Origin of the sequence: Anabaenopsis tanganyikae CS-531 (genome assembly GCF_029891675.1) — a bacterium.
In the GTDB taxonomy this organism is placed as follows: Bacteria; Cyanobacteriota; Cyanobacteriia; order Cyanobacteriales; family Nostocaceae; genus Anabaenopsis; species Anabaenopsis arnoldii.
In genome coordinates, this window is record NZ_JANQDF010000086.1 from 1 (window position 1) to 41,821 (window position 41,821).

Consider the following 41,821-nt stretch of genomic DNA (forward strand, 5'->3'; position numbering starts at 1 on the left):
ATTTACCACACTATATTAGGTAAGGCAACCTTGAAAGAAGCCTTACCACAAAGCTTTGGCGACTGTCGTTTAGTATTTGCATACGGTGATTACTATTTGACAGTTCCAGAGGATGTGCTGCAACAGAAGTCTGATAACCAAGGACGTGTTGTAGCACTTGACCCCGGCATCAGAACATTTATCACCTTCTTTTCTGAATGTAGTTTTGGTGAAATTGGCACATCTGCTAATCTGGGAATTCAGAAACTATGTTTTCGTTTAGATAAGTTAATTTCTAAATTCACTAAAGCCAAGTGCAAACAAAGAAGAAGGATGAAACTTGCTGCTAGTAGACTGCGAGGTAAAATCAAAAACCTTGTAGACGAATTGCACAAGAAAACTGCTCGATTTTTGGTTGATAACTTTGACATGATTTTACTGCCAACCTTTGAAACATCCCAAATGTCTCAGAAGGCGAAACGACGAATTAGGTCAAAGTCAGTGCGCCAAATGTTAACACTCTCTCACTACCGATTTAAGCAGTTTCTCAAGCATAAGGCTTTTGAGACTAATAAAGTAGTGATGGATGTGAACGAAGCGTACACATCAAAAACAGTCAGTTGGACTGGTGAAATCATCCCCAACCTTGGTGGTGCTAAGTTCGTTAAGTCTCCATCTGATGGGCGGGTAATGAGCCGGGACATGAATGGTGCGCGAGGGATTTTCCTTCGTGCATTGGTTGATACGCCCTCTCTTCAAGAGTGTATTTGTTAATGAATGTTAGCAAAAAAGTATCGGTTATCATCGATTTTGTCAAAATAAATGTAAATAGATGTTTCAAAACGTCTCACAATTAACCTTCTAGATTAGGTTGTGATTATGCGATTTTCTCAAGTAGGCGGTTTTCTACGTCAATTCAGTTCTTATCTGTTAGCCATAATTGTAGGCGTGGGGCTAACGTTGGGTACTTTTCATGTGTTACCGTCCCAAGCAGACCCAGCGCCGACTGTGGTCAGGGGTGAGGATGATATGACTATACCAACCCCAATATCAGATATCATCCCTCAACAGGAATCCCCAGCAAAAGCGGCTATAGGTAGCACTAGCTTTGTTACCGCAGCTGTAAATCGTGTGGGAAATGCAGTGGTACGTATTGACACAGAACGCACCATTACTCGTCGCATCGACCCATTTCTGGAAGACCCATTCTTCCGGCGATTTTTTGGTGATATCCCCCAACAGTTACCCACTGAACAGTTGCGCGGTTTAGGTTCTGGGTTCATTATTGATAAACGTGGTCTGATTTTAACCAATGCCCATGTAGTAGACCAAGCTGATAAAGTCACAGTCCGCCTCAAGGATGGTCGCACTTATGAAGGCAAAGTTAAAGGGATTGATGAAGTTACAGACTTAGCAGTGGTGAAGATTAACCCTGACCAGGATTTACCGGTGGCGGCTTTGGGTTCTTCGGATACAGTACAAGTGGGAGACTGGGCGATCGCAGTGGGTAATCCTTTAGGATTTGATAACACCGTCACTTTGGGAATTGTCAGCACTCTCAAACGTTCTAGCGCCCAAGTTGGGATCGCTGACAAACGCTTAGACTTTATTCAAACCGATGCGGCGATTAATCCTGGTAACTCCGGGGGTCCACTATTAAATGAGCGTGGGGAAGTTATCGGCATTAATACTGCTATTCGTCCTGATGCTATGGGTATTGGTTTTGCTATTCCCATTGATAAGGCTAAGGCGATCGCTTTAAAATTGCAACGTGATGGCAAAGTGATTCACCCCTATTTGGGTGTACAAATGATTACTTTAACCCCCCAGCTAGCAAGGCAAAATAATCTTGACCCTAACTCTCCTATTCAAATCCCAGAAGTTAATGGTGTTTTGGTGATGCGAGTTATACCAGATTCACCTGCGGCAATTGCGGGTATCCGACGCGGTGATGTGATTGTACAAGTTGACCGGGAATCAGTCACCAGTGCTGATAATTTACAGAATCTTGTAGAAAATAGTCGCCTTGGTCAAGTCTTACAAGTCAAGGTGCAACGCGGTAATCAGATACAAGTAATTTCAGTCCGCACGGCTGAGTTACAAGATGCTGCTTAGTGGGTGTCAGCTAGGGTGGGCATCATGCCTACCCTGGAAGATGGATACTTGGAGTGGGAATTAATTGACCACAGATAAACCCAGATAAACACAGATTAATCCTGAGTTGGGCTGAGTAGAAACGGCTATATCTGGGAAATTTTTGTACATTTGAATTAGTAGTAATTTCACAATTAGCTAATGTTATATAGAAGGTTTGGCCGCACGGAATTACAGATGCCTGTTTTTTCTTGTGGGGGTATGAGATACCAGTTTAAATGGCAAGATGTGCCAGACTCGGAAATTCCTGCGGATAGTCAGGCTAATCTGGAAGCAACTATTCGCCGCGCGGTGGAACTAGGGATTAATCACATTGAAACGGCTCGCGGTTATGGGACATCAGAAATACAATTGGGAAGGATATTACCTCAGTTTCCCCGGGAGGAGATAATTGTACAAACGAAGGTCTGTCCGGTTGCAGATGCCGACGAATTTCGCCAAACCTTTGAACAATCACTACAAAATCTCCAGTTAGATTACGTTGATTTACTGGGATTACATGGAATTAATCATGGGGAATCTTTGGATCATAGCATCCGTCCTGGTGGCTGTTTAGAAGTGGCGCAGCAGTTACAAAAAGAGGGAAAAGTCAAATTTATCGGCTTTTCTACCCATGGTTCTAAGGACTTGATTGTAGAAGCAATTAATACCAATAAATTTGATTATGTCAATCTACATTGGTACTACATTAATCAATGGAATTGGGAGGCAATTACAGCGGCTCAACATCACGATATGGGGGTATTTATTATTAGTCCCTCAGATAAAGGGGGGATGCTATATAAACCACCACAAAAGTTAGTTAATCTTTGCGCTCCCTTAAGTCCCATGGTGTTTAATGATTTGTTTTGTCTGAGTCATCCAGAAGTCCATACTTTGAGTTTAGGTGCTGCTAGACCCCAAGATTTTGATGAACATCTCAAGAGTTTGGAATATTTAAACCGGGCAGAGGAAATTCTGCCGCCAATTTTGCGTAAGTTAGAACAAGAAGCGATCGCTACTTTAGGAGAAGACTGGGTAAAAACTTGGGATAGTAACTTACCCACCTTTGAGGAAACACCAGGACGGGTGAATATTCCTGTGATTTTGTGGTTGTTAAATTTAGCGATCGCCTACGATTTAATTGACTATGCTAAAATGCGCTACAATCTCTTAGGTCACGGTAGTCACTGGTTTCCAGGTAGTAAAGCAGACCGCTTAGAGGAACTAGACTTACGACCATCTCTGGCCAATAGTCCCCACGCGGATAAAATTCCTCATAAGTTAGCACAAGCCCATGAAATGTTAGCTGGTGCGGAAGTCAAGCGGTTATCGAAAACTTAGGAATTACTCATTAGCAAGCTCATCATCATTCTCCCTAATCTCTACCTCGTCATCTAACTTTGGGATGACCAGGACTTTATCAACCCGGTTACTGTCCATATCCATAACTTCAATACGCATCCCCCGCCATTCAAAATAGTCTGCAACTACAGGAATACGACCCAGATGATTGATCACAAAACCACCCAATGTTTGATAGCTACCTCTTTCGCCAATTTCCCACTCTTCAAGATGAAAAAGTTCATAAAACTGATCTATATATAACATTCCATCCAAGAGCCAGGAACCATCCTCCCGTTGTACTGCTTGGGGTTCTTCCTCCCCCGGTTCCTCTGGAACATCACCGACGATTTCGCTCATGATGTCGTTAAGAGTTACTAATCCTTGAATTACACCATATTCATCCACTATCAAAGCCATGTAAGTAATGGTTTGTTTAAACAATTCCAATACTTTTAAACCGCGTGTGATTTCTGGTACATAGACAGGTGGCCGCAATCCCACTGTTAAGTCCATGGGTTCACTGCGGAAACACCTGGCTAGTAAGTCGGTAACTGGAATTATCCCCAAAACATTGTCTAATCCTCCCTGACAAACTGGATACCTAGAATAGGCACTTTCAATGATCTTTTGGCGGTTTTGTTCCAGTGAGTCCTCTAAGTCCAGCCAAACAATATCAGGACGGGGTGTCATAAAAGAACTCACAGGGCGATCGCCTAAACGAAAAACTCGCTCAACCATATCTTGTTCCGCCTCCTCAAAGGTTCCGGCTTCCGTTCCCTGTTCAATTAAAATCTTAATTTCTTCCTCCGTAACCTGTGGACCCAGATGGGGCGTCATCCCCAATCCTCGCACTATTATATCAGTAGAAGCACTGAGGAAATACACCAATGGTGAAGTAAATGCGGCTAGGCGTTGCATGGGAATAGCGATAAACTTGGCAATTGCTTCTGGGTTATTTAATGCCAGACGTTTTGGTAATAATTCACCAATAATCATGGAAAAATAGGTAATTATGACAACTACTACCGCGAAAGCTAGGGGTTGACTATAAGATGCCAAGAAGGGAATCAAACGTATATATACTGAGATTCTAGTTGTAATGATTGCTCCTAACCAAGCCCCTGTGAGGATAATTGAGAGGTTAATTGCTAATTGAATGGTGGAGAGAAAATCATTTGGCGACTCAGCTAGTGCTAAGGCTACCCGGGCTTTGGCATCTCCTTGATTCGCCAGCTGCTGTAACCTAAGTTTACTTGCCGAGACCACTGCCATCTCCGCCAGAGAAAATACACCATTAGCTATAATTAGCGCCAAAAGGACCAACATTTCAAACGTGATGGAGGACATTTTTGAGAATTGCCACTGAATCTAGGTGAAGGTGAGAAGCTCATACACCTTTTAGTATTTAGTAATCATAGGAGGGCTTTTACCGCTGTGTTGGTGATTGTCGAGAATTAATAAGAAAAATTAACCACAGATGTACAAAAATGTCATTGGTCATGACCCCTCTGGCTCCAGGTAAGTGAGGACAATTCTGTAAGTGAAGTTAATAACGGCTGGAACACTCTTAAAATGGTGAATATAAACTAACTGTAATTTCTGTGATTTTTAAGGACTTCCTCCTGTAGTAAAACTTATGGCATTTTCTTCTATTGTGCGCGCCTTGGGGCGATCGCCTCTCAACACTGAATTACTTTCTCAGTTAAATCGCCAACAAGAATTGCGGTTAAATGGCATTTCTCGCCTACCCAAAGGTCTAATAGCTTCAGCATTGGCCCAAAATTCTGGCAGAAATTTATTGGTAGTAGTTCCAACTCTGGAGGAAGGCGGACGCGCTTATGCACAGTTGGAGGCTATGGGATGGCAGACGGTGCATTTTTACCCCACTTCCGAAGCGTCTCCTTATGAACCCTTTGACCCGGAAACGGAAATGACTTGGGGACAGATGCAAGTTCTGGCTGATTTGGTAAATGGGAAGGGGGAAAGCAACACCAATCTTGCAATTGTCGCTACTGCTGGGGCGTTACAACCCCATTTACCACCACCAGCAGCTTTTATACCTTTCTGTCTGACGGTGAAGCGGGGGATGGAGTTTGACCTGGATACCTTCGGGGCAAAAATTACCAATTTGGGGTATGAAAGAGTACCACTGGTGGAAACAGAAGGTCAATGGAGTCGGCGCGGTGATATTGTCGATGTCTTTCCTGTTTCTTCGGGAATGCCAGTTAGATTAGAGTGGTTTGGTGACGAGATTGAGAAAATCCGCGAATTTGATGCTGCTAGTCAACGTTCTGCCCTGGATAAAATTGACCAAATTACCCTGACTCCTACTAGTTTTGCTCCTATTGTCTGGGAAGCATTACAAGATCAGGTTGAGGGGAAATCAGACTCGGAACTTCTAGAAGGGAGTCGTCGTTTTCTGGGGTTGGCTTTCACAAAACCAGCATCACTCTTAGATTATTTAAGTGAAAATACCCTGATTGCTGTTGATGAACCAGAACAGTGTCGTGCACATAGCGATCGCTGGGTAGAAAATGCCCAGGAACAATGGGGTATGAGTCATAGGGAAGAATCTAGCCCGATTTTCTCAGAGTTACCCAAAATTCATCGGTCTTTTGATGAATGCCTCATAGATGTAACTAAGTTTAAAACTTTATATTTATCTGAATTAGCCGAAGAGAACAGTGGTATAAATCTTGCTAGCCGCTCATTGCCGGTAACACCACACCAATTTGGCAAGCTGGCGGACATTCTGCGACAAGAACGCGATCGCAATTTCTCCATTTGGCTGATTTCTGCCCAACCTTCCCGTTCTGTCTCTCTACTACAAGAACACGATTGTCCGGCGCAATTTGTCCCCAATCCGCGGGACTACCAAGCAATTGATAAATTACAAATTAACCATATACCTACAGCCATAAAGTATTCCGGTTTAGCGGAACTAGAAGGTTTTATCCTGCCTACATTTCGACTGATAGTCATCACTGATCGGGAATTTTACGGACAGCATTCCCTGGCCACACCGGGATATATCCGCAAGCGTCGCCAAGCCATTTCCAAGCAAGTAGACCCCAATAAGCTGCGTCAAGGTGATTATGTAGTTCACAAAAGTCACGGAATCGGTCAGTTTATGAAGTTGGAAAGCTTAACTATTAATCATGAAACCCGTGATTATCTGGTGGTGCAGTATGCTGACGGTATCCTCAGAGTTGCTGCTGATCAAGTCGCTGCTTTATCTCGGTTTCGCCGCACGGGGGACAAACCACCAGAACTGCACAAAATGACTGGTAAGGCTTGGGAAAATACTAAAAACCGAGTTCGTAAGGCCATCAAAAAGTTGGCGGTGGATTTGCTAAAACTGTACGCAGCTCGATCTAAACAACAAGGCTATAGTTATCCCCAAGATATGCCTTGGCAAGAAGAAATGGAAGACTCATTCCCCTACCAAGCGACTATAGATCAGCTCAAAGCTGTACAAGATGTCAAACGAGATATGGAAAGCGATCGCCCCATGGATCGTTTAGTTTGTGGGGATGTGGGTTTTGGTAAAACAGAGGTGGCAATTCGGGCTATTTTCAAGGCTGTCACTGCGGGTAAGCAAGTTGCACTACTTGCACCCACGACAATTTTGACTCAGCAGCACTACCACACCCTCAAAGAACGCTTTGCTCCTTACCCGGTAACTATTGGCTTACTGAATCGTTTTCGCAGTGCTGAAGAACGCCGCACCATTCAAAAGCGATTAGCCACGGGGGAATTAGATATAGTTGTCGGTACACACCAAATTTTAGGTAAGAATGTCACTTTTCGTGATTTAGGACTGTTGGTGGTGGATGAAGAGCAACGGTTTGGGGTGAATCAAAAGGAAAAAATTAAAACCTTAAAAACTCAAGTTGATGTCCTCACACTTTCGGCTACTCCCATTCCCCGTACCTTATATATGTCTCTGTCAGGGATTCGGGAAATGAGTTTAATTACCACACCACCTCCTACCAGAAGAGCTATTAAAACCCACCTAGCGCCATTAAACCCGGAAATGGTGCGCACGGCAATTCGTCAGGAATTAGACAGAAGAGGGCAAATATTTTATGTAGTTCCACGGGTGGAAGGCATCGAAGAACTGACAACTAATTTACGGCAAATGATACCGGGGGCGAGGTTTGCGATCGCTCATGGTCAAATGGATGAAAGCGATTTAGAATCAACTATGCTGACTTTCAGTAATGGTGAAGCGGATATTCTCGTCTGTACAACAATTATTGAATCTGGTTTAGATATTCCCCGAGTCAACACAATCTTAATTGAAGATGCTCACCGTTTCGGGTTATCTCAATTATACCAACTGCGTGGTCGTGTGGGACGGGCGGGAATACAAGCCCATGCTTGGTTATTCTATCCCAAGCAAGAAAATTTATCTGATGCAGCACGGCAAAGACTGCGGGCGATTCAGGAATTTACCCAACTTGGTTCGGGGTATCAACTGGCGATGCGCGATATGGAAATCAGAGGTGTGGGTAACTTGTTAGGTGCAGAACAATCAGGTCAAATGGAAGCCATCGGCTTTGATTTGTATATGGAAATGTTAGAAGAGGCGATTCGAGAAATTCGCGGACAAGAAATACCCAAAGTTGATGATACTCAAATTGACCTCAACCTCACAGCATTTATTCCATCTGATTATATTCCCGACGTGGATCAAAAGATGAGTGCTTACCGGGCAGTGGCGGCGGCAAAATCTCCACAAGAATTAAAGTATATCACGGCGGAGTGGGGCGATCGCTATGGTGCCATACCAGTCCCGGCTAATCAACTTTTACGGGTAATGGAACTCAAACAGGTAGCGAAAAAGTTAGGATTTAGCCGCATTAAACCAGAGAATAAACAACACATTGTTTTAGAAACTCCCATGGAAGAACCGGCTTGGAATTTACTAGCAGCCAACTTACCAGAACATCTCAAGACCCGCTTTGTTTACTCTCCGGGTAAGGTAACGGTAAGGGGTTTAGCAGTCTTGAAAGCCGATCAGCAACTGCAAAGCTTACTGGATGCAATGCATAAAATTCAAGGTGGTGTTGCAGAGGCGGTTGTGGTTTGAGTGCTTGGGAAACAATAATTCTAGAAACTCACAATCACTAAAATGAACCTGCAAAATTTAGGGTATTTATAGCTACAATCAAATTTATCAAGTACGCTCTGTATGTGCAATGAAGGTTCTATTCATCCATCAAAACTTTCCTGGACAGTATAAGCATCTAGCCCCAGCATTAGCCCGGGATGGGCATCAAGTCGTGGGCTTGGGAGAAGCCAAGCAACCCCTTCCCCTACCGGGTGTGGAGCAGTTTGGCTATAAACCTCCCCAAAAAGGTAGTCCGACAACCCATCATTATCTCCAGGGATTTGAGGGACAGGTGCGACGGGGACAGCAGGTGCTGCGATCGCTACATAGCCTCCAGAAAAAGGGCTTTATCCCCGATTTAATTCTAGTCCATCCCGGCTGGGGGGAGGGGTTATATCTCAAGGATGTATACCCAAATGTTCCCACCATTGGGCTGTTTGAATTTTACTATCAGAGCCACGGCCATGATACTGCTTTTGATCCTGAATTTCCTTCTAGCACAGATTTAGAATGCAAAATCCGCACCCGGAACGCTAATCATCTAATTTCCCTGGAAGCACTGGATGTTGGCGTTTGTCCCACTGCGTATCAGAAGTCCTCACACCCGGTAATTTTCCACCACAAACTGGAGGTAATCCATGATGGCATTGATACAGATGTGGTCTGTCCCAATCCTGAGGTCACCGTCACCCTCAACCCCCAAGAGCAATCCCTGAGGCTCAAACGCTCCGACGAGGTAATTACCTTTATCAGTCGCAATCTGGAGCCGTACCGGGGATATCACATATTTATGCGTGCTTTACCCCGGATTTTGCGGGAACGCCCCCAGGCTCACGTGGTGATTATAGGGGGAGATGGAGTCAGCTATGGTTCAGCCCCCCCAAAGGGTAAAACCTGGAAGCAGATATATTTGGATGAGGTGAAAGACCAGTTAGACCCCCGTCGAGTTCACTTTGTTGGCCAATTGCCTTATTACCAACTGCTGGGACTATTTCAAGTTTCCAGTGTCCATATATATTTAACCTATCCCTTTGTGCTTTCCTGGTCGATGCTGGAAGCCATGAGCTGTGGCTGTCTGGTAGTTGGTTCCCGCACTCCCCCTGTGGAGGAAGTGATTCGAGATGGGGAAACGGGTTTATTGGTGGACTTTTTTAGCCCAGGGGATATATGCGATCGCATAGGTGAGGTACTGGAACATCCCAACAGAATGCAACAAATACGGGACAATGCGCGCCAGGAAATCGTCAGTCGCTACGACTTGCGACGAGTCTGCTTACCCCAACACCTGGACTTAATTCACAAAGTCATGGGCACAGGACGTAACTAAGGACAAGTATTTTCTTGCCGGATGAATCAGTGGTCAATTTAGAGAAACAGGTGTACATTAGTTGAGGTTAGTTATCTCATCCTCACCTTGAAAGCATCCATCCATGGATAGAAAAACCAAGCGCCTGTTGTTGCTCGTTTGTTCCTGTAGTCTCGCGGGTGTAATCCTAGGGGGTACATCCAGCTGGGCAGAAAGTAATTCTTGCTTGCAATCTCAGACTGTGACTAGTGATTGTCTCACACAAGACCCCATACAAAGAACTATCCAAGGAATGGCTACAGGTTTGGTAGCAGGCGCAGGGGCGGCGGCCGGTGTATCATGGAATTTACGTCATGAGGATTAAAGGCGATAATTGCGATAGTTGCGATCGCCGTAAGCATCGCGTACCCACAAACTAACGGGTACAGAATTACCTTGAGGGTCTACTTTGACTCTAACGGTAATTGGTCGAATTTGTGGGGGTCTATTTCCTCTAGTTTGCCGAACGCTTTGGAAAATATCGTTACTAACTTGCTGCCTTTGTGGTTCTGGGAGGTAGTATGTTTCTATTCCGTAGATAATGGCATTATCTTGATAGACACCTCTTAAAGCGACTTGATTGCTGGGAAGAGATTCGGGTAAATTGCTAGTCACCCTGATTGGTCGCCAAGGACTGGGAACACCACGACCGGAGGAAATTTGTTGCTCTTGCAATATCACGTATAAGTTAGTCCCAGGGAGAAGTTGTCTGTTTCTCCCCTGATTGCTTCTGAATAAATCATTCCAACCGGGAAGCCTTCTCAAATTGTCCACGCGGGATATATTGTATTCCAAGGTGAGAAAAAAATCTTGAACCACATTATTAGGGTTTTGAGCCAGTGTTTGCAAGATTACATCCCTACCAGCAATGCTAGTATACATTGCTTGGGTGGGAACGGCCAGGATAATTCCCGTTTGAATTAAGAGGGGAACTAATAGCCGCCAAAAACGTAGAGGCTGGTTCGCTCTTTGTTCACTAGCAGTGAGGTAATCTTTAAAACTCAGCTTCTCAGAAAATTCCACTTCAGGGGATAATGTTCTAGGTGATTGCTTTCCAGTCGATTCAGAGGAATCATTTCTCATGAGCCTAGTCCTAAGATGAAGAGTTATTAGTCAAAATTGCGTCTGGATGAACTACCAGAATTAGGACTGACGCAGAGATTCTCTAAAAAGGGTAAACCACCCACCCACTTGAATGTCCCTAATTGTGACCAAACTTTAATTAGGAACTGGATTTACTAGGTAAGCGACGTTCAAACCAAAGTCCGGCAGTAATTAATGCCCAACCGCAGATCACAAATACCAGGGACTGAAAAAGTCGGTCTGTATTATACTCTATAACCCTACTAATAATTTGTAAGGTTAATAATAGCATACCTCCCCAAAATCTGCTCCTGTTGTTTAACTTTAACCCCTCTCGGATTAACCCGAATGCTAAGAAGGCGAAAAGTACATTAAAGATGAAACTGCCTAATTCATCAATGCGGGTAATAGCTAAATGCCAGAAAGGTGTAATAATGATGAAAGCCAAAAAGGTAGTAACAACAGCAAGAGTAAAAATCACTTCCCTGCGGGGGGGGTTATTTCGCAGACGCAGCATTGATAACCATTGTAATACTGCTAAACCACTGAGAACCCCTAAATCGATTACAGGCAGAGACATGAATAGATTATTGTTACTATTTGGCATCAAGGTATTCAATGTTGGGGCTACCCATTGCCAACGGAAAGACAAGACATAAAAGACTAGTCCAAAAAATATCAATGCCAGGTTACGCGCCAGAGGTTGAAATAACCTGTAATTGACTGTGGGGAAAAGTAAATCGTCATAACTCCAGAATAATGCAGGTGGCAGTGCAAAGGCAAAGGAGGCCACCCAAGGGGCTATATTGTCCAGGTTCAGCAGTGGTAGGGGATTGAGATTCAACTGCAAAGTACCAGCAAAGACAAAGGCTGCTACCACAAAAATCAAGCGAGAGCGACAAAAATATGCTAAGGGTACAAATAGTAACCATGACAATAAGGGCATATGTCGAACTGCTAAACTTACCCAATTCCAGTCAACTGTGGAAACCCCAAAGTCTTCTCTTCCCGCCCAGTAACCGATTTGGCTGAGGATAATGGCCATAATTCCCAGGGAGTTTAAACACAAACTGTAGGCCATGACTAGAACGCCAAATCCCCAGGCTAAAAACAGTTCTGCCATGGAACCGCTAATATTGAAAATCTGTGCCATGAGCAATATGTTTGCACCTAAAAAGAAGGCACTTAAAATTAGTAATCCCTCTCCCAAAATACGTTTACTTTGTTGCTGTTTTCTCTTTTCGTTGTTCCCAGATTTAGCTTCTACCCATGTAGAAAAACCCGTGATACTAGTTGAGAGAAATAAACTGATCATCAAGATAAATTTGACTTCTCGTGACCATGATTGCCAATTTGTGGCTATGAAGGTAATTATACCTAAACACAAGAGGATACTACCTATACCAATCACAGTGACCACAAAGCGATCGCGTGATGCTGCTTCTAGGTTCTTAAATCGATAACGTTCTGCTAAGTTTTCGTACTGGGAAGCGCTAATTAGCCCTTCATCTCGCCATAATTGCGCTTCTCGGCGTAATTTATCCGGGAAATTATCGAACATTTATCATCATCTCCGAACAATTTTGGCGACTTGACTCCCTCAACCCAGGACTCAGTTCTTGAGTAGGAGCAAACATTCTTGATTCAGTTGGATTAACCGGTCATGATATTTTCAGTATGCAGCCAAGACCATCTATAGCATTGTTCTTCTGTCACATTTTTACTAATGGAAAAACCATCAAATTTATTACTTAAACTCTCGCGCCGGTTGTTTGAAAACCCTGATAAACAAGAACAGTTTATTGATTCATTAATGAATCCTCAACCCTTTAACCCAGCAATTATTTGGTGTAAAAATCAGCTTAATTTATCACCTTTCACCGTAGAATCATCAATAAATTGGCAACCAGATTTTGTGCAGCGTTTATCATTAGGAGAAAAGCCTGGTAAACATCCTCTGCATCAACAAGGTGATTTTTATTGTTTAGATTTTTCTTCTGTGTTTGCGGCTACAGTTTTATTAATGATTCCCCAGTCGGTGAATTTGGTTTTTGATATGTGTGCTTCCCCTGGGGGTAAGAGTATTTTTGCTTGGAAAGCTTTGCAACCTAATTTACTAATTTGTAATGAGGTCATTGGTAAACGTTTAGGGATGCTGATTTCTAATTTAAAGCGTTGTCAAGTTAGCCCTTGTACTGTGGTGAGTCGAGATTCTAGTATTTTTACGGAGCAAATCCCATTATCTAGTGATTTAGTTATAGTTGATGCGCCTTGTACTGGACAATCTTTAGTCGCTAAAGGTGAAAAAGCCCCTGGCTGTTTTCATCCCACAGCGATTAATAAAAGTGCTAATCGACAAAAGAGGATTCTAGCTAATTCGGCTCAATTAGTTGCACCCCAGGGCTATCTTGCTTATATGACCTGTACTTACTCTCCGGAGGAAAATGAGGAGGTTTGTCAATGGTTTATGTCACGGTTCCCTGATTTTCAACCAGTTACAGTTAGTTATTTAGGGGAATATCAATCTCATTTAACTGATATTCCTTGTTATCGGCTGTTTCCCCAATATAGGCTGGGTGCTGGTGGGTTTACTGTGCTATGGAAAAATACTCAGAAATTTCAACAAAATATAGTAAATTTAGATACTTTATTACCAGTATGGAGGAACGGGAAGGATTAAAATCAAGGCGCAATGCCTCTTTTTGAGGATTTGAAATCTATCTTTAGAGGTATTTTTTTATTTATACTCAAGATGCTAGTATTTTTAAATACTGGAATTAATGAAGTTGTGTGATGGAGATAATAATTAAAAAACTAGCTAAGGTGATGCTAGGTGAACACCATAATTTACCTGATTCACCAGGTATTTACTTTATATGTGATGATGCTTACAGGGTTTGGTATGTTGGTATTTCTACGAGTAGCTTAAGACAGAGACACCAAAACCATGAGCGGACTGGGGATTTTAAAAGTAATGGCGGTCAGTGGATATGTTACTTAAATTGGGATGATGTAGATGATTTGCATGACTGGGAATACCAGAATATTCAAAAGTTCCAACCACCACTAAATAAAAACTTAACTGAGCCTGAGTTACCCCTAGTTGATTTAGGGTATGATGAGTCTGAGTATTTTCATAGATATCGGGAAATTAAGCAGATGCAGGCGACTCTAGAGCAGGAATTGGAGGAGTTAAAGCCTAATCTGGTGACCCTGATTGAGAAGCACGGGGGAAAAATCAAAACTCGTGATGTAAATGCATATTTAGTTAAAAGGAAGACATGGGACTATTCGCGGGAAGTGGAGGCGCTCAACTCCCAGCTGAAGGAAAAGAAGAAAGAAGAGGAAAACACAGGTATAGCCACGGTGAAGTCTGTGATGACTTATCCTGTGGTGCGATAGTTGCTTTGGTGCATAGGAAAAATAATATACGATTCCCACTGAATCGTATACAGGCTGAATACTTAGATAATTATAGATAAAGAATCATGTCCAACATCCCTACCCAGTGTGAAAATTTAAAAGAGCAAGTTGAAACTGTATTACAACTGTTGCAACAAGAGCCACCTTTGCGCTCTGAAGATATTACATCTGTACAAACTTCTCTGGAAAAAGTCGTTTCACCGCAGTTTGAAATTGTCTTTGCAGGTGCATTTAGTGCGGGTAAGTCGATGTTGATTAATGCACTACTAGAACGGGAATTACTATACAGTGCAGAAGGACACGCTACAGGTACAGAATGCAGAATTGAGTATGCACCATTAGATCAGGAAAGGGTGGTTTTAACCTTTTTAAGTGAAGTAGAAATTCGCGAACAAGCCAGTTTTTTATGTGAAAAGTTGGGATTTCAAACAGGAGCTAATATTAACCAAACTGAAATTATTGATTTACTGCGTCAAGGTTGTAATGCTATTATTCAGCAAGAAGGTGGAGAAAGTAAATCGGAACGAGCAAAACAAGGGAAGGCTTTAATATTACTACTTGAGGGGTATGAGGCAAATCGTCAACATATTCAAACGATGAATAATGCTACATATTCCATGGAGCAATTTAATTTTTCTAATCTTAAGGAAGCTGCAGGATATGCGCGGCGTGGTAGTAATAGCTCTGTTTTAAAACGAATTGAATATTACTGCAATCATCCCCTGTTAGAAGATGGTAATGTAATTATTGATACGCCAGGTATCGATGCCCCCGTAGAAAAGGATGCACAATTAACTTACGCCAAAATTCAACATCCGGATACATCGGCGGTGGTGTGTGTATTAAAACCTGCTGCTGCTGGTGATATGACCAAGGAGGAAACGGAACTTTTAGAAATAATGCGAGACAATGGGGGAATACGCGATCGCATTTTCTACACCTTTAACCGCATTGATGAAACCTGGTATAATACCCAGTTAAGGCAGCGCTTAGATGACTTAATTAGTAAAGAGTTTCGTGATGCTCCTAGGGTTTATAAAACCAGTGGATTACTGGGATTTTACGGCAGTCAGATTAAACATACAAATATCAGCGATAGATTTGGGTTAAATTCTGTTTTTGCAGATACCGTTAAAAGTAGCAATGGGAGAGAAGAAACACCGCAATTTATTAATGAGTTTAACCGCTACTGTGCTAATTCCGGTAAGCTCTCATCCAGTCATTTTCGCATTTCGGTAAACAGTTATGAAACTCCCAATGAGAATTATGTCAGAATTTTAGCAGAGCAGGGAGCGCCTTTAATTAATCAGCTAATTCAAGATAGTGGTATTGAGGAATTTCGCACAGCGATTACTAAATATTTGGTAGAAGAAAAGCGCCCACAGCTATTTGAAAATTTGGCGGATGATTTAGAAGATGTTTGTATTAAACTAAAAAAACATTATCAAACTGAATACATAAAACTAGATAGTCAACCGCGAGAAATTGAGGGGATGAAGGCGCAGGAGTTACAACGGCTGAATCAGCAACTCCAGCAAGTATCTAAAGAATTTGGTCAGCACATCACAGAAGAGGTCAACCTAATAATTAATAATTCCTGTGATACTTTTGAGGCTGATTTTCGCCAACTACAAGGGCGGATGATTCGGCGTTTAGATGAGTTACTAAACACATTTTCCGTCGCTGATGCTTATCAACGTTCTACCCTTAGCCATCCCCGCAATTCCACTGCGCCTTTACTAGCGATTTTAGTAGAAGCGTTTTATTATTTAGCAAACGAGTTAGAAGATATTTTGAGCGAATGTTGTCAACAATTAGTAAATAATTTGTTTAGGCAATTAATTGAAAAGATTCGCAAATCAGAATACTATCGTCAATTGTATCGTTTATTAGGTAATGATGGGGGGATTGAGGAACAGGTGAAAGCTACCGCCAAAAACGTCTCAGTGATTTTGGATAATGCAGCTAGTGCAGAATGCGATCGCTTTGTGCGAGAAAGTCCGAGATTTTATGATGAGGGGACTTTTTCTATATATCAATTTCGTCAAACTTTGCTGCAAACCTCCCAAAGTTACGATTCCCAAAGTATGCTAGAAGCTGAACCAGCAATTAGACAATTGTTAAAGTTGGATTTTGAACCCAAGGTTTCCCAGACAGTTTGTAAATCTTTGCGTCAAACTATCAACACCATCCTCAAGAGGCAATTATTAGCCATGGCACAAGAGCAAGAAGATAATATATTACAGCAATACTCCCAAGCTCGTGCTTATTTAGAACAAACTTTACAACAGGAAGCAGAAGACAAAATTCTGAGTAATCAACGCTTACTGAATGTTGTTAAAGAGAAAATTGAGGGTTATAACACAGCAGTCTCCCATATTAATAACTGTTTACAATCTATGCAGTTGTACGATCACTTATTACCTGTAATTAGCAATGAAGATTTTCAGCAGATTGTCGCTGATTCCAGAACTGAGGGTAACTCATGAATAAAACTCCCCGGATTCCCATTCCCTCCTCAGTGAGAAAATACGTATTTGCAAGAGATAAATATCAATGTCAAAGCTGTGGTAAAACAAGTTCAGAAACTAAGCTGACAGTTGACCATATTGTCCCCCTAGCTCGTGGTGGTCAGAACGATATCAGCAACTTACAGACCCTCTGTTTCACCTGTAATCAGCAAAAAACAGATAAACTTGACCCCCGCTTTCGGCGACGTTTTCAGGGGTTGTGAATGGCGATCGCCCTCTTGTAGCCAAGTTTTGGTAAGTTTTTAAACGCCAAGGGGCGCGATCGCATGGTAGTTGCTGACTAATCACTTTTTCCTGTGAATCTAATTAATCTCAAACCTTTGCGCTCCTTTGCGTTTACCTTTGCGCTCCTTTGCGTTAAAAAAAAATAGTGCGTTGTGCGGGACAACACACCATGGTAATCTAGATTTAGATGTTACTAGTTACCCCAGTTATTCAAGGATATACCAAGTGCTTGGTATATTCTTTGAATATCCCGTCGCCAGCGTGCTAACTTCTGTTCACGGATTCCCTGTTTATCTACTGCAGGAGTGGGTAAACCTGTGGTGTGACTAAATTGATTATATTGTGAACCAAGTCCTTGAAAACGAGTTATCCCGTCATTCGGGTAAATATTATGTTGCGTTCTCAGCCACTTTTCCGCATAATATTGCCAGAGGAAAACATGATCATGAATTTCACCGCCAAAACGATATAAACGGCGAATATCTGAAATAGATAAATTTGGCGATTGAAATAATGTTTTTTCCACATTAGCAGAGTAATTGCGGTTAAACATTAAAATTTCACTGCCATTACCCCGGAAGAATTCTACAATAAACCAATCCCCAAAGTCAAAGATACAAATTTCTGTCTCATTACTACCATCATTGACCAGAAGATCAATATCTCGTGTTAATTCTTGACTAATCCAACTAGTTGATGCGGGTACTAAAATACGCAAACGTTCAAAGCGATCGCTATAATTTGACCAAAACCCTTTACGTCTTTGTAGTTGGTTTCTTTGATAATTTAGTTCCTGATATCTATTGTTATTCTGTGATAATGTTTGTAACTGTGAACTCAACTTATTGATTAACACTGTAATCATTCTGTCAAAATCTCCCCAAGTAGCAGCACCAATCCATTTACGTAATGCTAGTTGAGCTTGTGATGATAATTGACTCCAGCGAGAATTAACAGTGCGCGGTCCATAATTTTGACGTAACCATTCTACGATTGATAAAAAACCGCTTCCTATTTCAGCGGCGATCGTTGTCAATAAACGATTGACTTCCTGACATTGCTGTGAGTGGGACATTTGCGCAAAACAACGCAGTAACCATTCTGGTCGGTCGTTCCTGTCTGAAAATATTCTCACTACATAGTTTAAAGCCTGACTCACCGCATTACTAGTTGATGGAAGATTATATTTATTGAGTAATTCTTGGGGTGTAAAATTCTCGTCCCTAGCAATTAAAGCTAATCTGTGATAGTCATCCTGGGTGATGGCTTGTATGATTTGTAGTATTTGTGCGTCACTGTCTCCTGATTCCCTGATAAACACAGAAAAACTTGTAACTAAGGATTCACTGATAATTGGCTGTGACTCGCTATGATTCAACACTAACAGCCATAATAAAGTTTGTTTGAGCGGTAAGTTATTAACTGCTGCTCTCCAGATTAATGCTGAAGTTGTATAGCTGATTTCTGGGTGTGCCCTATCCCATTCAGCCTTATTATGGAGACAATAGACCCATTCTATGTGTTGAATGTCGTCAATATTGCCGGATTGGATGGTTTCGATAATTTGATCTAAAGAACGCCAAGTATCTGTTTCTACATTAGGGAGATTCTGAAGCTGGCGGAATTGTTCACTGTTGCGGAAATTTTTGACTAACTGGAGTAAATTGGTTGGTTCCGGTGACTGGCGATCGCTTAAGGATAGAGTGCGAAAATTTAACATCATATTTTCTAGGTTGTCAAAATCATTTTGATGTAAAAATCTCAGACAAATTATCTCCCTTAAACTGCAACCGGAAAATTACCTTTCTATCATTGGGGTCATCAATATTTGGATTAGCTTCAATTTCTCCCCTTCCAGAAGCAAGGATTTTTTCCTCCAGTTGTGATTTAGTTTCAAATTTCATCTCTGAGGAGATATATTCAGCAACAGCAAAAGACCTCAACAAACTTAACTGTAAATTACCGTTATAAGTTCCACTAGAACTAGTATGTCCTTCAATCACTACCCGGGTAATTTCTTGCTGATATTTAGGGTTGGATAAAATTACATTACTATAAACCGGGATAAATGATCGTAGAGTGCTTTTCCCAGCAGCACTTAATTGAGCGCTATTTTCTGGAAATAGGATATTTTCTTTCAAGGTAATATCTCCGGTGTCTTTATTAACTTCTACCTTAACGTTATTTTCTTCTAAAGTATTAATCAATTGTTCAATGACATTACGTCTGGGTTCTGATATTTCACTCAACTGTAAAGAAACGGTAATAAACAACAGCGCAAATATCATTAACAGTCCAGACATCATATCGCCAATGGCGAGTAAAACGCTAGAGTTATCCTCTTCTATTTGTGGTGTTGGTTCCCAATCGCTAAAATTATTCATGATTCAGATTGATGACGACGATTAGCTTCTGCAGCTACTAGATAATTAGCAGCTTGTAGTAATTGATTAGAAATTTTGGTGGTGGCTTCATCCGCTTGGGTGAAAAACCGGTTTTCAGATGCATATGCTTTATTTAGGTAATCAACTAAATGTTGATTACTTATTTCCAAAGCCTGATTTAACTGTTGAATCATAGCTGCATAGGTTTGTTCAATCCTATGAGCTTCTCGACCCAATCCCCTGGTAATTTCTTGGATTTGTGCTAGTCTTTCTCCTGAAGTTAAACCGGTGACATTAGCAAAATTACTGACCCTCTCTACAGTTTGTCCAATTCTGCTCATACTTTCGTCCACTTGTGCGGTTAAAGTTGAGCGTCTGTGATATTCTTCGTTAAAAGCAGTCTGTAAATCATTGACAACCTGAGCTAGTCCTTGACGCTGTTCGCCCAGGGTTTCTTCTAGTAACTGATTTTGGCTATTGAAGAACTCTTGTAAAGCTGTTTGATAACTCAGGCGGAATTGCTGTAGTTCTTCCTGTACAGTGATCCGGGTATTTTGCAGCATAGTATCAATGTTAGAGAGAGTAGATATTAAGTTTTCTCTGGCTCCATTCATTAATTGAGATGCTTCATGACCAACGGTGGTAATACTTTCAGTTTGTGTGGTGATAATCGCCAGGGTTCGATCTTGAAATTCCTGGAGCATTTGGCGCTCTATTTCTGCTTGGGTATGTAGTGCGGTTTCTAAATCTTCTCGAATACTTCTAAAAGTATTAGCTGCTTGATTAGAACTGACTTCAAAAGCAATTCTCTGGGAATTTATCGCTTCAACACTTGCAGTTACAGCTGACTGAATTTCTGTAGATACCCTTTCCATTACTCCTTGAGTATCAGAACGAAATTCAGTTAAGATAGACTGCAAACTAACTGCAAATTCTTGCAGTTGCACTAAAGTATCTTTTTGGAATGTTTGGATAGTCATTACAGATGTGCTGAGACTTTGGGAAATTCCCCCCAGTTCTTCTCTGAGTTGACTAACTGCTTGAGAAGCTGCTTGAGTCAGTTGTGCGCTCTTGGTAAGTTCAGCTATGAGGGGTTTGATTAATTGTTCTCTTTGTTCTGTAATTAACTCTCTTAATATTTCCTGACCTTGCTCCTTTTTAATTTCTCTGAGTGCTGATAGTTCTTTTCCGATCTCCTTAAAAATGGGAGACATGACTGCTCCCACTTTTTCACCAACTTTTTCACCAATAGCATCAGGACTTAATTGACCTCTTTCAGTTCCATCAAGGTTAAAACGAGATAAAAGCCTTGTGGGACTTTCTACAAAAGCAATCTGATCTAATCTTTTATCTAATCTTTGGCGGAATTTATGACCACGAGAGCGTTTATATGCTTCTCCACCTGCTAAAAACATAGTAAATAGACTGCTACAGCCTAACCCCATCAATGAAGTAGAAAAAGCAGTTTTCATACCTTCTAGAAGATTGACACTAGCATCTACTAGTAATTTGGTTTCATTAATATTCTTCAGGTCTATTTGTGATAATCCTTCCTGAATCCCATAAAAGGTTCCTAAAACACCAAGGGCGATGAGAATGGTAGGTATAAAACGCCAATAGCTGCTAGGAATAGAGGGATTTAAAATTCTTGGGTATTGTAATAATACAAATTTTCCCGCCTCAAATTTGGGTTGGAAACCTCCCTGAGTATTTGTTCCAGCTAGATGTTTCGGGAACCAGGATGATCCATTATCTGGGATAACTAAATCTTGACGTTGGTTGCTCTCCAAGTAGTTAATACTGTTTTCAGTATCTTTCAAATCTCTTTTTATAGAACGCCGATACCGAAAAATAGATCTAAGTTCGGCTATTACTCCCCCCAGGAAAACAATTACAATACTCCAATGAAAAGGAGTATTCTGCCAAAAAATATTGATTAAGCCTTGAATCATTTGACTACACTCCCCACTAAATTGTAAATTTGGCTATTTCTTCAGAAGACAGCAATTGTTGAGCTACACGCACGGGAAGATGTGCCGCATTCCAATAATCACCTATTGGTTGGCGTAGAATTAACCCATAAAGTTCTTCTGTGGTTGGTGTTTCTGGAGAAGTATCAATTTCTAAATAAACCTGTTCGGGTGCATAAGTACGTAAGAGTCGCACTTGTAACCGGTTCTTTAAATCCGCGAGTGATTCTGCTATGGCTGAGGTATGCTCACCCATGTCAGCAGTTAGTTTCCAGGCTTGATTAACAGCTACAATTTCTTCAACTAATTCTATTACGGATGGTGTCAACTGGATCATGAAATTCCCTGGTAACTGGAAAACAGGCGATCTGGGATGTGCAATGAATCATGAGATTATTATACAGATACATGGAAGCTACCTCTTCCAGTTGCTTGGGGGGTGCGATCGCCCACAGACTTTGTACTGTTTTTCTCCCTTGTCACCTTGTCCACCTTGTCCACCTTGTCTTGTCCTTGTAAGGGGAGGGGACTGGATTTTATTATTTTTTGTGTGTTCACCAATCCTTCCCAATCCTTCCCAATCCTTCCCAATCCTTTCCAATCCCTGTTCCCTGTTCCCTGTTCCCTATTCCCTAAAACTAAAAAACTTTCTACCTTACGAGCATGGGAAATGCTGTAAATCAAATAAATCGTAAATTTGACTACAGTTATTATTTTTTCAACTGTTCTAAATAAACGGCAAAATATATTATAAATTTGTTACAAAGTTGTTAAGAATAGTTAACGCTCTTAACAGAAGGCAATATTTCCTATGGTAGTCTCAGTTGGGAAGAATGCACCACATAAAGTTGTCATTATTGGTGGTGGTTTTGGTGGACTATATACAGCCAAGACTTTGGCGAAAGCGAATGTAAGTATTACCCTCATTGACCAACGCAACTTTCACCTATTTCAGCCACTGTTATATCAAGTCGCCACAGGTACCCTCTCACCTGCTGATATTTCCTCACCATTGCGCGCCGTATTCAGAAGAAGTAAGAATACACGAGTGCTGTTAGGAAAGGTGAGTGATATTGACCCCAAAAAACAAGAGGTTATTTTAGATGATCAGGTAGTCCCTTACGATACATTAGTAGTAGCGACAGGTGCTAACCATTCCTATTTTGGTAAGGATGAGTGGAAAGCATTTGCGCCTGGTTTAAAAACTGTGGAAGATGCTATAGAAATACGTCGCCGGATATTTACAGCATTTGAAGCAGCAGAAAGAGAAACTGACCCAGAAAAACGCAAGGCTTTGTTGACCTTTGTGATTGTGGGTGGTGGTCCGACCGGTGTAGAATTAGCAGGTGCGATCGCAGAATTAGCATATAAAACACTGCAAGAAGATTTCCGCAATATCAATACTTCCGAGGCGAAAATTTTACTATTGCAAGGGGGCGATCGCATCCTCCCATACATTTCGCCCAAGTTATCGAAAGCAGCTACATCAGCTTTGGGAAAATTGGGTGTGATGATCAGAACTAACACCAGGGTGACCAACATTGAAAATGATATCGTTACTTTTAAGAGTGGCGATGAAGTTGAGGAAATCCCCTCAAAAACCGTCTTATGGGCTGCTGGTGTACAAGGGTCATCAATGGGTAAAGTCCTAGCAGAGCGTACAGGTGTAGAATGCGATCCTTCCGGACGTGTGATTGTGGAACCGGACTTGAGCGTCAAGGGTTATAAAAACATTTTTGTTGTGGGAGATTTAGCCAACTTCTCCCATCAAACTGGTAAACCCTTACCTGGTGTTGCACCCGTAGCTACTCAACAAGGGGAGTATGTAGCTGGACTGATTCAAGGAAGACTTCAAGGTTACACTTTGCCACAATTTCATTACAACGACGTGGGTAGTTTGGCAATGATTGGGCAAAATTTAGCGGTTGTAGATTTAGGCCTAATCAAACTTACAGGTTTCATTGCTTGGGTATTTTGGCTAATAATTCACATCTACTTCTTAATCGAGTTTGACACTAAATTAGTAGTGGTAATTCAGTGGGCTTGGAACTATATCACTCGGAATCGTCGTTCCAGATTGATTACAGGTAGAGAAGCTTTTTTGGAAGTAAAACCCATGAACAATGACAATGATTACCCGGGTAAAGAAAAGCAGCATCCCCTCAACGTCTAGTATTTTCCCTTAAGTTCCTAAATATTGACGGGAGGCTAAAGCATCCCGTGTCGCCTTTCCTCCCTAGGTCAGATTAGGGCTTTGTGACTACTCCAACTGACCCAGAACATGGCTAACATCAACAGCTAATTTTTGTCCTAACTTCAGCAATTGACGAGATTGATAATTTTCTTCTGTATTCTTCAAAGTCGTCAGACATAAAGGTCTAATTTGAGTGGACAGACAGCTAAAATATAGTTCCTGGGACTTGTGCAAAGAAATGCCGATATTTAGCTGATAGCTAACATCAATCAACCGTTCTAAACATTGGATTTGGGTAGCAAAACTGCCATTGAGGTCATGTAATAATTGCCACAATAAGCGCATGATTAGTTGTTCTAATATTTGCGTACCTTCGGGAATATTTAACCGACAATGTAAATGTTTAGCTTCAGTCGCGATCGCTTCTAATTCTACAATGTGATTTAAACTCAAGATGGGGTCTGTGATCTCTTGCTCGAGCGATCGCAGTATGAGCATACAGCGTGATCCCAAAGCAATCTCCGCAGCTACCTGCAACTCTTGGGGTACTTCTAACTCATCCCGGTGGAAGGCCATCAATAATCCGTAATTATCCCGATACACCTGAGTATACAGTTGGTCTAAACGTGTTAGTGTTTCCTGACTCAGAAGGCGCATAATCCGGTGACGTTCTTCAGCAAAGAGATTTTGTAGGCTAAATGTTTCTTCTCTAAATAGCCTGGTCATCACCAAGATACTGTGAGCAGCACTCCCCTGTTTTAGAGAGGTAAACAGCTTTTCTTTCAACTGACTGTACTCACGTCTACCGGTAAATAATTGGGTACAACAGTGGAAATCCCAGCCGCCCAAATGCAGCACAGCAAAGACTAAACTTTCACTCTCCCCGGTAACTTCCGACACCAGTTTTAAATTTCCTACCGCCAAGGTCAAGGAACCCATACGTTGCAACTGGTAATCAATCTCATCAAGACTGTAACAATAAATGCGCTTTTGTGTAGATTTTTGATTAGCAAACAGAGAACTAATAGCATAGTGAGCAGCTACTTGCTTGACACTCACTTGGGCAGTTTGCACCATTTGCCGATAGATCGCCGCACCATCTTTGAAAATATCCACATTACTGGGGGCTAAAGATAGGCGTTTGATGAAAGCTTTCTCCAACTGTACACCAGCCACATCCCCGGCCAATTCCAAAGCACGGGAAGCATAACGGAGAATTTGCGTACCTTCCGGGCGAGAAATTTCTTCAAAGAACCAGCCGCAACTAGTGAACATCAGCAAAGCGTGACGCTGCATTTCTAACAAGCGCAAAGCATCAACTTGTTCTGCTGGGGTGAGTTTGTGGGTTTGATGGCGAGACAGGAAACTGTTCACATTAGCCACACAGCGATCGCGGATCACCTGAATATATTCATCCCGTGCTAACCAGGGATCATGGAATAGGCGCAGGCCATGTTTCTCATAGACATCAATTAACTGATCCCGCAGCCAATTCAAAGCATCGCGCAAGGGTCGCCGCCATTTTTGATGCCATACACCACCTTCACCACCACAACCACAGTCATCTTGCCATCTATCCACCCCGTGGGCGCAACTCCAGGCTGTGGCGGGTTTAATTTCCACCTCCCAAGTGGGAGTATTGAGGCTGAGATAGTGAGCAAAGTTGGTGACAGTCCAATTGCGCTTAGGAAATTCTCCAATAAAGGCGTAGGCTAAAGTTTTTTCAGTGCCTTTCTTATGGTGTCCGAAGGTTTCCCCATCTGTGGCCACAGAAATTAATTGTGCTGGCCGGTGATCCCCACGTATTGCGGAGCCGATACGTCCGGCAAAATGACTAGAACTATAAACCACATCACTAAAGCCCATATCCCGGGAAATGGGGCCATCGTAGAAAAAGATATCAATGTAAGGGCGCGATTGCTGATCAGTGTCGCCACTTCCCTGTACATAACAGCGATAGGGACGGGTGGGATCAATTTGACTACCCCCTACTTCTTGCCATTCCGGGTCAGGCTCATCCTCTGTGGGTAGGGGGCGACAACGTTGGGCTTGGGATGGTGCGAGGATAATAAACTTGATATTTTCAGCCACCAAAGCCTCTAAGGTGGCATAGTCTACAGCTGTTTCCGCTAACCACATACCTTCGGGATCCCGGCCAAAGCGTGAGCGAAAATCTGCTTTACCCCAGCGGATTTGGGTGTATTTATCCCGTTCATTGGCCAGAGGCATAATTATATGATTGTATACCTGGGCGATCGCATTACCATGACCGTGCAGGCGCTGACAGCTCTTGGTGTCTGCCTCCAAAATTCGCTGATAAACCTCAAAATCGTAGCGTTCTAGCCACGACATCAGGGTAGGTCCCATATTAAAGCTGAAATATTCGTAATTATTCACAATCTCGACTATTTCCCCCCGGTCATTAAAGACCCTGGCAAAAGCATTAGGGCGATAGCATTCCCAGTGAATGCGTTCATTCCAATCATGGAAAGGTGCCGCACTAGGTTGACGTTCAATTGCCTCTAAATAAGGGTTTTCCCGTGGGGGCTGATAAAAATGACCATGCACCGTCACATAAACACCAGTAGCCTGTTTCAGCGGGTCTATCTGGTTGTGCTCATGGACAGTCAGATGTGATCTCACGGTTGAGCCAGGGCTAACTGGCCTTTCAGCAGCAGAAGTCATGTATATTTATCCCAATAAAAAACTTACATTTGCGCCGAACACTGGTATTTAAACCCTTCTACAGGGTTTCTATCCATAATCCGGTATATAACAAAACTATGAGTATATGATTCTGCCAATGCTCCTAAAAACTGCTTGACTCCACTGACAAATCTGCGTTAACCCACAGACGTGAGGGTTTTATTACTGCACTGTCTATTTACCCATTAAAGCTTATATTTTCCGGAAAATCCGAGGTTTAATTTATATTTTTCCTACGAAATTTTACAAACTATCCATAAGTCGTAACTTTATTTTACATATCTCTTTTTCATCTAGAGACAGCACCAGCCAAAATACTGTAGATAAGATTATATTAACTTATTTTAGTTGATTATATATATGCGTATTCTGGAAGATGCATATTTGATTTATACAAATTTCCCTGGCGAATCATCGCCCAAACAATTTGTGCATGATTATGATCTGATTAATTCACGGGGATCACTGCTAATGAAATTATTGGATGAATATATTTATTTACCGCCCTCAATCAGTGAAAATCTGATCAGTCTGTGACAACAACAGAATAAATCCTCAGATCATATACATATAAATCATGTAAGTTTAAAGATAACGGGTTTGTCCAGAAGAATCTGATTTTCCCAAATGTATCCTCAATTCACACCCCGTGATCACATCCGGGTTCCTAAAAGTCCCCAGAGCCTTTGCTTGCTACTTTTGGCAACCAAAAAACCGACTGAGCTTGTGCAAGATTGATGATCCCTGTGCAGAGTCAGGCTGGTAACCCTTAATTTTTAGGAGTTGCTCAAGAGGTGTTCTGCTACCCTTGTCACCCGATTTTGTACACCAGAGCATTAATTCACCAAAAATTAACAGAAAAACTTCCTTAACTAGAATATTAGATAATGCTATACTCATAAAATGAAAACTGCTTACGTAAATTTATCTAGGTTAACCAATCATCAATCAAAATTGATCTTGCATAATAACTGGAATATGAGATTATAGCATTTACCATGCTCGTGAGGTACAATTTTTTTTAGTTTGAGGGAATAGGGAACAGGGAATAGGGAATTGGTGTGTACTTCATGATCCTGAAAAAGGCTATATTTATAATTAATAGTTATAAAAAGAATATTACACACCTTTTGGGAATTTTTCCGTATTAAGAATTCCGGACTAACAACAGGTTTGTTTGTCAAGTGAGAAATTAGATTATTACTAAAATGAACAACGATGAGCGAAATTGGCCTGCTGATGACGGGTATACTAACCGCCAGACAAGTATATTCAGAGAATAGATTACCGAAGCAGCAACCATTGCAGATGGAAAGTAGCTCGGAGCATTTAAGCCATAACGTAAGTAAATTAATTAACATTCCCTCTCAAATCACACCACCGGAATTTATCCCAATAGATGCAATTTCTCAAACCTCCTCATCGGCGTCCCACTTACCTCAAGAAAAACTGCTCGCGTCAATCACAATTAGCCAAAGGAGTCACCAACCTAGGACAATCACTGCGGACAATAGGATCAAAGTAGCTGCGGTCTCATCGGGTTTCACAGGTCAATCTCTACCGACTTTGCGTTTTGGTACTTCAGGTACTGCTGTGAGAGTTTTACAGCGTTTGTTAATTTCTAAAGGCTACGCCATTAGAGTTGATGGGTCTTTTGGTCCATTGACTGAAACAGCTGTCAAAGCCTTTCAGAACCAGCGGAAAGTAGGGGTAGATGGAGTAGTCGGTCCACTAACTTGGCAACAGTTGACAATGTAGTTATTGATCAGCTACAAATATGATTAACTAGATATATCTCAGATACTCAAATGCCCGCGGACAAGATTGTTAGTTATCAGTGGTCGCAAGTCCGATGACCGGCAACCGAACTAATTATAACTTAAAATATGCTGAGTAATTTATGCTAACTCTACGTTTTGGTAATTCAGGTATTGTGGTGAGAGTTTTACAGCGGTTGTTAGTTTCTCAAGGCTATATGACCCGAGTGGATGGAAATTTTGGGGCGCTGACTGAGGTAGCTGTCAAGGCTTTTCAGAACCAGCGCCGACTCAAAGTAGATGGAATAGTCGGGTCAATTACTTGGGAACAGTTGACTAAATGAACTTCTACCGATGCTGATGCTGCGCTAATAACTCTTGTGCTTTGGGTTTGTAAATTAAATAGAATAAAGCTTCCAGATAACGCAACAAGTCCTCGCGGTTTTCCTTGGAGGTAAAGTTCCAAAAGCCATAAATCCTGGCTAGGGATAACAACTTGGTGGTATGAATTTTCCAGGTATATGTACTTAATACCCGGTTAATTGCTTCCCGGGAAATAGCATCCCAATATTGGGAGGTTTGATTGCACTTGGTGACAAAGGTGAGGATTTTGGCCGCTGTCTCTTCTAAATTTGTGGGGTTAATGTAAAAGCCATTGACTTGATCTTGAATAATTTCTAGGGGTCCACCAAATTGGGTCGCAAAAGTTGGTAGTCCTGAAACCATGGCTTCTAAGATGGTTAAACCAAAGGCTTCAAATAAAGCAGGTTGAATAAATATCCCTTGGCGATCGCCGATCACACGGTAAATCTCACCGGAATCAGATTTAGATAGGCGTACACCCAGCCAACGCACTTTACCATAGAGATTATACTGTTCAATGATCTGATAGAGTTTAATAATCTCCTCTTGTTCTTCGTTGTCGTCTGACTCTTCCACACGCAACTTACCCGCCACTAAGATTAAGTTACAATGCTCCTGTAATTCTGGAGACTGACCATAACATTCTGCTAAACCTGTGAGGTTTTTAATCCGGTCAAGACGGGCCATAGAAAACAGGGGGCGCTTTTGGGGATTATCTAGTTTACCAAAAATTTGGTGCGGGTCTTCCAGGGTAAACAGCATTTGAGCAATTCGCTGGCGATCGCTTTCCACTCGGTCTTGAGTGCGGGAGTAAGGGAAATAGTAACTCTCATTCACCCCTGGAGGTACAACATTAAACTTAGGACTAAATAATTCAATGCCGTTGACTACGTGGTATAACTCCGGCATGGTGAAGCATTTGTAAGACTCATACTGTCCTACACTATCAGGTGTACCAACAATTTCTTGGTAAGTACTGCTGATCACGAAATTGGCGGCGTTCATGGCAATCAAATCAGCGGTAAATTGTAGGGAGAAATGGTATTTATCCTCCAATTCTTCCCAGTAGAGGTTACTAAATAAGTATTTAGACTTTTCCAAAGCGTGGGCGATGTTGCACTGAGTCACATTCATGCGCCGTGCTAGCAGAAACGCCACCAAATTACCATCAGAGTAGTTACCCACAATTAAGTCAGGTCTACCTTGAAATTCTGCCAACAGTTCTTTTTCTGAGTCAATAGCAAAAGTTTCCAGATAAGGCCAGAATTCAAATCGAGAAATCCAGTTTTGGGTCATATTGGGATTAAAATCCCGCAGGGGTACGCGCAAAATCCAGGCGTTCTCTGTACCGTGAACTTTTTCTAGCCTTTGATTGCACAGTGTACCATCGCTATTAGGTATTAGGCGGGTGAGAATAATCACCTTTGGCTCGACGTTTAACCCTCCTAAACCTGCTAGATCCAGATCCTCTTGTAGTTGTTTTTCCAGATTCTTAGCTTGGTCAAGCACATAAACTACCTGTCCCCCAGTGTCTGGACGACCTAAAACACCTTCTTGACCAAACCAACCATGAGCCGATACGAGGACGATTCTAAAAATCATCGGGATGCGAGAGATGAAAGCTTCGATGGTCTGAGGGTCAGGAGAATCAATTAATTCATCTAAAATATCCAGGGTATCACGGACTCGCCCGGCTGTATTACCCCACCCCGGTTCAAAACCCATTATCTGTAATTCAAAGCGGAATTCTTCATAGGGTTGATCTTGGGGTCGCTCGCTGACGAGGGTGATGGCTTTTTTTACTTGGTCAGAAAGTTGCTGCTGAGTCTTAATCCGCTCATTAATTAACAGCTGCACACCGTTATACTGGTGGAGGCGCAAGAAATTCAATAAGCTGTCCAGCAATTGTTTTGAGTCTTGAAATAATTTGCTGGATAGGTAGCGGTTGAGGAATTGTACCCCCTTACCAATATTTTTCGGGTCGCGGATGACTGGGGTGTAATCGTAAAACGGGCCAAAATCTAATTCTAGTAGGTCACCCTCTAGTGGGTGATATTTATTCACAAAGCGATCGCGCAGGTCCAGCAGTTCCTGGACTGACATGGGCTCAACATTCAAATCTTCTGTGAGCCGATAAACTTCTTGACGAGCAATTTTAGGACGAATAATCAAACACAGGCTGGAATCTTCTTGAATTATTTCCTGAGTATAGTAGATGAGTTTCCCTAAGCGGGAAGCAGACGCGGTTGTTTCTGATTTCTCCGACTGAGAACAATAATTCTTAAATACATTGAGGATATCGTTACGTAGCAAGTATTTTTGTTCTTCCTGGCGTAACTGGCTCAAAAAGGCACGCAAATCGCTTTTTTCTTCACTATCTAAGATTGCTTGGATCAATTCAGACATGATAACCCCTCAGATCGAATTTGCATTTTACAAAAAAAATAAACACAGATGGGCGTTCTGTGTTTTTCCTGTTATAATCTGGCCAATTTCTTTGTGTTTTTTTTGACTCAGAATATATGCTGCTCAGTTTTTTTTACCTTAACTTAAGTTACATAATTTTGGGGGATATTAGCTGACTCACATAGGTAACTATTCCCCACTTTAGCTGTTGAGCAAACTTTTGCTAAATGAGGGCGAACGATGGGACTCGAACCCACGAATGGTGGTACCACAAACCACTGCCTTAACCACTTGGCTACGCTCGCCATTATTGTATATTAGTGATTATAGCACGATAATCAGAAAATGATCAAGACCTTTTTTTCCAGTGGCGGATTTTCTCAAATTCCAGTCGGATAACTATAGTGAGTTTAAGCCAGAAACCATGAAAGCACTGACAACTATCGCATATTCCGGAGCCATAGGACTAGTAGCCTTGGGGGTAGCAATGGCTATGACCAATCCTTCCCAGGCTGAATATGAAGATTATGCCACACAACGGCTAACAGAATATTTAAAAGGGGACGTTTGCCAGAAAACGGGCAATTTTTTAGAAAATTTAATCAAGTCTCAATGTGACAACCTCGTAGATCAAACCATTCCTCAAATGCGTGATATCCTGGCGCGGAGTACCCAAAAGCAGGATTTCCTCATTTTTAGTGTTTACCGGACTGATTTAAAAATCAGTTCCTGGATACCGTTGTATAAATTTGAAACTGTAGGAGCTTTCGATAACTTTTATACCTATAGTGCTAAGAAGCAATAAGCTGATATACTCCCAAACAGTTATTTGATGATTATGACATCTGCATATTTACTGGTATCACATGGTAGCCGTGACCCCCGCCCCCAAGTGGCTATGGAGCAATTAGCAGAGCTCGTATCTGCTCAATTGGGTCATGGTAAAGACTTGGTAGGTATAGCTGCTCTGGAATTACAACCCCAGCCTTTACACCAGCAGATTAAAGACTTTGCTAGTATTGCTTTTTTGGATGGGGTTGGTTCCTTAGAAATTGTACCACTGTTTCTGTTACCGGGTGTCCATGTAATGGCGGATATTCCGGAGCAGATTGCTTTGGCACAAGAGGCTCTGGGGAAAGATATAATTATTCGTCAACACCGCCATTTAGGTAGTCACCGGAATTTAGTGACCTTACTATCCCAGGAAGTGGCTACAATGGAAGCCCAAACTACAATTTTATTAGCTCATGGTAGCCGTCGTCCTGGTTCCCTGGAGCCTATAGAAACTATAGCAGGCCAGTTGGGTGCAGTTACTGCTTATTGGGCTGTAGCGCCTAGTTTAGAATCACGTATCCAGGATTTAGTGGCTACAGGACAAACAAAAGTGGCAATTTTACCCTACTTTTTATTTACAGGTGGTATAACTGATGCGATCGCTGTGTCCCTAGAAAGGCTAAAATTACAATTTCCTACTGTGACTTTCCAACTGGCTGCGCCTTTGGGAGCAAGTCCAGAATTAGCTGAGATAATTGGGGATTTAATAGATACATGAGCCGCACGGTGACGGGTAAGGTTTATTTATTAGGTGCGGGGCCAGGAGACCCAGGACTAATGACCCTCAAGGGTAAGGGTTTATTAGAATCTGCTGATGTGGTGATTTATGATGCTTTGGTTAGTCCAGAGATTTTGGGGATGATTAACCCCCAAGCGGAAAAAATTAACGCGGGTAAGCGCATGGGGAGACATTCGTTATTACAGTCAGAAACTACCCAGTTATTAATTACCAAAGCCCAAGAATACCCCCTAGTGGTGCGACTCAAGGGGGGTGACCCTTTTATCTTCGGTCGTGGGGGGGAAGAAATGGCGGATTTAGTGGCTGCTGGTGTACCTGTGGAGGTTGTGCCGGGTATTACATCTGGGGTGGCGGCTCCTGCCTATGCTGGTATACCTTTAACCCATAGGTTATATAGTTCTTCTGTGACTTTTGTAACTGGGCATGAGGCTGTAAATCAGTATAAACCACAAGTAAACTGGCAGGCGATCGCCCAAGGTTCACAAACTATTGTGATTTACATGGGGGTTCAGAATCTGCCTTATATTGTGGAACAATTAAGCCAGGCTGGGCTAGATTTAGCAACACCTATTGCTTTAGTGCGTTGGGGTACACGACCAGAACAAGAGGAATTGATTGGAACCCTAGAAACTATTATTGCCCAAGTTACAGCCTCTGGATTTACCGCCCCGGCGATCGCTGTGATTGGTGCAGTTGTCAATATGCACAGTATTTTATCTGGCTGCTCTCCTGTGTAATTCTACAGTAAAAGCCGAGTCCCCAAACCATGACTACCTTTTCCCCCCAAACTCTGACAATTGATGGATTTCTGAAACTTCCCTGTGTAGAGGAATCCCCAGCATGGGAATACATGGACGGGGTAGCTATGCAAAAACCAATGCCAAAAACTCGCCACTCTCTTTTACAAAAGCGCCTGTTAACTGAAATTGATAGTCATAGCCAAGCATATACGGCTTTACCTGAACTGCGGTGTACTTTCGCTGGGCGATCTATTGTTCCTGATATCGCTGTAATTGCTTGGGCGCGAATTGCAGTCAACGAAGTGGGAGAGCCTGAGGATAATTTTACAGCACCCCCTGATTGGTCTATTGAAATTCTTTCCCCTGATCAGAAGGCGAATCGGGTGATTGATAATCTTTTACATTGTTTAAAACATGGTTGTCAGTTGGGGTGGATGGTTGATCCAGATGATTATTCTGTGCTGATTTTGACCCCAGACCAACAACCTCAGATTTGTAGAGGAGCTTCCCCTGTGCAAGTTTTAGCAGGAGTCGATTTAAACCTGACATCACAGCAAGTTTTTACCTGGTTGAAAATTAATCAGCGCTCATCCTGAAACCAGAAAATCCAGTCCCCTCCTCTTATCAGGGGAGGGTTAGGGAGGGGTCGGCTTTTTTACCTACCCTAAGAAGTTGTTTTATGTAAAAATATTTAGTTAATTTCTTAAGTTTTATGACCTTTAAGTACAACAATTTTAACTATAAAGTTTACCTAAAGTTTATCTAAATATGCTTATACTTATATAATCAGTCAAGTGCTGGTAACAGATATACTACTGAGTATTCAGAGGTAACCCCATGAAAATTGACCAACTACAAAGGAATGTGATTGTACGTGGTTCCATTTTTCCAGAACCAGTACAGGTATTGTTGGTGGAACCAATGGGGACAGCAGTTAAACTCACGGGTAAAGGACTCAAAAGTAATCAGGTTTATGAACCCATACTGAATGCTGAACAGTTGGAAGAGTTACAAGCTACACCGGAAAGAGAACCCTTTGATGGTAACTCCCAGTATTTTCGGTTCGGTGTGGAAGCTCTACGTTTGGGGTTAGCTTACGAATATGATCCTTATTTTGCCTTGGCGATCGCCCGGGTAGACCCCCTCCCCCATCAATTAGAGGCGGTTTATGAGTATTTTTTAAAACAGCCAAGGTTGCGGTTTTTACTTGCCGATGACCCCGGCGCGGGTAAAACTATTATGGCGGGGTTGCTGCTGAAAGAATTAAAAGCTAGGGGACTGGTGAAACGTACTCTAATTATTACACCCGCCAACCTGACATTTCAATGGCAACGAGAACTAAAAGACAAATTTCGCGAAGAATTTGAGGTGATCCGGGGTGATGTCCTGCGGGCTAATTATGGTTCTAATCCTTGGCAAGAAAAAAGTCAAGTGATCACTTCTGTATCTTGGGTTTCTCGCATTCAAGATGCGAAAGATAGTTTATTAAGAAGTAACTGGGATTTAATTATTGTGGATGAAGCACATAAAATGAGTGCTTACAGTTCCGATAATAAAACTTTAGCCTATAAACTGGGTGAACAACTCTCCCAAATTACCGACCACTATTTATTAATGACCGCTACCCCCCATAAGGGCGACCCGAAAAACTTTTGTTTATTCCTAGAATTATTAGATAGAGATGTGTATGGGGATGTGCAAAGTTTACAAGCTGCAATTAATCAAAATCATGCTCCTTTTTACCTGCGTCGGACTAAAGAATCTTTAAAAACATTTCCCGATGCAGAAACCGGTATTGTTAAAAAATTATTCACTAATCGCAAAGTTGATACTATTGAGTTTCAAATTGACGCGGAAGAATTAGAATTTTATCATGCACTGACAGACTATGTAGAAGACCAATCAATCAAAGCTGCAACGGATGATACAGCTAAAGGTAGAGCATTGGGTTTTACTATGGCGATGTTACAACGTCGCTTTGCTTCTAGTATTTACGCTGTGCGGCGCAGTTTAGAACGAATGCGCGATAAACGCCAAAGAATTTTAGAAGACCCAGAAGCTCATCGTCAAGAACAAATTAAAAAAAAGCTTCCCGATGACTTTAATGATTTAACAGACACAGAACAGGAAAAAATTATGGGGGATTTAGAAGGTGTGGTAGCTTCTATTGACCCCATTGCTTTGCAAAAGGAAATCCTACAATTAACTGCTTTAATTAATCAAGCATTGAGCTTAGAAAAACGGGAAGTAGAATCTAAATTAGTCAAACTCAAGGAAGTAATTACCCAGGAGGGAATTTTTCAAGACCCTAAGATGAAAATGCTCATTTTTACTGAGCATAAGGACACCTTAGATTATCTAGTGGGGAAATTACAAGCTTGGGGTTTATCGGTGACCCAAATTCATGGAACAATGAAAATAGGCGATCGAGATACACCCAACACTCGCATTTATTCCGAACGGAAATTTAAAGAAGAGTGTCAGGTACTGGTTGCGACGGAAGCAGCGGGGGAGGGAATTAATTTACAATTCTGCTGGTTCATGATTAATTATGATATCCCCTGGAATCCGGTAAGATTAGAGCAGCGGATGGGACGTATTCACCGCTACGGACAGGATAAAGATTGTTTAATTTTTAACTTTGTTGCTATTAATACCACTGAAGGTAAGGTATTATGGAAGCTGTTTGAGCGGATTCGCGCCATTGAAAGGGATTTAGACCCGGAAAGAACCGGTAAAGTATTTAACGTCCTAGGTGATATTTTCCCGGCCAATGAGTTAGAAAAGATGATGCGGGATATGTACGCTCATAACCTGACTGAGGGGGCAATTCTTGATCGGATTGTAGAACAAGTAGATACAGAACATTTCCGTAAAATTAGTGATTCTGCTCTGGAAGGACTAGCCAAACGAGAATTAAACTTATCACCAATTATCAGTAAATCTGCTGAAGCTAAGGAACGGCGATTAGTTCCCGAAGTCATCCATGATTTCTTTGTCGAAGCAGCACCCATAACGGGGATTCATCCTAAGGAAACAGGGAAGGGTAAGAAAATATATAAAATTGGGCGGGTTCCGCGCACCTTGTGGGGAACGGGAGATAAGTTAGAAAGTCGCTTTGGTAAATTGGGGCGAGAGTATAAAAAGATTACCTTTGATAAACATATCTTGACAAATGACCCCACATTAGAATGGGTCACCCCAGGACATCCCCTATTTGAGTGTGTGCGGGATGAAGTTGCTACCAAAGTACAGGAAGACCTGCGCCGGGGTGCGGTATTTTTTGATTTACATCGTCACACCCCAGGGAGGTTAGATGTATTTTCCGCTGCTATTAGTGATGGACGGGGTAATAAACTCCATGAACGTTTATATGTAGTCCAGACAGAGTTAGATGGAAAAATCACCATCCGTCAACCAACCATATTTTTAGATTTACTACCTAGTAGCAGTGGGGAAGGTGAGGAGAATGGTAACTGGGTTAATTCCATCCCAGATGACAGTAGTTTACCCAGTCGCGAACAGGTAGAACAAGCATTAGTTGAACAAGAATTAAATAGCTTTTTAACAGAAATTCGCACCGAAAGACAAAAGGAAGTCAAGACAATTTCCCACCATATAGAAATTAGTCTGAATGTGATTATAGATAGAGTCCAGGTTCAATATGCAGAGTTGTTTGAACTTAAGGAATCTGGCTCTAAAGAACAGGGATTAGAAGGGCGCATTAAACAATTAGAAGACCGACTATTTGAATTAAATGGTCGCTTAGAACAACGTCGGGAAGAATTGCAAAAAGAAGCCAGTTGTACCATTACTAGTATTAATCATCATGGGCGAGCTTGGGTGTTACCCCATCCCCAAAGAACATCCCCAGAAGTTGCGCCTATGGTTGCTGATGAGCAAATTGAAAAAATTGCCATTCAAGCAGTGATAGAATATGAACAAGCTAGAGGTTGGGAGGTTGTGAGTGTGGAAGCAGAAAACCGGGGTTTTGATTTAATCTCCCGTCAACCAGACTCTGGCGACCCTTTAAAAGCTAGTGAAGTGAGGTTTATTGAAGTTAAGGGACGGGGGAATATTGGGCCCGTGGCCTTGACGACAAATGAATATAAAACTGCGGAAAGATTACAGCATGATTATTGGTTATATGTGGTGTTTAATTGTGCGTCTTCTCCTAGGGTGGTGACTATTAAAAACCCTGTGCGCTTGGGTTGGGAACCTTTAATTAAAATTGAGCATTTTCATTTAAAAGCAGAGGAGATTTTAGGAGATATTATATAGGATATGGGCAAGATTAAAGCCAGAGATTTGGTGAAAATATCTTTGACCCCACCCTCACCCTCCCTTTGTCAAGGGAGGGGACTGGATTTGATTGTTTTATGCTATACCTAATTTACCCTGAATAAATCTATGAAATTACAAACCACTACCCAGAATATCAAAATCCTTAAAGCCTACTATACCCCAGAAGAATATTTAGAACTAGAAGCGAAAGCTGATGATAAAAATGAATTTCGAGATGGGGAAATTATAGCGATGACTGGGGGGACTACTAATCATAATAAATTGGCGTTAAATCTCGCCACTAGGTTAAATTTGGCTTTAGATGATTTGAACTATGAGGTTTATATTGGTGATGTGAAGTTGTGGATCCCACAGTATAGACAGTTTACCTATCCTGATGTGATGGTTGTTGGGGGTGAACCTGTTTATTACAGCACAAATACGACAACGGTGACAAATCCTTTATTAATTGCTGAGGTTTTATCGAAATCTACCAAAGACTATGACCAGGGGGATAAGTTTCTCTATTATCGCTCAATTCCTGAGTTAAAAGAATATATTTTAATTGACCAGACTCAATATTATGTGATGCAATATGTCAAAACTGGTGAACATCAATGGATCTTGACTGAGTATACAACAGAAAATGCTCAGTTAAATCTGTCAACAATTAAGTTACAATTGCCTGTGCAGCAATTATATAAAAAAGTTAATTTTACCGAAAATATAGATTTATAGTTGCTTGCTGTGTGTTCACATCCCGGATTCTCTAAATAATGCCATACCCTAAACGCCTGATTGAGGTTGACCTACCTATTAAACGCATTTCCGCCCACGCTAGAAGAGAGAAATCAATCCGCCATGGACATATTTCTACTTTACATATTTGGTGGGCGCGGCGACCTTTGGCGGCTTGTCGGGCGGTGCTGTGTGCGGCGTTATGGCCTGACCCGGTTGATGTAAACTGTCCCCAGTCTTTTCGCGATTTGGCTACTGATTATATCACAGATTTTGCTCAAAGAGTAGATAAAGGTGGAGATTTAGCTAAATATTGTTCTACGGATATTTGGCATAAATGGCAGGTTTTAGCTAAACCAGACAGTCGGTTAGATGCTAATAACCCTCAACATTGGAATATATTAAGATATAGGTTACTTGATTTTATTGCAGATTTTGCTAACTGGGATAACTCTACCCAGCCTGATTATTTACAAACCAGTCGTAAATTAACCCAAGCAGCACACGAGGCTTTAGGGGGGATACCAGGAACTAAGCCCTTAGTGGTAGACCCTTTTGCTGGGGGTGGTTCCATACCTTTGGAAGCACTGCGGGTGGGTGCGGATGCTTTTGCATCTGATATTAACCCGGTGGCGGTGTTGTTAAATAAGGTGGTGTTGGAATATATCCCTAAGTATGGGCAAAAATTAGCGGATGAGGTGCGCCATTGGGGACAGTGGGTAAAGGAGGAAGCGCAAAAAGAGTTAAGTCAATTTTATCCCCAAGATGCTGATGGTAGTACACCCATTGCTTATTTATGGGCTAGAACTATTGTTTGTGAAGGTCCAGGATGTGGGGCGGAAGTTCCGTTAATGCGGTCTTTATATCTGTGTAAAAAGAGTAACCGCAATATTGGTTTAAGGATCATTCCCCAACCGGAACAAAAGCGGGTAGATTTTGAAATTATCCAGAAGGATAAAAATAAATGGGTAGTCGCTGATAATCCAGACATAGAGGTTACCAACCCTAGTTTTGATGGTACGGTGAAAAGAGGTTCCGCTACTTGTCCCTGCTGTGGGTATACTACCCCTGTCGCATCGGTGCGGAAACAGTTAAAAACCCGTCAGGGAGGGGCGAATGATGGGCGGTTGTTTTGTGTGGTGACCACTAAGGAAGGTAAAAAGGGGCGATTTTATCGGTTACCTAATGAGCAGGATTTAGAGGCTGTTGTAAAGGCTGGTATTGAGTTACAAAGGCGGGTGAATGAGCATTCTGGGGATTTGAGTTTAATTCCTGATGAGCCTACTCCTAAAGGTGGTGGAAGTGGTGCGGGTAGGGCATTTTCTCAGCGAAATTATGGGATGGATCAGTTTAAAGATTTATTTACTCATCGGCAAAATTTAGCTTTAACTACACTGGTGAAGTTGGTTAAAGATGTGGGAGATAAGTTAGGAGATAGTTCTAGGGGTTTGGCTGAGGCTGTGCAAACTTGTTTAGCTTTTGCGATAAATCGAATGGCAGATAAAAACGCATCTCTAACTATTTGGAATACAGTTGGAGAGAAGATTGAACACGTGTTTGGTCGTCAAGCTTTACCTATGACTTGGGATTTTCCTGAGGTAGCGATTTTTTCTGATAGCACTGGAAATTTAATGAGTCAGATCGATTTAATCGCTAAAACAGCAAATTTTGATTTGCCTAATTTTTTGAATATAATTCAAACTCAACAAGCTAACGCAGCGAGTCACCCCCTACCGGATGATTTTGCTCAATGCCTATTTTCTGACCCTCCTTATTATGATGCCGTACCCTATGCCGACTTATCCGACTTCTTCTATGTTTGGCTAAAACGCACTTTACCCCCTTCCCTGGGAACATCTTTCACAGCCCAACTTACTCCGAAAGATGATGAGTGCATTGTGGATGAAGTCAAAGGCAAAGATCAAGCCTACTTTGAAACTACAATGCAAACAGCGATGGCGGAAGGAAACCGATTTTTAGCACCCGAAGGTATAGCTGTAATTGTCTTTGCTCACAAATCAACCTCTGGATGGGAAGCCCAATTACAAGCCATGGTAGATGCAGGTTGGACTATGACAGGTTCCTGGCCTATAGATACTGAAAGACCTGGAAGACTCCGCGCCCAAAACTCCGCCGCCCTCGCTTCCTCAGTCCATATAGTCTGTCGTCCCCGCACCTGTACAGAAATTGGCGACTGGCGGGATGTATTAGGAGAACTCCCCCAACGCATACATGACTGGATGGCGAGATTAGCAGCAGAAGGGGTAGTAGGTGCTGATGCTATCTTTGCGTGTCTAGGTCCAGCTTTAGAAATCTTCTCTCGCTACTCCGGGGTAGAAAAGGCTTCTGGTGAAATTGTCACCCTGAAGGAATATTTAGAATATGTGTGGGCTGCGGTATCAAGGGAAGCTCTAAGTATGATTTTCTCTAACACCGATACTACCAGCTTTGAAGAAGATGCGCGCCTGACCGCCATGTGGTTGTGGACTCTTTCCGCAGGTAAAGTTGATACCACAGAACCAGAGGAGGAGGAAGAGGAAGAAACCAGCAGCAAAACCAGTAAAACCAGCGGTTATACCCTAGAGTATGACGCGGCGCGGAAAATAGCCCAAGGACTGGGGGTAAAGTTAGAACAATTAACCCGGTTAGTAGAGGTGAAAGGTAGCAGCGCCCGACTGTTACCAGTATCTGAACGTAGACAATATTTATTTGCTTCTGCGGATTCCCCAACCCCAACCACAGGTAAAGCTAAGGGGAAAAAGCAACAACCCGAACAACTGAACTTTTTACCCCAGATGGGGATGACAGAGGAAGATGGCGCGGATGAGGTGGAGCAAATATTACCCCAGTTAGGGAATACTACTTTAGATCAAGTTCACCAAACTATGATTTTATTTGCATCGGGACGCAGCCAAGCATTGAAGCGTTTTTTAGTTGATGAAGGTGTCGGGAGTGATTCCCGTTTTTGGGGACTTGCTCAGGCATTATCGGCATTATACCCCGTTAGTTCGGAGGAAAAACGCTGGGTAGATGGGGTATTAGCTAGAAAGAAGGGGTTAGGGTTTTAGATCGCGCCTATTCCTTCGACTCCGCTCAGGAAACAGATTCCGGTGGTTGAGCGTAGTCGAAACCACAATGAGCGGAGTCGAAACCACAATGAGGGTAGTCGAAACCACAATGAGGGTAGTCGAAACTGCGATCGCCCCTATTCCTTCGACTCCGCTCAGGGAACAGATTCCGGTGGTTGAGCGTATTTGATGACAATATGTTTGACCCCACCCTAACCCTCCCCTCAAGATGGGAGGGAACTGGATTAGATTGTTCCCTTCGACTCCGCTCAGGGAACAGATTCCGGTGGTTGAGCGTAGTCGAAACCACAATGAGCGTAGTCGAAACCACAATGAGCGTAGTCGAAACCACAATGAGGGTAGTCGAAACTGCGATCGCGCCTATTCCTTCGACTCCGCTCAGGGAACAGATTCCGGTGGTTGAGCGTAGTCGAAACCACAATGAGCGTAGTCGAA

At 42.1% G+C, this 41,821-nt stretch carries 30 protein-coding genes, 1 tRNA gene and 1 pseudogene; 21 read left to right on the plus strand and 11 right to left on the minus strand.

Annotated elements, in window-relative coordinates; all coding sequences use genetic code 11:
- From NWP22_RS08605 to NWP22_RS08615, 3 genes are all read left to right on the plus strand, one after another.
- On the plus strand, positions 1-753 hold a 753-nt coding region (locus NWP22_RS08605; protein WP_280801741.1), incomplete at its 5' end, for a zinc ribbon domain-containing protein.
- Positions 754-858: 105 nt separating this feature from the next.
- Positions 859-2,094, plus strand: a complete 1,236-nt coding sequence (locus NWP22_RS08610) for an HhoA/HhoB/HtrA family serine endopeptidase (protein ID WP_271732474.1) — start codon at positions 859-861, stop codon at positions 2,092-2,094.
- A gap of 180 nt (positions 2,095-2,274) precedes the next feature.
- The gene (locus tag NWP22_RS08615; protein ID WP_271732472.1) at positions 2,275-3,456 is read left to right on the plus strand and encodes an aldo/keto reductase; all 1,182 of its coding nucleotides are present in this window, start codon (positions 2,275-2,277) and stop codon (positions 3,454-3,456) included.
- A gap of 3 nt (positions 3,457-3,459) precedes the next feature.
- Here NWP22_RS08615 and NWP22_RS08620 read toward each other — a convergent pair whose 3' ends face one another.
- Complete coding sequence (locus tag NWP22_RS08620) at positions 3,460-4,806, minus strand: hemolysin family protein (protein WP_271732471.1); 1,347 nt, start codon at positions 4,804-4,806, stop codon at positions 3,460-3,462.
- A 289-nt stretch (positions 4,807-5,095) separates the two neighbouring features.
- On the opposite strand from NWP22_RS08620, the gene mfd reads away from it, so the two are divergent.
- The 3 genes from mfd (at position 5,096) to NWP22_RS08635 (ending at position 10,245) form a co-directional block, all read left to right on the plus strand.
- The gene (gene mfd, locus NWP22_RS08625; RefSeq protein ID WP_271732470.1) at positions 5,096-8,554 is read left to right on the plus strand and encodes a transcription-repair coupling factor; all 3,459 of its coding nucleotides are present in this window, start codon (positions 5,096-5,098) and stop codon (positions 8,552-8,554) included.
- Between the two features lie 109 nt (positions 8,555-8,663).
- Complete coding sequence (locus NWP22_RS08630; RefSeq protein ID WP_271732469.1) at positions 8,664-9,902, plus strand: glycosyltransferase family 4 protein; 1,239 nt, start codon at positions 8,664-8,666, stop codon at positions 9,900-9,902.
- A 103-nt stretch (positions 9,903-10,005) separates the two neighbouring features.
- A complete protein-coding gene (locus tag NWP22_RS08635; protein WP_271732467.1) occupies positions 10,006-10,245 on the plus strand; it encodes a hypothetical protein in 240 nt (79 codons plus the stop codon).
- Here NWP22_RS08635 and NWP22_RS08640 read toward each other — a convergent pair.
- Entirely contained in the window at positions 10,242-11,003 is a 762-nt protein-coding gene (locus tag NWP22_RS08640; RefSeq protein WP_271732466.1) for a GDYXXLXY domain-containing protein, read from the minus strand. The genes NWP22_RS08635 and NWP22_RS08640 overlap by 4 nt on opposite strands.
- Before the next feature lie 139 nt (positions 11,004-11,142).
- Entirely contained in the window at positions 11,143-12,564 is a 1,422-nt protein-coding gene (locus NWP22_RS08645) for a DUF2157 domain-containing protein (RefSeq protein ID WP_271732464.1), read from the minus strand.
- 165 nt (positions 12,565-12,729) lie between these two features.
- Between NWP22_RS08645 and NWP22_RS08650 the strand changes: the two genes are divergently transcribed.
- From NWP22_RS08650 to NWP22_RS08665, 4 genes are all read left to right on the plus strand, one after another.
- Complete coding sequence (locus NWP22_RS08650) at positions 12,730-13,683, plus strand: RsmB/NOP family class I SAM-dependent RNA methyltransferase (protein WP_271732463.1); 954 nt, start codon at positions 12,730-12,732, stop codon at positions 13,681-13,683.
- Between the two features lie 113 nt (positions 13,684-13,796).
- Positions 13,797-14,405, plus strand: coding sequence for a GIY-YIG nuclease family protein (locus NWP22_RS08655; RefSeq protein WP_271732462.1), 609 nt, complete (start codon positions 13,797-13,799; stop codon positions 14,403-14,405).
- A gap of 86 nt (positions 14,406-14,491) precedes the next feature.
- A complete protein-coding gene (locus tag NWP22_RS08660) occupies positions 14,492-16,915 on the plus strand; it encodes a dynamin-like GTPase family protein (RefSeq protein ID WP_271732461.1) in 2,424 nt (807 codons plus the stop codon).
- Positions 16,912-17,160, plus strand: coding sequence for an HNH endonuclease (locus tag NWP22_RS08665; RefSeq protein ID WP_271732460.1), 249 nt, complete (start codon positions 16,912-16,914; stop codon positions 17,158-17,160). Before NWP22_RS08660 ends, NWP22_RS08665 begins: the two co-directional genes overlap by 4 nt.
- 215 nt (positions 17,161-17,375) lie before the next feature.
- Here NWP22_RS08665 and NWP22_RS08670 read toward each other — a convergent pair whose 3' ends face one another.
- From NWP22_RS08670 to NWP22_RS08690, 5 genes are read right to left on the minus strand one after another with little or no spacing between them, the layout of a single operon-like run.
- Positions 17,376-18,905, minus strand: coding sequence for an EH signature domain-containing protein (locus tag NWP22_RS08670; protein ID WP_271732458.1), 1,530 nt, complete (start codon positions 18,903-18,905; stop codon positions 17,376-17,378).
- Between the two features lie 19 nt (positions 18,906-18,924).
- Positions 18,925-19,566 (minus strand): OmpA/MotB family protein, encoded by a 642-nt coding sequence (locus NWP22_RS08675; RefSeq protein WP_271732457.1) that lies wholly within the window; start codon positions 19,564-19,566, stop codon positions 18,925-18,927.
- Positions 19,563-21,518 carry a hypothetical protein gene (locus NWP22_RS08680; protein ID WP_280801742.1) on the minus strand — a complete coding sequence of 652 codons (1,956 nt, stop codon included), beginning with the start codon at positions 21,516-21,518 and terminating at the stop codon, positions 19,563-19,565. The genes NWP22_RS08675 and NWP22_RS08680 overlap by 4 nt, the downstream gene beginning before the upstream one ends.
- A 16-nt stretch (positions 21,519-21,534) precedes the next feature.
- Complete coding sequence (locus NWP22_RS08685) at positions 21,535-21,873, minus strand: hypothetical protein (RefSeq protein ID WP_271732454.1); 339 nt, start codon at positions 21,871-21,873, stop codon at positions 21,535-21,537.
- A 59-nt stretch (positions 21,874-21,932) separates the two neighbouring features.
- Positions 21,933-22,220 (minus strand): hypothetical protein, encoded by a 288-nt coding sequence (locus NWP22_RS08690; RefSeq protein ID WP_280801743.1) that lies wholly within the window; start codon positions 22,218-22,220, stop codon positions 21,933-21,935.
- 127 nt (positions 22,221-22,347) lie between these two features.
- Between NWP22_RS08690 and NWP22_RS08695 the strand changes: the two genes are divergently transcribed.
- Positions 22,348-23,709, plus strand: coding sequence for an NAD(P)/FAD-dependent oxidoreductase (locus NWP22_RS08695; protein ID WP_271732452.1), 1,362 nt, complete (start codon positions 22,348-22,350; stop codon positions 23,707-23,709).
- 87 nt (positions 23,710-23,796) lie between these two features.
- Here NWP22_RS08695 and NWP22_RS08700 read toward each other — a convergent pair whose 3' ends face one another.
- Positions 23,797-26,415 (minus strand): DUF3536 domain-containing protein, encoded by a 2,619-nt coding sequence (locus NWP22_RS08700; RefSeq protein ID WP_271732451.1) that lies wholly within the window; start codon positions 26,413-26,415, stop codon positions 23,797-23,799.
- A gap of 1,239 nt (positions 26,416-27,654) precedes the next feature.
- Here NWP22_RS08700 and NWP22_RS08705 point away from each other — a divergent pair.
- Both NWP22_RS08705 and NWP22_RS08710 read left to right on the plus strand, forming a co-directional pair.
- The gene (locus NWP22_RS08705; RefSeq protein ID WP_271732450.1) at positions 27,655-28,194 is read left to right on the plus strand and encodes a peptidoglycan-binding domain-containing protein; all 540 of its coding nucleotides are present in this window, start codon (positions 27,655-27,657) and stop codon (positions 28,192-28,194) included.
- 148 nt (positions 28,195-28,342) lie between these two features.
- Positions 28,343-28,537: pseudogene (locus NWP22_RS08710) on the plus strand (peptidoglycan-binding domain-containing protein); the annotation flags it as partial.
- 4 nt (positions 28,538-28,541) lie between these two features.
- On the opposite strand, the gene NWP22_RS08715 reads toward NWP22_RS08710, so the two are convergent.
- Together NWP22_RS08715 and NWP22_RS08720 are read right to left on the minus strand one after the other, a co-directional pair.
- The gene (locus NWP22_RS08715; RefSeq protein ID WP_271732448.1) at positions 28,542-30,962 is read right to left on the minus strand and encodes a sucrose synthase; all 2,421 of its coding nucleotides are present in this window, start codon (positions 30,960-30,962) and stop codon (positions 28,542-28,544) included.
- A 232-nt stretch (positions 30,963-31,194) separates the two neighbouring features.
- Positions 31,195-31,267, minus strand: a tRNA-His gene (locus NWP22_RS08720).
- 119 nt (positions 31,268-31,386) lie between these two features.
- Here NWP22_RS08720 and NWP22_RS08725 point away from each other — a divergent pair.
- The 8 genes from NWP22_RS08725 to NWP22_RS08760 all read left to right on the plus strand — a co-directional run bounded on the left by NWP22_RS08725 (position 31,387) and on the right by NWP22_RS08760 (position 41,555).
- Positions 31,387-31,767, plus strand: a complete 381-nt coding sequence (locus NWP22_RS08725) for a DUF4359 domain-containing protein (RefSeq protein ID WP_271732447.1) — start codon at positions 31,387-31,389, stop codon at positions 31,765-31,767.
- Between the two features lie 33 nt (positions 31,768-31,800).
- Positions 31,801-32,514, plus strand: coding sequence for a sirohydrochlorin chelatase (locus NWP22_RS08730; protein ID WP_271732446.1), 714 nt, complete (start codon positions 31,801-31,803; stop codon positions 32,512-32,514).
- Complete coding sequence (gene cobA / locus NWP22_RS08735) at positions 32,511-33,272, plus strand: uroporphyrinogen-III C-methyltransferase (protein ID WP_280801744.1); 762 nt, start codon at positions 32,511-32,513, stop codon at positions 33,270-33,272. Before NWP22_RS08730 ends, cobA begins: the two co-directional genes overlap by 4 nt.
- A 29-nt stretch (positions 33,273-33,301) precedes the next feature.
- Positions 33,302-33,871, plus strand: coding sequence for a Uma2 family endonuclease (locus tag NWP22_RS08740; RefSeq protein WP_271732443.1), 570 nt, complete (start codon positions 33,302-33,304; stop codon positions 33,869-33,871).
- 241 nt (positions 33,872-34,112) lie between these two features.
- Positions 34,113-37,556, plus strand: coding sequence for a helicase-related protein (locus NWP22_RS08745; protein WP_280801745.1), 3,444 nt, complete (start codon positions 34,113-34,115; stop codon positions 37,554-37,556).
- Between the two features lie 129 nt (positions 37,557-37,685).
- Complete coding sequence (locus tag NWP22_RS08750; protein WP_271732440.1) at positions 37,686-38,297, plus strand: Uma2 family endonuclease; 612 nt, start codon at positions 37,686-37,688, stop codon at positions 38,295-38,297.
- Positions 38,298-38,335: 38 nt separating this feature from the next.
- On the plus strand, positions 38,336-41,365 hold the full coding sequence (locus NWP22_RS08755; protein ID WP_280801746.1) for a DUF1156 domain-containing protein: 3,030 nt from the start codon (positions 38,336-38,338) through the stop codon (positions 41,363-41,365).
- A 67-nt stretch (positions 41,366-41,432) separates the two neighbouring features.
- Positions 41,433-41,555 carry a hypothetical protein gene (locus tag NWP22_RS08760; protein ID WP_280801747.1) on the plus strand — a complete coding sequence of 41 codons (123 nt, stop codon included), beginning with the start codon at positions 41,433-41,435 and terminating at the stop codon, positions 41,553-41,555.
- Positions 41,556-41,821 lie beyond the last annotated feature (266 nt).

What these genes read in the sequence shown, in the direction of transcription:
- NWP22_RS08610 (WP_271732474.1), top strand. Translation starts at nt 859, where the DNA reads ATGCGATTTTCTCAAGTAGGCGGTTTTCTACGTCAATTCAGTTCTTAT.
- NWP22_RS08615 (WP_271732472.1), top strand. Translation starts at nt 2,275, where the DNA reads ATGTTATATAGAAGGTTTGGCCGCACGGAATTACAGATGCCTGTTTTT.
- NWP22_RS08620 (WP_271732471.1), bottom strand. Translation starts at nt 4,806, where the DNA reads ATGTCCTCCATCACGTTTGAAATGTTGGTCCTTTTGGCGCTAATTATA.
- mfd (WP_271732470.1), top strand. Translation starts at nt 5,096, where the DNA reads ATGGCATTTTCTTCTATTGTGCGCGCCTTGGGGCGATCGCCTCTCAAC.
- NWP22_RS08630 (WP_271732469.1), top strand. Translation starts at nt 8,664, where the DNA reads ATGAAGGTTCTATTCATCCATCAAAACTTTCCTGGACAGTATAAGCAT.
- NWP22_RS08635 (WP_271732467.1), top strand. Translation starts at nt 10,006, where the DNA reads ATGGATAGAAAAACCAAGCGCCTGTTGTTGCTCGTTTGTTCCTGTAGT.
- NWP22_RS08640 (WP_271732466.1), bottom strand. Translation starts at nt 11,003, where the DNA reads ATGAGAAATGATTCCTCTGAATCGACTGGAAAGCAATCACCTAGAACA.
- NWP22_RS08645 (WP_271732464.1), bottom strand. Translation starts at nt 12,564, where the DNA reads ATGTTCGATAATTTCCCGGATAAATTACGCCGAGAAGCGCAATTATGG.
- NWP22_RS08650 (WP_271732463.1), top strand. Translation starts at nt 12,730, where the DNA reads ATGGAAAAACCATCAAATTTATTACTTAAACTCTCGCGCCGGTTGTTT.
- NWP22_RS08655 (WP_271732462.1), top strand. Translation starts at nt 13,797, where the DNA reads ATGGAGATAATAATTAAAAAACTAGCTAAGGTGATGCTAGGTGAACAC.
- NWP22_RS08660 (WP_271732461.1), top strand. Translation starts at nt 14,492, where the DNA reads ATGTCCAACATCCCTACCCAGTGTGAAAATTTAAAAGAGCAAGTTGAA.
- NWP22_RS08665 (WP_271732460.1), top strand. Translation starts at nt 16,912, where the DNA reads ATGAATAAAACTCCCCGGATTCCCATTCCCTCCTCAGTGAGAAAATAC.
- NWP22_RS08670 (WP_271732458.1), bottom strand. Translation starts at nt 18,905, where the DNA reads ATGATGTTAAATTTTCGCACTCTATCCTTAAGCGATCGCCAGTCACCG.
- NWP22_RS08675 (WP_271732457.1), bottom strand. Translation starts at nt 19,566, where the DNA reads ATGAATAATTTTAGCGATTGGGAACCAACACCACAAATAGAAGAGGAT.
- NWP22_RS08680 (WP_280801742.1), bottom strand. Translation starts at nt 21,518, where the DNA reads ATGATTCAAGGCTTAATCAATATTTTTTGGCAGAATACTCCTTTTCAT.
- NWP22_RS08685 (WP_271732454.1), bottom strand. Translation starts at nt 21,873, where the DNA reads ATGATCCAGTTGACACCATCCGTAATAGAATTAGTTGAAGAAATTGTA.
- NWP22_RS08695 (WP_271732452.1), top strand. Translation starts at nt 22,348, where the DNA reads ATGGTAGTCTCAGTTGGGAAGAATGCACCACATAAAGTTGTCATTATT.
- NWP22_RS08700 (WP_271732451.1), bottom strand. Translation starts at nt 26,415, where the DNA reads ATGACTTCTGCTGCTGAAAGGCCAGTTAGCCCTGGCTCAACCGTGAGA.
- NWP22_RS08705 (WP_271732450.1), top strand. Translation starts at nt 27,655, where the DNA reads ATGAGCGAAATTGGCCTGCTGATGACGGGTATACTAACCGCCAGACAA.
- NWP22_RS08715 (WP_271732448.1), bottom strand. Translation starts at nt 30,962, where the DNA reads ATGTCTGAATTGATCCAAGCAATCTTAGATAGTGAAGAAAAAAGCGAT.
- NWP22_RS08725 (WP_271732447.1), top strand. Translation starts at nt 31,387, where the DNA reads ATGAAAGCACTGACAACTATCGCATATTCCGGAGCCATAGGACTAGTA.
- NWP22_RS08730 (WP_271732446.1), top strand. Translation starts at nt 31,801, where the DNA reads ATGACATCTGCATATTTACTGGTATCACATGGTAGCCGTGACCCCCGC.
- cobA (WP_280801744.1), top strand. Translation starts at nt 32,511, where the DNA reads ATGAGCCGCACGGTGACGGGTAAGGTTTATTTATTAGGTGCGGGGCCA.
- NWP22_RS08740 (WP_271732443.1), top strand. Translation starts at nt 33,302, where the DNA reads ATGACTACCTTTTCCCCCCAAACTCTGACAATTGATGGATTTCTGAAA.
- NWP22_RS08745 (WP_280801745.1), top strand. Translation starts at nt 34,113, where the DNA reads ATGAAAATTGACCAACTACAAAGGAATGTGATTGTACGTGGTTCCATT.
- NWP22_RS08750 (WP_271732440.1), top strand. Translation starts at nt 37,686, where the DNA reads ATGAAATTACAAACCACTACCCAGAATATCAAAATCCTTAAAGCCTAC.
- NWP22_RS08755 (WP_280801746.1), top strand. Translation starts at nt 38,336, where the DNA reads ATGCCATACCCTAAACGCCTGATTGAGGTTGACCTACCTATTAAACGC.
- NWP22_RS08760 (WP_280801747.1), top strand. Translation starts at nt 41,433, where the DNA reads ATGAGCGGAGTCGAAACCACAATGAGGGTAGTCGAAACCACAATGAGG.